The organism is Oligoflexus sp., from assembly GCF_035712445.1.
Lineage (GTDB): Bacteria > Bdellovibrionota_B > Oligoflexia > Oligoflexales > Oligoflexaceae > Oligoflexus.
The window spans coordinates 1-57,671 of the sequence record NZ_DASTAT010000056.1 but is presented as its reverse complement, the minus strand read 5'-3'; the positions used below and the strand labels follow the sequence as shown (position 1 = coordinate 57,671).

General features: G+C 55.2%; 49 protein-coding genes (1 of these 49 running past the window's edge). 27 read left to right on the top strand and 22 right to left on the bottom strand.

What is annotated here, in order from left to right:
- Window positions 1-196 carry the 5' portion of an L-histidine N(alpha)-methyltransferase gene (gene egtD / locus VFO10_RS11700; protein ID WP_325140253.1) on the bottom strand. 788 nt of this gene lie to the left of the window's left edge, so the window shows 196 of its 984 coding nt (coding positions 1-196); the start codon lies at window positions 194-196; its stop codon lies beyond the left edge, outside the window.
- A complete protein-coding gene (gene egtB / locus VFO10_RS11695) occupies window positions 193-1,449 on the bottom strand; it encodes an ergothioneine biosynthesis protein EgtB (protein WP_325140251.1) in 1,257 nt (418 codons plus the stop codon). The genes egtD and egtB overlap by 4 nt, the downstream gene beginning before the upstream one ends.
- 340 nt (window positions 1,450-1,789) lie before the next feature.
- Here egtB and VFO10_RS11690 point away from each other — a divergent pair, with 340 nt between their 5' ends.
- Together VFO10_RS11690 and VFO10_RS11685 are read left to right on the top strand one after the other, a co-directional pair.
- Window positions 1,790-2,428 (top strand): plasmid pRiA4b ORF-3 family protein, encoded by a 639-nt coding sequence (locus tag VFO10_RS11690; RefSeq protein WP_325140249.1) that lies wholly within the window; start codon window positions 1,790-1,792, stop codon window positions 2,426-2,428.
- A 45-nt stretch (window positions 2,429-2,473) separates the two neighbouring features.
- Window positions 2,474-3,700 carry a hypothetical protein gene (locus VFO10_RS11685; protein WP_325140247.1) on the top strand — a complete coding sequence of 409 codons (1,227 nt, stop codon included), beginning with the start codon at window positions 2,474-2,476 and terminating at the stop codon, window positions 3,698-3,700.
- Between the two features lie 2 nt (window positions 3,701-3,702).
- Here VFO10_RS11685 and VFO10_RS11680 read toward each other — a convergent pair whose 3' ends face one another.
- Together VFO10_RS11680 and VFO10_RS11675 are read right to left on the bottom strand one after the other, a co-directional pair.
- Window positions 3,703-5,040: a hemolysin family protein gene (locus VFO10_RS11680; protein WP_325140245.1), complete on the bottom strand. Its 1,338-nt coding sequence runs from the start codon at window positions 5,038-5,040 to the stop codon at window positions 3,703-3,705.
- 20 nt (window positions 5,041-5,060) lie between these two features.
- Window positions 5,061-6,578, bottom strand: a complete 1,518-nt coding sequence (locus VFO10_RS11675) for a leucyl aminopeptidase family protein (RefSeq protein WP_325140243.1) — start codon at window positions 6,576-6,578, stop codon at window positions 5,061-5,063.
- A gap of 305 nt (window positions 6,579-6,883) precedes the next feature.
- On the opposite strand from VFO10_RS11675, the gene VFO10_RS11670 reads away from it, so the two are divergent.
- Together VFO10_RS11670 and nth are read left to right on the top strand one after the other, a co-directional pair.
- Complete coding sequence (locus VFO10_RS11670) at window positions 6,884-7,165, top strand: 2Fe-2S iron-sulfur cluster-binding protein (protein ID WP_325140241.1); 282 nt, start codon at window positions 6,884-6,886, stop codon at window positions 7,163-7,165.
- A 26-nt stretch (window positions 7,166-7,191) separates the two neighbouring features.
- The gene (nth, locus tag VFO10_RS11665; RefSeq protein ID WP_325140239.1) at window positions 7,192-7,848 is read left to right on the top strand and encodes an endonuclease III; all 657 of its coding nucleotides are present in this window, start codon (window positions 7,192-7,194) and stop codon (window positions 7,846-7,848) included.
- Here nth and VFO10_RS11660 read toward each other — a convergent pair.
- Complete coding sequence (locus tag VFO10_RS11660) at window positions 7,838-8,479, bottom strand: Maf family protein (RefSeq protein ID WP_325140237.1); 642 nt, start codon at window positions 8,477-8,479, stop codon at window positions 7,838-7,840. The two genes, nth and VFO10_RS11660, sit on opposite strands and share 11 nt — an antisense overlap.
- A 60-nt stretch (window positions 8,480-8,539) precedes the next feature.
- On the opposite strand from VFO10_RS11660, the gene VFO10_RS11655 reads away from it, so the two are divergent.
- Both VFO10_RS11655 and VFO10_RS11650 read left to right on the top strand, forming a co-directional pair.
- Window positions 8,540-9,724 carry a KamA family radical SAM protein gene (locus tag VFO10_RS11655; protein WP_325140235.1) on the top strand — a complete coding sequence of 395 codons (1,185 nt, stop codon included), beginning with the start codon at window positions 8,540-8,542 and terminating at the stop codon, window positions 9,722-9,724.
- Window positions 9,721-10,896, top strand: a complete 1,176-nt coding sequence (locus VFO10_RS11650; protein ID WP_325140233.1) for a TIGR03862 family flavoprotein — start codon at window positions 9,721-9,723, stop codon at window positions 10,894-10,896. Before VFO10_RS11655 ends, VFO10_RS11650 begins: the two co-directional genes overlap by 4 nt.
- Here the strand turns inward: VFO10_RS11650 and VFO10_RS11645 are convergent.
- Window positions 10,885-11,331, bottom strand: coding sequence for an SRPBCC domain-containing protein (locus VFO10_RS11645; RefSeq protein ID WP_325140231.1), 447 nt, complete (start codon window positions 11,329-11,331; stop codon window positions 10,885-10,887). The two genes, VFO10_RS11650 and VFO10_RS11645, sit on opposite strands and share 12 nt — an antisense overlap.
- Window positions 11,332-11,625: 294 nt before the next feature.
- Here VFO10_RS11645 and VFO10_RS11640 point away from each other — a divergent pair, with 294 nt between their 5' ends.
- On the top strand, window positions 11,626-11,823 hold the full coding sequence (locus VFO10_RS11640; RefSeq protein ID WP_325140229.1) for a hypothetical protein: 198 nt from the start codon (window positions 11,626-11,628) through the stop codon (window positions 11,821-11,823).
- A gap of 41 nt (window positions 11,824-11,864) precedes the next feature.
- Window positions 11,865-14,690, top strand: coding sequence for a response regulator (locus tag VFO10_RS11635; RefSeq protein WP_325140227.1), 2,826 nt, complete (start codon window positions 11,865-11,867; stop codon window positions 14,688-14,690).
- On the opposite strand, the gene VFO10_RS11630 is transcribed toward VFO10_RS11635, so the two are convergent.
- From VFO10_RS11630 to VFO10_RS11620, 3 genes are all read right to left on the bottom strand, one after another.
- Entirely contained in the window at window positions 14,659-15,138 is a 480-nt protein-coding gene (locus tag VFO10_RS11630; RefSeq protein ID WP_325140225.1) for a hypothetical protein, read from the bottom strand. The genes VFO10_RS11635 and VFO10_RS11630 overlap by 32 nt on opposite strands.
- Window positions 15,139-15,171: 33 nt before the next feature.
- A complete protein-coding gene (locus tag VFO10_RS11625; protein ID WP_325140223.1) occupies window positions 15,172-16,053 on the bottom strand; it encodes an NAD(+)/NADH kinase in 882 nt (293 codons plus the stop codon).
- Window positions 16,054-16,140: 87 nt separating this feature from the next.
- Window positions 16,141-17,733, bottom strand: coding sequence for a peptidylprolyl isomerase (locus VFO10_RS11620; RefSeq protein WP_325140221.1), 1,593 nt, complete (start codon window positions 17,731-17,733; stop codon window positions 16,141-16,143).
- A gap of 339 nt (window positions 17,734-18,072) precedes the next feature.
- Here VFO10_RS11620 and VFO10_RS11615 point away from each other — a divergent pair, with 339 nt between their 5' ends.
- The 10 genes from VFO10_RS11615 (at window position 18,073) to VFO10_RS11570 (ending at window position 29,401) form a co-directional block, all read left to right on the top strand.
- Complete coding sequence (locus VFO10_RS11615; protein WP_141735649.1) at window positions 18,073-19,107, top strand: rod shape-determining protein MreB; 1,035 nt, start codon at window positions 18,073-18,075, stop codon at window positions 19,105-19,107.
- Between the two features lie 132 nt (window positions 19,108-19,239).
- A complete protein-coding gene (mreC, locus tag VFO10_RS11610) occupies window positions 19,240-20,127 on the top strand; it encodes a rod shape-determining protein MreC (RefSeq protein WP_325140219.1) in 888 nt (295 codons plus the stop codon).
- Window positions 20,128-20,129: 2 nt separating this feature from the next.
- Window positions 20,130-20,699, top strand: a complete 570-nt coding sequence (locus tag VFO10_RS11605; protein ID WP_325140216.1) for a hypothetical protein — start codon at window positions 20,130-20,132, stop codon at window positions 20,697-20,699.
- Window positions 20,696-22,651 carry a penicillin-binding protein 2 gene (gene mrdA, locus VFO10_RS11600; protein WP_325140215.1) on the top strand — a complete coding sequence of 652 codons (1,956 nt, stop codon included), beginning with the start codon at window positions 20,696-20,698 and terminating at the stop codon, window positions 22,649-22,651. The genes VFO10_RS11605 and mrdA overlap by 4 nt, the downstream gene beginning before the upstream one ends.
- Window positions 22,626-23,768 carry a rod shape-determining protein RodA gene (gene rodA, locus VFO10_RS11595; protein WP_325140213.1) on the top strand — a complete coding sequence of 381 codons (1,143 nt, stop codon included), beginning with the start codon at window positions 22,626-22,628 and terminating at the stop codon, window positions 23,766-23,768. The genes mrdA and rodA overlap by 26 nt, the downstream gene beginning before the upstream one ends.
- A 122-nt stretch (window positions 23,769-23,890) precedes the next feature.
- Window positions 23,891-24,877: a phosphoribosylaminoimidazolesuccinocarboxamide synthase gene (locus VFO10_RS11590; protein WP_325140212.1), complete on the top strand. Its 987-nt coding sequence runs from the start codon at window positions 23,891-23,893 to the stop codon at window positions 24,875-24,877.
- A gap of 121 nt (window positions 24,878-24,998) precedes the next feature.
- On the top strand, window positions 24,999-26,561 hold the full coding sequence (locus VFO10_RS11585; RefSeq protein WP_325140210.1) for a carbonic anhydrase family protein: 1,563 nt from the start codon (window positions 24,999-25,001) through the stop codon (window positions 26,559-26,561).
- Between the two features lie 346 nt (window positions 26,562-26,907).
- On the top strand, window positions 26,908-27,114 hold the full coding sequence (locus VFO10_RS11580; protein WP_325140208.1) for a hypothetical protein: 207 nt from the start codon (window positions 26,908-26,910) through the stop codon (window positions 27,112-27,114).
- Window positions 27,115-27,189: 75 nt separating this feature from the next.
- Complete coding sequence (locus tag VFO10_RS11575) at window positions 27,190-28,377, top strand: hypothetical protein (RefSeq protein ID WP_325140206.1); 1,188 nt, start codon at window positions 27,190-27,192, stop codon at window positions 28,375-28,377.
- 127 nt (window positions 28,378-28,504) lie between these two features.
- A complete protein-coding gene (locus VFO10_RS11570) occupies window positions 28,505-29,401 on the top strand; it encodes a hypothetical protein (RefSeq protein WP_325140204.1) in 897 nt (298 codons plus the stop codon).
- Window positions 29,402-29,430: 29 nt separating this feature from the next.
- Here the strand turns inward: VFO10_RS11570 and VFO10_RS11565 are convergent, their stop codons facing one another.
- Genes VFO10_RS11565 through VFO10_RS11550 form a run of 4 tightly spaced genes read right to left on the bottom strand, consistent with a single transcriptional unit; the run spans window position 29,431 to window position 31,666 of the window.
- Window positions 29,431-29,775 carry a YkgJ family cysteine cluster protein gene (locus VFO10_RS11565; RefSeq protein ID WP_325140201.1) on the bottom strand — a complete coding sequence of 115 codons (345 nt, stop codon included), beginning with the start codon at window positions 29,773-29,775 and terminating at the stop codon, window positions 29,431-29,433.
- Between the two features lie 3 nt (window positions 29,776-29,778).
- A complete protein-coding gene (locus VFO10_RS11560; protein ID WP_325140199.1) occupies window positions 29,779-30,096 on the bottom strand; it encodes a hypothetical protein in 318 nt (105 codons plus the stop codon).
- Complete coding sequence (locus tag VFO10_RS11555) at window positions 30,089-30,886, bottom strand: flagellar motor protein MotB (protein WP_325140197.1); 798 nt, start codon at window positions 30,884-30,886, stop codon at window positions 30,089-30,091. The genes VFO10_RS11560 and VFO10_RS11555 overlap by 8 nt, the downstream gene beginning before the upstream one ends.
- 12 nt (window positions 30,887-30,898) lie before the next feature.
- A complete protein-coding gene (locus VFO10_RS11550; RefSeq protein WP_325140195.1) occupies window positions 30,899-31,666 on the bottom strand; it encodes a motility protein A in 768 nt (255 codons plus the stop codon).
- Between the two features lie 59 nt (window positions 31,667-31,725).
- On the opposite strand from VFO10_RS11550, the gene VFO10_RS11545 reads away from it, so the two are divergent.
- From VFO10_RS11545 to VFO10_RS11530, 4 genes are all read left to right on the top strand, one after another.
- Window positions 31,726-33,585 carry a hypothetical protein gene (locus VFO10_RS11545; RefSeq protein ID WP_325140193.1) on the top strand — a complete coding sequence of 620 codons (1,860 nt, stop codon included), beginning with the start codon at window positions 31,726-31,728 and terminating at the stop codon, window positions 33,583-33,585.
- Window positions 33,586-33,766: 181 nt separating this feature from the next.
- Window positions 33,767-36,769 (top strand): hypothetical protein, encoded by a 3,003-nt coding sequence (locus VFO10_RS11540; RefSeq protein WP_325140192.1) that lies wholly within the window; start codon window positions 33,767-33,769, stop codon window positions 36,767-36,769.
- A 72-nt stretch (window positions 36,770-36,841) separates the two neighbouring features.
- A complete protein-coding gene (locus VFO10_RS11535; RefSeq protein WP_325140190.1) occupies window positions 36,842-37,855 on the top strand; it encodes a tetratricopeptide repeat protein in 1,014 nt (337 codons plus the stop codon).
- Between the two features lie 191 nt (window positions 37,856-38,046).
- Complete coding sequence (locus tag VFO10_RS11530; RefSeq protein ID WP_325140188.1) at window positions 38,047-39,933, top strand: bifunctional homocysteine S-methyltransferase/methylenetetrahydrofolate reductase; 1,887 nt, start codon at window positions 38,047-38,049, stop codon at window positions 39,931-39,933.
- On the opposite strand, the gene VFO10_RS11525 is transcribed toward VFO10_RS11530, so the two are convergent.
- Window positions 39,934-40,806: an EamA family transporter gene (locus VFO10_RS11525; protein ID WP_325140186.1), complete on the bottom strand. Its 873-nt coding sequence runs from the start codon at window positions 40,804-40,806 to the stop codon at window positions 39,934-39,936. It abuts the gene before it with no gap.
- Between the two features lie 219 nt (window positions 40,807-41,025).
- On the opposite strand from VFO10_RS11525, the gene VFO10_RS11520 reads away from it, so the two are divergent.
- Window positions 41,026-43,098 carry a type IV pilus twitching motility protein PilT gene (locus VFO10_RS11520; protein WP_325140183.1) on the top strand — a complete coding sequence of 691 codons (2,073 nt, stop codon included), beginning with the start codon at window positions 41,026-41,028 and terminating at the stop codon, window positions 43,096-43,098.
- Between the two features lie 4 nt (window positions 43,099-43,102).
- Here VFO10_RS11520 and VFO10_RS11515 read toward each other — a convergent pair whose 3' ends face one another.
- Window positions 43,103-43,870, bottom strand: coding sequence for a hypothetical protein (locus VFO10_RS11515; protein ID WP_325140181.1), 768 nt, complete (start codon window positions 43,868-43,870; stop codon window positions 43,103-43,105).
- A gap of 255 nt (window positions 43,871-44,125) precedes the next feature.
- On the opposite strand from VFO10_RS11515, the gene VFO10_RS11510 reads away from it, so the two are divergent.
- Window positions 44,126-46,042 (top strand): 7TM-DISM domain-containing protein, encoded by a 1,917-nt coding sequence (locus VFO10_RS11510; protein ID WP_325140179.1) that lies wholly within the window; start codon window positions 44,126-44,128, stop codon window positions 46,040-46,042.
- 67 nt (window positions 46,043-46,109) lie between these two features.
- Here the strand turns inward: VFO10_RS11510 and VFO10_RS11505 are convergent, their stop codons facing one another.
- The 7 genes from VFO10_RS11505 to trpS form a co-directional block, all read right to left on the bottom strand.
- On the bottom strand, window positions 46,110-47,549 hold the full coding sequence (locus tag VFO10_RS11505) for a hypothetical protein (RefSeq protein ID WP_325140177.1): 1,440 nt from the start codon (window positions 47,547-47,549) through the stop codon (window positions 46,110-46,112).
- A gap of 106 nt (window positions 47,550-47,655) precedes the next feature.
- Window positions 47,656-48,642 carry an isopenicillin N synthase family dioxygenase gene (locus VFO10_RS11500; protein ID WP_325140175.1) on the bottom strand — a complete coding sequence of 329 codons (987 nt, stop codon included), beginning with the start codon at window positions 48,640-48,642 and terminating at the stop codon, window positions 47,656-47,658.
- Window positions 48,643-48,654: 12 nt separating this feature from the next.
- Window positions 48,655-49,872, bottom strand: coding sequence for an FAD-dependent oxidoreductase (locus tag VFO10_RS11495; protein ID WP_325140173.1), 1,218 nt, complete (start codon window positions 49,870-49,872; stop codon window positions 48,655-48,657).
- A 3-nt stretch (window positions 49,873-49,875) separates the two neighbouring features.
- Window positions 49,876-50,940 carry a monofunctional biosynthetic peptidoglycan transglycosylase gene (gene mtgA, locus VFO10_RS11490; RefSeq protein WP_325140171.1) on the bottom strand — a complete coding sequence of 355 codons (1,065 nt, stop codon included), beginning with the start codon at window positions 50,938-50,940 and terminating at the stop codon, window positions 49,876-49,878.
- The gene (locus VFO10_RS11485) at window positions 50,937-52,415 is read right to left on the bottom strand and encodes a M17 family metallopeptidase (protein WP_325140169.1); all 1,479 of its coding nucleotides are present in this window, start codon (window positions 52,413-52,415) and stop codon (window positions 50,937-50,939) included. Before VFO10_RS11485 ends, mtgA begins: the two co-directional genes overlap by 4 nt.
- A 78-nt stretch (window positions 52,416-52,493) precedes the next feature.
- Window positions 52,494-54,647 carry a DUF455 family protein gene (locus VFO10_RS11480; RefSeq protein WP_325140167.1) on the bottom strand — a complete coding sequence of 718 codons (2,154 nt, stop codon included), beginning with the start codon at window positions 54,645-54,647 and terminating at the stop codon, window positions 52,494-52,496.
- An 11-nt stretch (window positions 54,648-54,658) separates the two neighbouring features.
- A complete protein-coding gene (gene trpS / locus VFO10_RS11475; RefSeq protein WP_325140165.1) occupies window positions 54,659-55,672 on the bottom strand; it encodes a tryptophan--tRNA ligase in 1,014 nt (337 codons plus the stop codon).
- 203 nt (window positions 55,673-55,875) lie between these two features.
- On the opposite strand from trpS, the gene VFO10_RS11470 reads away from it, so the two are divergent.
- The 3 genes from VFO10_RS11470 to VFO10_RS11460 form a co-directional block, all read left to right on the top strand.
- Complete coding sequence (locus VFO10_RS11470) at window positions 55,876-56,643, top strand: TerC family protein (protein WP_325140162.1); 768 nt, start codon at window positions 55,876-55,878, stop codon at window positions 56,641-56,643.
- 108 nt (window positions 56,644-56,751) lie between these two features.
- Entirely contained in the window at window positions 56,752-56,904 is a 153-nt protein-coding gene (locus VFO10_RS11465; RefSeq protein WP_325140161.1) for a hypothetical protein, read from the top strand.
- Window positions 56,905-57,034: 130 nt separating this feature from the next.
- Window positions 57,035-57,671 (top strand): M16 family metallopeptidase (locus VFO10_RS11460; RefSeq protein ID WP_325140160.1); only part of this gene is annotated, 637 nt, incomplete at its 3' end.

The window sequence follows — 57,671 nt, the reverse complement described above, 5'->3', positions numbered from 1 at the left end:
TCTGCGTTTCGCAGCGGGTCAGGTAATATTCGGGTGTTTCACAGATCTGGTTGAAAAGCTGCGAACCCCTTTCATCATAAAAGTATTTGGGCGGCAGCGACTTCGGCTGCCGGCCCAGACCGTCCTGCACATCCTGCCGAAAGTCCGTGAGCTTCACGCCGAAATCATAGCTCCGCAGAAGATTCGATGGATTCATGGCAGATCCTTGGCAAGACGCACGCCTGCAAATTGCCAGCGCGCCGTCGTCGGAAAGAAGTTTCGATAACTCGGCCTGATATGATGCCCTGGGGTGGCGCAGGACCCGCCCCTTAGAACATACTGGTTGACCATGAATTTCCCATTGTATTCCCCCAAGGTTCCATTCAAAGGCCGATAGGCTGGGTAAGGCGCATAGCTGCTGCTCGTCCATTCCCAGACATCACCAAATATCTGGCTTTCCCCTTCCCGGGCCGATAAAGGGTGCAGGGATTCGAAGTCGAGGAAGTGACCGGAAAGGGGCTCGCGCTGGGCCCTCACTTCCCACTCGCTCTCGCTTGGAAGTCGGGCGCCCTGCCAGCGGGCAAAGGCATCCGCTTCAAAATAACTCAGATGGCAGACCGGCTCATGGTCTCGCAGATTTTCCCAACCATGCAGGGTGAATTGCGACCATGCATCGCGTGCGTCCCTCTTCCAGTAAAGAGGATGCTCCAGCTTTTCCGTGCGAATCCATTGCCAGCCTTCCGACAGCCAGAGTTCCGCCCTCTGGTATCCTCCATCCTGGATAAATCGCCGATACTCTGCGTTGGTACTGAGGCGGTTGGCCAAGGCCACAGGATTGATATAAGCGCGATGAGCGGGCTTTTCGTTATCAAAGGCAAAACCCTTTCCCTGGTACCCGATGGTGTGGACTCCTTCCGGCAAGGGATCCCATAGGAGTGGCACAGGCGTGTCAGGCGGCAGGATTCGTTCCGGTCGCAGGGAAGGCTGCAGAACCTGCGCGAAGAAATTATATTTGATATCGGTAAGCAGCAGCTCCTGATGCTGCTGCTCATGATTCAAACCTATTTCGAGGATCTCTGAAGCACGCAGCTCTCCGTGCTGCGCATCACCATAGTCCTGCCAGACTTCGAGAACCTGGGCATCCACCCAATGCCGATAATCAAAAATCGCGTCAAGGCCGGGCCTCGAAAGAAGTCCGCGTTGAGCCCGCGGATGAAAAGATCCGGCAGACTCATAGTAGGAATTAAAGAGATGATCATAGGCAGGATCAAAGGCCGGGCGTTGGCCAGGACCTGTGCGCAGGAAAAAGCGTTCAAAAAACCAGCTTGTATGGGCAAGATGCCACTTGGGTGGACTGACATCAGGCATGGCTTGCAGGAGGCTATCTTCAGCGGTCAGGGTCCGACACAGGTCTTCTGTGAGACGTCGCACCTTGTGATAGATGTCCATCAGCTGATCATGGGTCTTCATGGGTGCCTCCGCATGTACTCTAACCCGCCATTTCCCTGAATAAAATGAGTATGATCACGGAGGTAAGAAGGGAAGCGAAGCGGATGGTCTCCAAACTCCTGCGCAAAGGTGGAAGCCCTGCCCGTAAAATCACCTTACTCCAATACTCTGAAAATCCCTTCCCTTATGAAGCCATGCCCCGCAAAATGGGGACGGACCCACAGGTCCACCAGCGAATTTGCGTACACTGACTTGACCCATACGAACGCTGGAGCTATGACCCATTGTTTTTCCAGCAGAATTCCCGGCCTGGATTGGTTAAATTATCAGAACAGCATGATGAGTTCAGAAGGAGCGGCCGATGCAAGGGGATCCGAACAAGCACAAAAAACGCGGCGAGATCGGCCTCAGGCTTGTTCCCAAGGAGGAACAGGATGTGACTCTGCACATCAGCCTCTCCGACATCGAACCCCGAATCTGGCGTCGCCTGCAGGTGAGCGACGCGATCAGTCTGCATGAACTGCATCTCGCCATCCAGGGCGCCTTCGGCTGGAAGAACAATCACCTGCACAGCTTTATCGTCAAGCAGGGCGAGGTCTATTCCTCACGGCCTTCCGCCTTTGATTTCAGCGCCGAGGATGAAGAGGGTGATAGCCGCACGATTTACCTGCGCGATCTCATAGGGCGGCAAGTCAAGAGTTTTCGCTATGTCTACGACATGGGCGATAACTGGATGCATAAGATCAAGATCGAACAGGTGCAGAGCAAAACCCGCGATAGCCTCACGCCTGTCTGCGTGGACGGCGCGCGCCACACGCCTCCCGAGGACTGCGGGGGTTCGCTTGGCTACGAGGAACTGCTCGAAGCCCTGGAGGACGCGCAGCATCCGAGTCACGCCGAAGCCCTGCGGAGCCTGACGCAGAGCTTTGACCCACAGCAGTTCAATCTACGTCAGGCCAACGCTCAAATTAAGAAAATGTTGGATGGAAATAAGCGGTAATTTGTGCGAAATTCGGTGGTCTTACCCTTGCACAAAGGACCCCCCATGAAGCCCAATAGAATTCTGAAGCTGGTGGCAGGACTGGTTTTGCTGGGTCTTGCGCTGACGCTGGCCGTCGCCATCCACTTGTACAGTTTTCCGCAGGTCGAAGCCTATTTCGCCGAGCCCGCTGATCGCCAGATCCAGAAGGATGAATTCGGTCAGTGGCAGTATGTGCGGCATCTTTATACGGAAATGGAAGCCACCGGCGAGCAGTTCAAGGGCTGGGATGAATCGCAGCAGGACATGTGGAAGTATGCCATTGCGTTTCTGGCCTACGGGATGCCGTCACTGGCCATGATCAAGCCCGACGAGGCCCCCATGGCTTCCTATTACCTGTCGGTGATGATTCATAAGATGAAGGCGAAGAAGGTCTGGGACGATTGGCAGCGCTATGGTTTCGGCGATGATCCCATCTGCAAAGACAACATCATGTATAAAGGCCATCTGAACCTGATGTACGGCCTTTATCAGCTGATGACGGGTTCGGATCGTTATGCGAAAGAATTCACATGGCTCACGCAAAAAATCGTCGAGGAGGTCGAGCAATCCAAAGGCGGGAAATTCCGCGGCGTCGTCTGTGAGCCGGATCGCTATTTCGTGCAGTGCAATGCCATTGGCCTTTTGAGCCTTGAAATCTACGATCGTCTTTATGGAACGCCCTATGCGAAATACTATGGCGAAGAAGTGATGAAGTTCGTGAAGGAGCGTTTGATCGATCCGGAAACCGGACTCTATCGCGAGGCCTATCATCCCTCCCATGATATCGCCATTCCCTATCTGAGCGGCTATACCAACGCCTGGACCATGGTGATGCTGCGGCCCTTCGATCGCGAATATCAGTCGAAGATCTATCCGACCTGGAAAAAGATTTTCGTGCGGGAATACGGGCCTTTTGCGATGGTGCGGGAATCGCGCTACGGTGGGCCCTCACGCATTGCCACGCTCTTCGGCATGCTTGCGGCCAAGGAATTCGGTGATCAGGAACTCTTCGGCAAACTGCGGAATACAGTGGACCTCGGCGGCCTTCTGCATAAGGACACCGAACGCGGTTATCTGAGCTATGCAGCGGCGGATAATACGCTGATGAACGGCATGGTGCTGTCCTTCAAACTGCATGTGGGCTGGCAGAAGATCCTCGATCACAACTGGCCGCGCCCCGAGTCAACACCGATGGTGCCTGAAATCAGCGCGATCCAATCGTTCGATCTTCTGAATACGCAGACGCTTTAGAATCAACCGCCGTCGGCATCCATCACGCGGGCGTCCGGATGCGGCTGATGCACCAGGATTTTATCCACGCGCCGGCCGTCCATATCCACGACTTCAATGCGAAGGTGATCGAGCAGAATCACATCGGCTTCCTTCGGAATACGGCCCATCTGCTTCATGATCAGACCCGCGATGGTCTGGATATCTTCGCCTTCGGTGAAGTGCGAGAAGTCGACTTCAAAGATTTCCTCGAACTCATGAACGGACGTCATGCCATCCAAAAGAATGGAGCCATCCTCACGCCGGGTCAGCTTCGAATCATGAGCCAAAGGACCATGCGGCAAGGCCCCCACCAGGGCTTCCATCATGTCGATCATGGTCAGCATGCCGGCCATGCCACCGTATTCGTCGATCACGATCGCGACGTGGGCACCCTTCTCCTTGAAGCTTTCGAGTACATCCAAAACCGACACGGACTCCGGCACCATCATCGGTTCCATCATGGCCTGGCGGATGTCCCAGTTCTTGGGATTTTTCGCAATGGCGTAAAGCATGCGCTTCGCCGACAGAAGTCCGACAAGGTTATCGACCTGGCCGTCATACACGGGAAAATAGGTGTGACGCGTTTCCATCACGCGTTCCAGCACCTGTTCGAAACTGTCGCTGATATCAAAGCTTTCTATCTTGGTCCGCGGGGTCATGATATCACCGGCGGAAAGACTACCCAGGCGCAGCGTGCGCTTGATAATGGTTTCTTCACCCTGCTCGAAAATCCCGGCCTCTGTCCCCTGCTCGACGAGGAGTTTCACCTCCTCTTCTGTCACCTGGGGTTCTTTCACGCGATCCAAACCGAGGATGCGCAAAACCCATTCGGTGGAGAAGGAGAGAAAACGGACAGCGGGTTTGGACGCAGCCGACAGAAGTCGGATCGAACGGGCCACGGAAGCCGCCGTCTGCTCGGGGTTGGTCAAAGCCACCCGCTTGGGTACAAGCTCACCGAGGATCAGGGAAAAATAAGACGAGATGACGACGACGATGCCAAGACCGATCCCATCAGCCCACGGTGCGAGCAGCGGGATGGAGCTTTCGATCCAGAAGGACAGCTTTGCGGAGATGGTCGATCCCCCGAAGGCACCAACCAGAACACCGACCATGGTGATGCCGACCTGCACCGAAGCGAGCAGGTCCGAGGGCGCCTCAATGAGCGCCAGGGCCACCCGAGCACCCACCTTGCCTTGATTGGCCAGAGTTTGGAGTCGCACCTTGTTCGAGGAGACTATCGCCATCTCAGACATTGCAAGAAATGCGTTGAGCATAATGAGAGCAAAGATGACCAGAACTTCGAACACGATGGAATCCAAAATCTATCTCCTCTTCGGCGTTACAAACCAAAACTCTGCAAAACACCCGCCAAACATTGCACGGCCTGCCCACTTCCACCAGCCTCGCGCAGAGCGCCGCGTTCACCATCCGTCCACGCATAGATATCCATGTGGGAAAACGGATAGCCCTTGGCGAATTCCGTCAGGAAAAGCGCGGCAGTGATCGCCCCACCATAGGATCCCGTCGCACAGTGATTGATATCCGCCACGTTCGTATCAAGGCGTGACCGATATCCATCAAACAGTGGCATGCGCCACATCAGGTCGCCCCATTCCTGGGAGCGTTTACTGATGACCTGCCCCAGCGCCTCGTCCGTGCTGAAGAAACCCGCAACATCAGAGCCCAGACCAATTTTGATGGCGCCGGTCAGGGTCGCCACCACCATGATGGCTGCAGGTTTATCCGAGCCGCTCTGACTTCCGGCCACAGCCATGGCGTCGGCCAGAACCAGACGACCTTCAGCATCAGTATTGTGAATCTCGACCGTCATCCCATTCTTTGCCCGCAGGATGTCACCGGGCCGATAGGACTTCCCTGAAATTGCATTTTCCGCCAGTGGGATATAAACATCAAGCGGACGCGCAAACTGACTCTGGGTCATCCAGTACAGGGTGCCCACGGCTGCGGCGGCCCCGCCCATGTCCTTTTTCATGAGGCGCATGCCGGCCGGGTCTTTGATGTCCAGGCCTCCGCAGTCAAAGGTAATGCCTTTGCCGACCAGAGCAAGCGGCGCTTCGCTTTTCCCTTCGGGACGGTAGCGGAGGTGCACCATGCAGGGACGATTTTCCGAGCCGCCGCCGACACCCAAAATCAAGCCCATGTTTTCTTTTTGCAGACGCGCCTCATCCCAGACATCGATGCTCAACCCTGGAACGTTGGCAAAAAGTTCGACGACGGCATTGGCAAAGCTTTGCGGATACAAAAGATTCGGGGGCGAGTTCACGAGGTGACGCGCGATATTGGTCCCCATCGCAATCGCCTGTGCTTCGTCCTTCAGCTCCGCTTTCACCGACAATCCAAGTGCAGGAAAAGGAGCCGGCTGCGCCGCGACTGATTGCTTATAGGAATAGGCTGCGAGTTCAAGTCCCACAAGGGCGCCGAGAATTTCGCGATCCTGGCAGGATTCAAAACGCAGGTTGACTTTCTGAGACTTGAATTTGCGAACTTCCGAAACGGCACGGCCGACCAGATCGCGGGCCTGGCCATACGCGCTGGGAGCCAAAAGACCAGCATCACGTTTCTGAGCCTCGGTCGGACTTTTCGCCCGCATGATGACGACCGGTTTTTGCTGGCCACTCAAAACAAAGAAGTCGCCCTCATCGAAATTCACCGCGCGGCTCTGCCAGGCGGGAATGGATTCTTTCACGAGACTGAGGCATTGGCTGGAGGGAACATCGCTGCCGCAGTAGACCAACTCCAGGTCGGCATCGTCGAGGGTGTTGACCGACGCGGACAGCCAGCTCTTGATATTCCATCCCACGAGACTAGTCCCTGGACCGCTCTTGTTTTGATTCATTTAGTATTTGCTCCTGACTCACCAAACTATAGAATGAAAGTCACCTAATTTAGCAGTTCATGGGCAGCTTGGTAACTCTCTTCACATGCCCGTCATGATTGAACATGAACCCCGGCATAGCATTCATTTTGGTGCTGATCGATAAACTTAACCCCATGATATAAATAGACTATTTTTGATATGGAAACAATCAGGATTTTTCCTGAAAATTCCTCGGATTAATGATAGACATTTTTGGCCACGCTCTTATATTGAGGTTCCCAACAGCGGAAACAAAGAGTGGCGGCTCGCATACAGGAGATTATATGCCAAAAGTACACATAACGACCGACAATCTTACACTCGACGTCAAAGATGGCTATGCTTTGATCGACATGTGCGAAGAGCATGATACCTCGATACTCTTCGGCTGCCGTGACGGCGCCTGCGGTGCCTGTATGGTCAAGATCGTCAAGGGCGCGGAAAACATCAGCCCGATCCAGGATGACGAAAAGGATTTCCTGGAAACCATGGCGGCTGAACCCAACGAACGCCTCGCCTGCCAGTGTAAAGTTTACGGTGACGTGACTTTGGAAGTTTCTGAGTAAAAGAAGTTCGTCCAGGGAGGATACTTGTGCCACGCCTTGCCTCCCTCGCTCGCCGTCGCGAAGCCGTCATCCAAATTCTGGAAAAACTGCGCGAGCAAAATCCTGATCCGCGCTGCGAATTGATCTATTTCACCGACTATCAGCTGCTCGTGTCCGTGGTGCTCTCCGCCCAGGCCACGGATAAACAGGTGAATAAGGTCATGGAGCCGATCTATGCGCAGGGTTTCACTCCCGAGATCATGCGCGGCTGGGGCGAAGAGGGTTTTCTACAGAAGATCAGATCCATCGGACTGGCCCCGACCAAGGCCAAAAATGTTGCAAAGCTGACGAGCATCCTTTTGGAAAAATATCAGGGCCGGGTCCCGGAAACGCGCGAAGAGTTGGAAGCTCTGCCCGGCGTTGGACGGAAAACGGCGAATGTGATTTTAGGGGAATTGCATCGACATCCCACGCTGGCCGTCGACACGCATGTCTTTCGCGTCACGCAGAGGCTGGGATTGCATAATGAAAAAGCGGCGGAAAAAGCCGAGCTGGTTCTGCTCGATCTTGTTCCCCCGTCCTATCTTCCGGACGCGCATCACTGGTTTATCCTGCTCGGCCGTTACGTGTGCAAGGCCCGCATTCCGGAATGCGAGCGCTGCGTTCTGAATCGGATCTGCCCGAGCTCCAGCGTCAAGGCCTGACCGGAGGCAGCAAATCCCAGGGCCCCATGGGCTGCGTCAGGGTATTGATGCCGAGCTTCCGCAGCTCTTTGAGCAGCGACAGAACCGGCAGGCCGATGATGGTGGTATGATCGCCATCCACCCAATCGAAAAGTTGCGCGCCGCGGTTTTCATACTGATAACAGCCCGCGCAACCTTCCCACTCCCGCGTCTTTACATAAGCATCCAGTTCATCCGGGTCCAAAGATCGCATGCCTAAAGTGGCTGTTGTCACCTGGGATGAGACGAGGCGCGGCGTGGGTCGATCGGCTTCGTAAAAAGCAAGGCTGAAGGCACTGTGCAGGCGATGCACCTGCCCCGAGAATTCGCGCAGACGCTGACGGGCTTCGTCCTCGTCCAGAGCCTTGCCATAAGCGCGTCCCTGGAATTCCAGGACCTGATCCGCGGCAATGACTATGGAGTTTTCATGAACGATGCCCACGCTCAGAGCCTTGGCATCGGCCCGCAAGCGCGCGGTCTCCAAGGGACTCTTGCCCACGATGGCTTCCTCATCACACTGCGGCGCGATTCCGAATACCTGGATCCCCGATTGTTCCAGTAAAACCCGCCGAAAACGTGAGGTCGAGGCTAAGACGAGACGATTGATCTTCAACGCTGGCTCCTATACAATGCGGCGACGCGGAAACGCCACTACGACATAGAAGGACGGATAATGGATACCAAGGATACCGCATCTCAATTGATCCCAGAAGAATTTTTAGCTCTGGCGAACGATCCTGCTTCCTTGACGTCCAGGACCGCGGCACGCTTCGGTGTGAGCCCGCACAGCTTCATCAACTGGCGCTGGCAGATGAAGCATCAGGTGATGGATGCCGCCCAGGCCGCAGCCGTTCTGCAGCTCAAGGATACGGAAGAGCGCGGGTTCTCCGAACTGCAAAAACTTTTCAACGCCGGCATCACGCCCTATTACATGGGGCTTATGCTGCCTAAGATAGATGCGGGTGAAGCCGATTGTCCGATTCGCCTGCAGGCTCTGCCGCGGGTCGAGGAGCTGAAGGATTCGCTCGGCGTCGCCGATCCGCTGTCGGAAGTTCCGCATTCGCCGGTTCGCGAAGTCGTGCATGTGTATCCCGACCGCGTGGCCTTCTGTGTGGCGCAGCTCTGCCCCGTTTACTGCCGCTATTGCTTTCGCAAAAGACGCGATGATGAAGTCGGCCTCCACTTCAACCGCACCATCATCGACAACGGTATCAACTATATTGCCAGCAATCCTGCGATCCGTGATGTCCTGATCACGGGCGGTGATGCCTTCATGGCTTCCGATCAGGCCCTGGAGCAGCTGGTGCAAAGAATCCGGGCGATTCCGCATGTGGAAATCATACGCTTTGGAACCCGGACTCCAGTGACGCTGCCTTATCGCGTGACCGAAAAACTGGCTCGCATGCTGGCCCAGTATCATCCCATTTATGTGAATACTCACTTCAACTGCGCCGAAGAAATTACGCCGGAAGCCCAGCAGGCGGTGGCGAACCTCGTGAATGCCGGCATTCCCGTCGGCAATCAGGCGGTTTTGCTGCGGGGCGTGAATGATAGTCCCGAACGCATGATGGCGCTCTGCCGTGGACTGCTCCGAATCCGCGCGCGACCTTACTATGTGTTTCATCCGCATGCGGTCGAAGGCACCGAGCATCTGCGCGTCTCGGTGCGTCGCGGCATCGAAGTGATGAAATCCCTCCGCGGGAATATCACCGGTCTCGGGATTCCCACCTATGCCCTGGATACTCCGTCGGGCAAGGTGCCCATCAATCACAACTATGTGCTGGGCCATGACGGAGAGGACCTGATTCTGGAAACGATCCGCGGCGAAATCTGGCGTGAAGTGGGTGTCTTTCAGTGAAGTCTCCGCGTCGCATCGCAGTCATCGGCAGTGGACCCGCCGGGCTTATGGCCGCGGATGGGCTGGCTGTGGCTGGTCATGCGGTGACTCTTTTTGAGAAACGCAAGGGGCTTTCCTGGAAACTCTATATCGCCGGTGGATCGGGACTGAATATCAGCAACAGTCTGCCGCTCGATGCGTTCGCGCGTCATTACACGGGCCCGGACGATCATTGGCGGGCCTGCCTTGCGGAGTTTGGTCCGAAAGATTGGATCGCCTTCATCGAAGAGAAACTCGGCATCGGCACCTTCCTCGGCACGAGCCAGCGCTATTTCGTGGAAACGATGCACGCGGCTTTGCTCGTAAGAAACTGGAAAAAGCGGCTCGAAGATTTGGGCGTCAGCATTCGTTTGAATACGGAAATCAAAGACTTTCAGGCCGCCGATCAGGGCGGCTGGGATCTGATCGGCACGAGTGAAAAACTCGGGACCTTCGATGCTGTGATCTTTGCACTGGGCGGCGGCAGCTATGAAAAAGATGCGCCTGCGTGGCCGCTGATGTTCGCTGCCAAGGGCATGAGCTTCACGCCTTTCGCCCCATCAAACACTGGCTTTGAAGTGAAGTGGCCGGAGGCTTTTTTGAAGGAAGCGGAAGGTCAGCCGATCAAAAACATCCTTCTGCAATCCCCGCGTGGCGAACGCAAAGGCGACCTTGTGATCACAGAGTATGGCCTGGAAGGAACGCCCATTTATTTTGCAGGCGTTAGCGGGGTCGTGCATCTGGATCTGAAACCGGATCTGACAGCCGAGCAGGTCCTGGAGCGGCTGCAGAAAACGCGGGAGAATCTTTCCCCGATGCGGCGGGCTCAGAAATTTCTGCAGCTGAGTCCTGGCAGCAAGGCCCTGCTCTTTCATATGACCGAACCCGAGGCAGCGCGTGATCTTGCGACACTGGCCCGGCTCATCAAACACTTTCCGCTGCAGCTCGAACAGCCGCGGCCTCTGCTGGAATCCATCTCATCCTCGGGCGGGCTTCGCTGGGAGAATCTCGACGCGAATCTGATGCTGACGGCCTGCCCTCGGGTTTACTGCGCTGGGGAAATGCTGGACTGGGATGCGCCCACCGGCGGCTTTCTGATCCAGGCCTGTATTTCCCAAGGCCACTGGATCAGTCAGCATCTATCATTTGGCTGAGCAGAGGATCTCCAGCATTTTCAAAGCTTCCATCCATGCCTGCTGACCGGCCTCGCGAGCCTCTTCATCTGCCAATGACGGACCTTCTTCCGTCAAATCCAGTTCGACAACGCGAGGCGCCAGTTCTGTGAAGTTCACCGAGACGAGGGTTTCGATCTTTTTCCCCGGCGCCATCGGCCCCTGATAAACCCAGGTCATGACCATCCTTTGTGCCGGGACCAGCTCTTTATATTCGCCTGTGACCAGATGCAGGTCCTTGGGATTATCTTCCGAACGGCTTTCAAAACGGAAGTGACCGCCGACCCTCGCATCCACAGTCGCCCGTTCCGGCCCCCAGCGCTGCACCAGCTGCGGCGTAACCCAGGCTTTGTAGACCTCCTGGAGCGGCGCATGGATCGTATACTTGACGGTCAAAGCATTCGTGGAGCTTGCCATGGTCATTCACCTTGTTCTGACAACGAAAAGAGACGGATAGCTTCCATTCTATCTTGGGATTCCTTCGTGGACAAAACAAGTCTTCTGTGACAATTCAAAGATGACAATCCACAAAAGCTGAAGAAGGGGAGGACAGTCGTGCCATCCAAAAATCGCCTGTATGAATTTCGAAACAGGGGCCTGATCCATGCGGCTCTACTCCTGGCTTCCAGCAATTCGTTCGCAGCTCCCGCCCGTTTGCCCACAGACAAAGCCGCCCATTTTGGTTTATCCTCAGTAGCTGTAGAAGCGACCATGAAAAGCTGCCAGGCGCTCGAAAAAAGCGTGGACCTCACGCCCGCGTGCCGACTTTGGTCATCGGGCATCGTCCTCGCAGCAGGGCTGCTCAAAGAAGCCTCAGATCAGCGGCGCGGCGGCAAATTCGATGAGCAGGATGTCCTGGCCAACGTTTTGGGTGTGGTCACTGGCAACCTTTTGCAGTGGAATTTTTAAGTCTGATTCGGAAGTCCGTAACTATCGGAGATGCGTCCGTCATGGAATTGATTCGAAATTTCCTGGCCTCGGATTTTTTCATGCCTCACGGACACTGCTATCTCTGGCGTCCAGATATCCTTTGGTTGAATGTCCTGTCCGATGCGTTCATCGGCTTTGCCTACCTTGCCATTCCTTTTCTGCTGCTGACCCTGGTGCGGAAAAGGCGTGACCTCAAGTTCAATTGGATCTTTGTTCTGTTCGCGCTCTTTATCACCGCCTGCGGCCTGACACACATGATCGAGATCCTTACGGTCTGGCAGCCTTACTACGCCGTGCAAGGCTTGATCAAAGCCCTGACCGCCTTCGTGTCCCTCGCCACAGCTATCGCCCTTTACTTCCTGATTCCCAAAGCCCTGGCTTTTCCCAGCATAGACCAGCTCGAACGAGCCGAGCAGCGTTATCGCACGATCCTGAACTCGGCCATGGATGCTTTCGTCGCCGTGGACCAGGACGGCCGCATCACCTTCTGCAACGCGCAGCTGTTGCAGCTGACCGGTTGGCGCCAGGACGAACTCTTGGGAGCCCGCTTCATTGAAAAATTCATCCCCTCAAGGCTTCAGGATCCAACGCGCAGCCCGGGTCAGATGCTGACCGGAATCAATCGTCTGCAGCTGCTCCTCAAGAACGGGCAGGAGATTTCAACGGATATCAAAACCACGCTGGTGGAAGCGGACGATGACCTCGTCTTCGGCATCTTCATTCACGATGCCAGCGAACGCCTTATGGCGGAAGCCCTGCAATCCACCCAGCTGGAAGTCACCAAGGCTCTTGTGGACGCTGACGCGGTGGATGAAGCATTTCATCAGTTCATCCATATCATCTGCCGGGGCATGGGCTGGGAGTTTGGAGCCGTATGGAGCGGATCACCCGATGCCGGCCCTTTCCGTTTGGAAGACACATGGCACACGGATGATCCCATCATCCAGGAATTCGCCGCTTCTTATTCGCAGCGCACGAATCCCTTATTGAAACCCGAAGCCACCGAGCTGGTGCAGGTCTGCCGTGCCGAGGCTTCCCTGCTCGTTCACCATCTGCAGCTGCGAGTGAATCTTGATGCGGATCGCGTGGGTCTGATTGAATTTCTCACTTCGCACCCCAAGGCGGCTGATAAAAAAATAAGCGAGGTTCTGGAGGATCTCACGATTCGCCTCGCGCTTTTTGTCAAGCGTCAGCAGGCCGAGGACAAGACACGACTCAGCGAACAGGAACTCAAGCGTCAGGTGGCCGAGCAGACCGAAGAGCTGCGGCATAGCGCGAATCAAATTCGCACCATCACCGATGCTCTCCCCGATGGCATCATTTATTTCGATCAGTATCAGAATACGCTCTTTGCCAATGAAACCTGGCTGCAGTGGCAGAATCTTGTCAAGGACGCTGTGCATAGTCGTTCCATAGGCGATGTGCTGGGGGCGGATGTCGAGGCCCGAATGCAGCCTTTATTCACGGGGACGTCGGAGCGGAAGCTGACCTTTGAATATGAGTTCTCGGGCCAGAAGCCGAGGCTTTGCGAGGTCATCTGCATTCCGGACATCAATGAAAGTTCCGGCCGGCTCCGTGGTGTGATCACGGTGCTGGCCGATATCACCGATCAAAGGTCCTATGAACAGAACCTGCGGATCGCGAAGGAAGCTGCCGATGCCGCCAACGCTGCAAAAAGCGCCTTTCTGGCAAATATGTCCCATGAAATTCGTACGCCCCTTGGGGCCATCCTGGGTTATTCTGAACTTCTTGTGAGTCAGGGGCTGAGCGAGGCGGAACGCACGAATTATGTGAGCGCTGTGACGCGCAATGGCGAGCTGCTCTCCAACATCATCAACGATGTCCTTGATCTATCCAAAGTCGAGGCGGGCAAACTTGATTTTGAAAAGCAGGAAGTCCCGATCGAGGAAATCCTGACCGACATCACGACCCTTCTGCATCTGCAGGCTCTGGAAAAAGGCATCAACCTGATCGTCTCGGCGGATGGACCGATCCCCGCGACCATTCAAACCGATCCTCTGCGCCTGAGACAGATCCTGATGAATATCGTTGGCAATGCGTTGAAGTTCACCGAACGCGGGTCCATCGAAGTCACCGTTAAAAACGTACGCCACCCTTCCGGCAAAATGCTGCTGGCCTTTGTCGTGACCGACACCGGGCCGGGCATCTCAGCCGAGCAGGCCCGAAAACTTTTCCGTCCCTTCAGCCAGGCCGACGTTTCCACGACTCGGAAATTCGGTGGCACTGGGCTGGGACTCACGCTCTCGAAAAAATTGGCGGCCGGGCTCGGCGGGGATCTGGAACTCACTTCGAGCCTGCCGGGACAGGGCAGCACCTTCACCATCACCATAGATCCGGGCGTGACGACCAAGGTGGTCTTTCAAAGCTCTCCAAAGGTCATGGCGCGACCCGCAGCGTCGCCCATACCCGCTCAAAGCTTGCGCATTGACGGGCTGAAGCTCCTTCTGGTCGAAGATTCTTTGGACAATCAAATCGTGGTGCAGCGCTTTCTGAAGATGGCGGGCTGTGAAGCGGAGCTTGCGAATCATGGGCGTGAAGCCATCGAGAAGATCCAGACGAAAACCTATGATGTGGTGCTGATGGATATTCAGATGCCGATCATGGATGGCTTCGAGGCGATTGCCGAGATCCGAAGGCTTGGCTATCAGCTGCCGGTCATCGCCCTGACGGCCCACGCCCTGAAAGAACAGCGGCAGCAATGCCTGGATAAAGGCTTCACCCAGCACATCACCAAGCCGGTCAACCGGGATGCCCTGATTACGATGCTGCATCAACTGATGCAGCATAGGGGCATCATTCCGCAGGTGGGCAAAGCTGAAGGGTGAGGCTTCGAATCCTTTGCGTGTAAGGCGTCGCCGCAGCCTTGTCTTCATTCATGATCTCGACGTCCTGGGCCAGCTGCTCAAGTTGGTTGCAGCAGGAACTGATACCGTCGCGATCGTTTCGCGAACTGGTTTTACGCAGGTTCTTCAAATCCCCGTCGACGAGGTTGATCGTATCGCGCCCCAAAGTCTGGACGGCCTGCTCGATTTCATCCAGTTCCACCGCATTGGGACAGCGTGCGCCCGGACCTCGGCGAATCAGGACTTCATCGGAACCGGGTGTGACCAGATTGGGCGTGGATTGCAACGCGGGGGATGGCTCCACAGAAGGAGTCGTCTCTTCAGACTGAACTGCTGGGATCGGGGCGGCGGGCCGCGGCGCTTCCTCGGATGTGGTTTTACAGGCAATGAAGAACAATCCAAACAGGATCACGACGTGACGGAATCTCATGACAGGGTCCTCCCTCCCATGAGTATAACCGAATCAATCCGAATTGGGACGCACGGCGACGCGAACCGGCTCGGCATGCGTGAAGCGAATCACATCTCCGAAATTGATTTTGATGACCTGCTTTTCGCCATCGAGCGCGAGAATCGCGGCCGGACAGTGATTTTCGATCCAAAAATCATCATGGGCCGGGTCGGCAAAGCCATGGGTGATCACGAGCCCTTCCTCTTTGCGATGATAAAGCTCGCGTACCAGAAATTGCAGATGCTGATCACCGGCATCCATCGGCACGCCGCCGGCTGCACCGATCGCAGCCGTGCTGCCGGTCGCCGTGGCAATCCAGATGCCGCTGGAACGATGGGACTCGACGCGCCCCTGAAAACCGATGTGATAGCGCGTGGTCGCAGCCGGGCTGGCGGCGGCAAAGAGAAAGTCATTCAGAGCGGGAGTCGGAATGGATTCCTGAGGTCCCGCGGCGCGGGCAATCTGCGCGCTGAGACGTTTCCGTTCGACATACATGAGACGACCTTCCACATAGCGCCGTATCACATCACCCACATTGCTCTGATCACCGGCGCAAAGAAACCCGACGCTGGCCGAGGACGAGCGGATCCCGATCAAAGGATATCCGGGTCGGAGTCCGTAGCTGGCGGTGATCAAGGTACCATCACCCCCAAGGGCGATGACCACATCAAAGTCACCCTGGGGCCAGTGATCGCCGCGCGTGGCTTCCTGGAAGGTGATTTTATGCTTCAGAAGGCTCTCTTTTAAAAGAGCGAGGCAGGCGTAATGTTCATCATGAGCGCGCGTCACCAGCTGCAAATAGGCTGGATCCGTCGCCGCCACAAGGCTTTGCGCTTGAAGCAGCTGATGCTGCTCCAGATTCGTCGGTTTTCGAATGATCAAAGCGCTGGTCATGGGCGACTCGCTTGAAATACAAAAAGCTCCGCAGCATCTGTCTGAGACTTTTTGACAGGATACCACAGAGCTTCCGTCGGAACTATGTTACTCAGTTGGTGTCTTGCTGTTCAGCAAAGCATCGTACTGGACAAATTGCGGATTCTTATAAATTTTTCCATCGTTTTCGTATTTCTTACGAATCTGCGTGGTCATACTATTGAAGAGCGGATACGACTCCATGAACTTGGCGCCTTCGACCAGCTCCTTGCGCTTCGCTTCATCCAGCTTAGCCGGATCGGCGGGAGTTTTCGACTTCAGACGCAGAATATACTGCACTCCATTCACGTTGACGGCTTCGGGGCTGATGTCCCCTGGGTTCTTCAGACCGGCGATCGCCTGCCGAACCGACTTGTCCGAGCCGAGTCCACCGGGGATCACGCGGGAGCCGAGGTTAAAATCGCCCGTTTCTTTCCACGAGACGCCGAGTTCCTGCATCAGCTCCTGACCTTTGCCTTCCTTCAGAGCAGCCTGCAGAGCTTTGACTTTTTCCGCCAGGATAGCTGGTTTTCTGTCGCGTGCAATCAGCTTTTCCGCGATCTCTTTTTGAGCTTCAGCCAACGAAACCGACTTGGCTTCCTGGACGGTATCCACCTTGATGATATGGAAACCGAAGGGCGATTCGACCACATCGCTCACGGCGCCCGGCTGCATGGCGAAGGCCACGTCCGAGAATTCCTTGACCATCTGATCTTTTTTGAAGAAGCCGAGATCGCCACCCTTGGTTTTGCCGCTCGGATCGTCCGTGTATTTTTCCGCCAGCTTGGCGAATTCACCGCTCTTGGCCTTGGCTTCCGCCGCCACTTTCTGCGCCAGGGCCCTGGCTTCGTCCTTCGTGCGTTTCGCCGCCTCACCGGCCGCCGCACGGGCTTCCTTGTAGCCAATCAGAATATGGCGAGCCTTGACCTTCTTGTCCTGGTTAAATTCGCTCTGATTTTTCTCGTAGTATTCCTTGACCTTGGCTTCGCCGCCTTCCTTCATGAACTTGTCGATCTCCGCCTGGTCGATCTTCACCGGGATGGTGTTCGGATCCAGGCGCAGGTACTCGACGTTCACCTTGGATTCGTCGATCAGATAGTTGATCTCCGCGAATTTTTCCGAAGGACGGTAGGTGCTCGACAGAAGGCTCCGGAATTTATTCACGACCAGGTTTTTGCGGATTTCTTCGGTGAAGCTCGCTTCGGTATGCGCCTGGCTTTTCAGGTAACGCTTGAACAGCTCGGGATCGAAGACGCCCTTCTCGTTCTTGAAATATTCGCCTTCGACGATCAGTTTTTCGATTTCATCGTCGGTGGCATAGATGCCGTTTTTTGTAGCTTCGACATAAAGGACCGTGGAATCCACCAGCTGATCGACCACACGCTGGGAAATACCCATCGCGACCGGATCGAATTGGTCCCGAAACTGCTGCTGGTACTGGTTTGTCATATTGCTGTGCAAACGACGGAAGTCGAGCGAACTGATTTTGATGCCGTCCACGGAGGCAGCGGCGCCACTCGGAGGCATGAACCCGCCTTCATGAGGCTGGCACACGCCAAAGAATAGCATGGCCCCCATGGCCAAAATCAAAACGGTATAAGACTGCCAAGACTTCGTAAGCGACTTGGCGTCCAAGTCCGTCGTTCTCTTCCACTTAAGCATCCTAGACCCCTTTTTCCCCAACGCTGAGAGTTGATTCTGTACTTTTTGACGCAATTTACCCATGCGCACTAGATAAGCTACTACCTTTACCATAGTCAGAGAGCGCCGTTAAGATGGATTGCAAGGATTTTGTGGCTTCTCCGTGACTGCATTCCTCTGCCCAAAGCAGTGGCAAATTCTGAAGACCCACGTGATCGTCTCGGGGCGAAGACAGCGCTGGTTCCGACGATCTCGAAAATTTTCAGGTCAGGCCCTTTCTTTGTTTGGAGGATGCGCAAGAACGTGCTTTAATAATAAGCTGCAGACAGAAATCGTTTATTAGGAAACAGGAGATAGGGGATGATTTTCGACTGGTTGGCTGGAATGTTCTCGAATGATTTGGCTATCGACCTGGGAACCGCCAACACTCTTGTTTATGTCAAAGGCAAAGGGATCGTGACGAACGAGCCTTCCGTCGTCGCCGTGCAAAGGGACGTTCGCGGAGGGAAGAAAATACTCGCAGTGGGCAAAGAAGCTAAGGACATGCTGGGCCGGACCCCTGGTTCCATCGTCGCCGTTCGCCCCATGAAAGACGGAGTGATCGCAGACTTCGAAATTACCGAAGCCATGCTGCGCTACTTCATTGAGCGAGCCCACAATCGCCGGACCATGGTGAAACCTCGTATCATCATCTGCGTACCTTACGGCATCACAGAAGTGGAAAAGCGCGCTGTTAAAGAATCGGCAGAATCCGCCGGCGCGCGCGAAGTGCATTTGATCGAAGAACCCATGGCGGCTGCCATCGGCGCCGGTCTGCCTATTTCCGAGCCAAGCGGTAACATGATCGTCGACATCGGCGGTGGAACCACGGAAGTTGCGGTGATTTCGCTGGCGGGTATTGTGTACTCCAAATCGGTGCGCGTGGGTGGAGACAAGATGGACGAAGCCATCGTCAACTACCTCAAAAGAAAGTATAACCTCCTGATCGGTGAGCGGACCGCGGAACAGATCAAGATCGCGATCGGCACGGCCTATCCCGATGATGAAATTCAGACCATGCACGTCAAAGGACGCGATCTGGTCGCTGGTATTCCCAAAACGATCGAAGTCGCTTCCGAGGAAATTCGCGAAGCTATCGCCGAACCCGTCAATACCATTGTGGAAACGGTTCGCATCGCCCTTGAAAAAACGCCTCCCGAACTGGCTGCTGATATCGTGGACAAGGGCATTGTTCTCGCCGGTGGCGGCGCTCTCATTAAGAACCTCGATATTCTTTTGCGCGAAGAGACCGGATTGCCTATCATGATTGCCGAAGACCCATTGACAGCCGTCGTGCTGGGTAGCGGCAAGGCGCTGGATCAGATTGATATTTTGAGCAACGTGGCCCTGCGCTGAGCACGGTTCTTCCTCATTTATGACTGACTTTTAGTCAATGTACGGCTCAGTGGGCTTCCCCTGAGCCTTTCCTTCACCCACGTTTTCCATGCCTGCCCCCTCGGGGCCGACGCGATCCTGGAGTTTGTGTCCATGGCGAAAAGCAAGGCCAGATTTTTTTGGCGGTTAGTCCTGGTGGCATCGCTTCTGTCGCCCTTCGTCTTCTTTTCTTCAGCTCTGAATCCCTGGAGCACAGGATCGACACTGACGCTCGTGGCGCAGGAAATTCTTTATCCCTTTGAATATGTCTGGGATAACGGCAGCGGCTTTGTCGGTCGGGTCTGGAATCATTATTTTGCCCTGACCGGCGTGGCCAAGGAAAACACGCAGCTGAAATCGGACGTCGCGGTTCTGAAGACCAAACTCCTCGATTATGAAGATAAGCTGCAGGAGATCGCCCGTCTTAGAAACCTCTTAGGTTTCACCCAGCATTTTCAAGGGGCGCATCTGGTCGCGGAAGTGATCGGCGCGCGCAGTTATCCGAGTTTCAAAACGCTGCGCGTGAGCAAGGGCAAGCGTGATGGCGTGAAAGTGGGCATGCCCGTCGTCACCGCGGAAGGCGTGGTCGGCCGCGTGATTCGGACCGGACAGAAATTTGCCGACGTGCATCTTTTGGTCGACGCCAACTTCAACCTGGACGTGCTCCTGCAAAGAACCCGCGTCCGCGGCGTGCTGAAGGGCGCGGATACGCATGCTCTTTTAAAGCTGAATCGCCGGGCGGAAGTGCGGATCGGGGATACTCTCATCACCTCGGGCATCATCGGCGGTTTTGCGAAAGGCCTGCCCGTGGGTAAAGTCGTGCGTATCAGCTATGAATCCGATAATATTTCCCAGACCATCACTGTGGAACCCTGGACTGATTTCGATCGGATCGAGGAAGTGATCGTTCTGGAAAATCATGATCAGGAACTCCAGAAAATTATCGAAACAGCCGGCGAGTCGTGGCTGGACAAACCATTTGATGAGCAAAAGGGTGGCTGAACATGGACATCCTCGAGCGCCGTGATGCCTTGACCCGGATGCGTCGCACCATGAGACGGTGGCGACCGCGCCCCAACACCGGCAGCCTGACCAAGGATGTCGTCTTTCTTTTGATCATCGGCTTTATTCAGATCACGATCCTGCCTTATCTTTTGGGCTCGCTCGGCTATCTGGATCTCATCACGCCCTGGCTCGTGATCACGTTTATCCGGCAAAGACCGCTGCAGGCGCATATTCTGGCCCTGGTCGGCGCCATGATACTGGAAACCCGTCTGGCGGCACCCGCTGGACTTTATCTCTGCGCCTACTGGATTTTGGCCAATGTCATTTCCCTGGTCCGTCCCGCTCTGTCCTGGCGCTACAAAACGCCATGGCTTGTGTCGTATGCCCTGGCTTCGCTCTGGGTCATACTCTTCGAAGTGTTTGTGATTAACTTTCTGCAAACGGCCTCACTCCATCAGCCCACTTACATAGCGCAGCAGGTCGTCCGCTTTTTCGTGACTGTCAGCTACGGCATGTACCTTTCCCGCGAATGGATGACGATTGATGCCGAGGAGCCGGTACCGCAATGACCCGCATACATAAACAGGAAAGTCTGCTGATCGAATCCCGCTTCATGTGGGCGAGTATCGCGATCCTTGGCGTGATCAGCGGCCTTTTATTCCGCCTTTGGTACGTCCAGATCTATAAAGGGGAATATTATAAGGATATCTCCGAGCGCAACCGTGTGCGCCGCATCGAGATCCCGGCGCCCCGCGGGATTATTTACGATCGCAACGGCGACGTGATGCTGGGCAACTCGCCCTTTTTTGACCTCGTATTTATCCCCCAGTATGTTTCCGATCGGGATACGACCTTCAAGGTCCTGGCGCGCCTTCTGCATGTGCCGACCGCACGCTTCGAGCATCGCCTGGAAATGGCCCAGGGCCAGCCCAAGTTTTTGCCGATCACGCTGAAGCGGAATCTTTCGCAGCATGAAGTGTCCATCATCGAAGCCAACAAGATCTTTTTGCCCGGCATCGAAGTCCGCACCTCGCCGCGCCGGGACTATGGCCCGGATGTGCCGCCGCATGTGATCGGGTATCTGCGGGAAATCGATCCGAAAGCCATGGACACGCTGAATACTCAGAACCCGGACAACCCCTATCTTTTGGGCGATCTGATCGGCAAGCAGGGCCTGGAAGCCCGCTGGGAAAAATACCTGCGCGGACGCCGTGGATACCGACTGATTCAGGTCGATGCCTTCGGCCGGCAGACGCAGTCGTTTGAAGAAAACGGCTGGCAGTATCCGAGCGTCGCGGCCATTCCCGGCTCCGACCTTGAACTGACCATGGATAAGGAACTGCAAAAAGCCGCACGCGAAGCCTTTGCCGGTAAAAACGGAGCGGTCGTTGTCCTGAACCCGCAGAATGGTGAGATCCTGGCTGCGCTCAGCGAGCCTGGTTTTGATCCCCGCGCAATGCAAAGCGGACTGTCTGGTGAAGACTGGCGCCGCCTGACCGAAAACCCTTTCAAACCCCTGCTCGATAAAACCACAGGCGGGGAATTCCCTCCGGGATCAGTGTATAAGCCGGTCGTGGCCATGGCCGCTTTGGAAGAGCATGTGGTCGATCCTTATAAGACCTATCATTGCCCAGGTCATTTCACGCTGGGAAATCGCCGCTTTTACTGCCACGAACGCCGTGGTCATGGCACGGTGAACCTGCAGCTCGCGATGATGAAATCCTGTGACGTTTACTTCTATCAGGTCGGCGTGGAACTCGGCGTCGATCGCATTGCCAAATACGCCAAGGCCCTGGGCCTGGGGCAGCCCCTTGGCATTAAGCTCAACATGGAACGCCCCGGTTTGATTCCGACCTCGGCCTGGAAGATGCTGGTGCATCGCTTCCCCTGGGCCGCGGGGGATACGCCGAACATCTCGATCGGTCAGGGCTACGATTTGATCACGCCGGTGCAGATGGCGAACCTTTATGCCGTGATTGCCAACGGCGGCAAGGTCTTCCGGCCCTATGTCGTGAACCGCGTGACCAACCATGTGGGCGAGACCGTTTACGAGCATCAGCCGGAACTGATACGCAAGGTCGCCGAGATCAAACCGGAAACCTTCCAGATCCTCCGCAATGTTCTGATGGCGGTGGTCATGGATCCCAAAGGCACGGGTAAAAATGCGAATGTGCCGGGCACCACGGTCGCCGGTAAGACCGGCTCGGTCCAGGTCGTCAGTTTGAAGAAAAACCGCAACCAGGCGGACGTGTCCATGAACTGGAAAGAGCATGCGATGTTCGCAGCCTTTTCTCCGGTGGAAAACGCGGAAATCGCGGTGGCCATCGTCAGTCAGAACGATATGGTCGGTGGGGGTGGTCGTTCCGCAGCTCCGGTTGCGGGCAAGATTATCGAAGCGTACTGGCGTCTGAAAAATGAAAAAGCTGCACTCGCAGCCGCCAACAAGGATATCCATCAGGTCGATAAAAAACCTGCAGCAGCCGAGGCCACAAGCAATGAGAAGCAAGAGAAAACATTCTGATGGCGTCTTCCTCCTACCCGAAGGCGACCTGAAAAAACCGAGCAGTCCGCAGATTACGCTTCTGATCCTTCTCTTCTGTGGTCTTTTGGCGATCGGCCTCACCAACCTTTACAGCGCTAGTGTCGGCGCCGGATTTTTCTGGGCCCAGACTCGGAACCTTGTGATCACGATCAGCGCGTTTGTGATCTTCGGCTGGATTATCTCGATACGCCAGGTGGCAGCCTACACCTACTATTTCGTGGCTCTGATCTGCCTTCTGCTCGTCGTCGTCCTTTTCACAGGTCGGGTGGCCGGTGGTGCCCAGCGTTGGATTTCCCTTGGGCCGCTCAGCTTTCAGCCTTCTGAATTCGCCAAGCTCGGCATGGCCCTGCTCCTGGCCCGTTTTTTCTCGTCCAACCGTCAGGATTCACCCTATCGCATCCGCGATCTGATGCCCTTGATCATGATGATGGGCTTGATCTTCGCCTTGATCTTCGCGCAGCCCGACTTTGGGACTGCAGGCGTCTGCCTTCTGATCGCAGTTTGTCAGCTGGCCTTCATCCGCATTGATATGCGCTCGATTGCAGCTGTGCTCCTGGCCATGCCCTTTCTCGCGGCTGTCGGCTGGAACACGCTGCTCATGCCCTATCAAAAGCTGCGGATACTCAACCTTCTGAATCCCAATCTTGACCCGCAAAATACCGGCTATCACGCCTTGCAATCCTTGATCGCGGTCGGCAGCGGCGGGCTCTTCGGCAAGGGTTTCATGCAGGGAACGCAGGCCCATCTTCGCTTTCTTCCCGAAAGGCACACGGACTTTATTTTCTCGGTCTTTTCTGAAGAGCATGGCTTTTGGGGCAGCGTCCTGATCTTCATGGGCTTCGGCCTTCTGACCTACATCGCCCTGGATATCGCCAAGCACAGCAAGGATACCTTTTCCGGTCTTTTGGCCGTGGGCCTGGGCGCGCTCCTCTTCCTCGAATTCGCGATCAACGTGGCGATGGTTATGGGGATTTTCCCGGTCGTGGGCATCCCGCTGCCCTTCTTTTCCTATGGAAGCTCGGCCATGCTCACCGTCTGTACTTCGATTGGCCTTCTGATTTCGATCAACCGCAACAATTTGGGTGGTCGTAAATAAGAATAAAAACAATGGTTTAGGCTCCGTGCTGGCGGCGTCGCGTACCCACGCTGTTTTAGCGGTTTGTGCGTCTCCTCCTCTTCTGATAGGGAAATAGCGCCACCCATCAAAGGAGACCGCACGTGAAGCCCATTCGCGAATTGCTCAAAGAAATCGCTCATAGCAGCGACCCCGACCGAGCCGTCACCGAACATGCTTACCAGGGATTTTCTGATTCAGAGAAAAAGGAATTCCAGCAAAAAAACCTGGCCGTTTACGCCGGCAAAGTGCGGGAACTCATTCGCACCGATGATGAGCTTCTGATCTATCATACCGATCGCCTCTCGGCCTTCGATCGCTTCATCGGCCTTGTGCCTTATAAAGGGACCATCCTCGCGGAAATTTCCCAATACTGGCTGGAAGCCGCTGCGGAGGTGGTGCCCACTCATTACCTGTCGCGCCCGCATGAGCGCGTTCTCCGCTGCATCAGCTGCACGCCTTATAAGGTGGAAGTGGTGGTGCGTGGATACATGGCCGGCAGCATGATGCGTGCCTATCAAAAAGGTGTGCGGGAATTCTGTGGCGTGAAACTTCCGGAAGGCCTGGAGCCCTATCGCTCCCTGCCGGAACCCATCATCACACCGACCACCAAGGCCGCCGCTTTCGAACATGATGAAGACGCGACGCCCGAGCAGCTGGTCGACCAGGGTGTCTGCACGCGTGAGGAATGGGCGGAGATCTCGCGGATGGCGCTCAATCTTTTCCGCTTTGGTCAGCAAAAATATGCGGAAAAAGGCTGGATCCTCGTCGATACCAAATATGAATTCGGTCGCGATGGTCAGGGCCGCATCCGCCTCATCGATGAAATTCACACGCCGGATTCCTCGCGTCTTTGGGTGAAGAGCACGTATGAAACGAATCTCGCGCGCGGCGATGCCCCCGAGATGCTCGATAAGGAAACCGTGCGCCGTTATCTTTTAGAGCAGGGTTTCAGCGGGCAGGGCGTGGTTCCCACCGTACCCGTCAGCCGCCTTGTGGCGCTGGCCGAAACCTATCTGAAGGTCGCAGAAACGCTGACAGGACGCCCGCTTATGAGCGTCGGTCCTTTGACCCGCACCCCTCTGGTTTAATCCCCAAAAAAATGGCGAATAGCCCCTTACGGAACTGTAAGGGGCCTTGCCTTAAACTCCTTGAGTGTCTTCACCGATGCCCCTCACAAGCGGGTGAGCGCCCCTTAAAGGAGTACGTGAAATGGCAAAGGGTCATTCGGATCACCATTCGCAGCAGGATCAGGGAACACCGACCTATATAATTATGAGTGTTCTCTTTGCGATCGTGATCTTCGCCCTGGAAGGCATGAAGTCCACCATCAGCCTGACCGGCATCGATCAGCAGACGCAGTCCACCACCCTCGGCTTCATCGGTCTTGGTCTTTCGCTCTGCTTTTTCTGGCGACGCCTGCATGACAGTCTTTTCAAAAGTCTGAGTGCTTTTTTCTTTAGCGGTGGACTCTGGGCTTACCTCGTCGCCACCGTGGTCCTGCCTCTTCTGGTTCCAGGTGAAGACGTGGCGAGTCGCATGCAACTCGTGCATCAAGGCGGCCTTGGAGCTGTGGTGATCACAGGCTTTACGCTGATGGCCGCGCTTCTTTATCATCAAAAGCCCGTCCCGGCTCTTCTGATGACCACGCTCGCCGGATTTTTGGTGGGCTTTGGCAGCCTTTATCCTTTGCTCCGCCCCAGCATCACCATGCAGGGCGACCTTGCGATTGAAAACCGTCATGCTCCTGCGCATAAGAAAGCCGAAGTCACGAGCGAGGAAAGTTCCCAAGGCGAGCCTTCCGGTCACGATGATGAGACCCATGAAATTCAAATCAGCCATGAATCCGAGCCTAAGCCTTCGGCAAAAGTGAAGATGGCCGCCCATGCCGCGCCTGAAGGCGACGAGGATGAAATCGACGAGCGTCTTCAGAAGGCCCTGCGCCAGGAAACGGCCGACGAAGAGCATGAGGAAGCAGAACCTGCGCCGCGCACTTTGTCTGCGACCCAGAAGGAAAAGCTGCGGGCCAAAGCTGTGGCGACTCATAAACCCAAGGCTGATAAGAAAGGCAAACATAAAATGGCTCTGGCCGCCAAGGCCCCGGCTGCGCATGGATCTCACTGGGACTATGCAGGCGAGGCAGGTCCCGAGCATTGGGGTGATTTGGATGCCTCCTTCAAGACCTGCAGCGCGGGTTTGGAGCAAAGCCCCATCAATATTATGAACGCATGGCCCACCCGTGATGCGATCGAACTCGATTATAAACCGAGCACCTTCCAGGTCGTGGACAATGGTCACACGGTTCAGGTGAATGTCGAGCGTGGCAACTACGCGCTTATTGGTGGCAGCCGTTATGAATTGAAACAGTTCCACTTTCATACACCGAGCGAGCATCTGGTCGAGAACCGTCCTTACCAGATGGAAGTGCATTTCGTTCACGCCAATGACCAGGGCGAGCTGGCCGTGATCGGTGCCTTTATCAATCCGGGCAAGGCCCACGCGGGTTATCAGACTGTTTGGGATTATATGCCTGTGAAGGCCAAAGAGCCGATCAAACCTTATAACGTCACGCTCGATCTGCGCCGTCTTCTGCCGACGATGCTCACGGCGTTCCACTATCCCGGTTCCTTGACCACACCGCCCTGCAGTGAGAAAGTGAACTGGAACGTGCTGCATGCGACCCTGAAATTCTCTCAGGAGCAGATTGATCGTTTTAAATTGAAATATCCGATGAATGCGCGGCCGGCCCAGCCCTTGAATTATCGCAGACCGTAAAAAAGATAAGGTGCCTCATCCGTTAATTCAGCCTGATGCGACGCAGGCTGAGGATGAAGCACCCCTGAAGAAACCACTACACCGAGATAGGGGACGACTGAGCGTCATCACTGCGACGATGATGACGTCACGAGATCCTAAAACCAGGAAACACTGTTGCAGAACTCCTTTTTCATTACAGTCCTTTCATCTATATTTTCCCAGTTGCCTGGGAAGACCTAGCGTGCGTGTGTAACCCTGCCTCTCTTATTTCACGTCTCGTGCCGCGGCCGTCCGTGCTGAGATTTCCGGGAGTTCCCCCAAACGGGACTAAATTCGGCTGTAAAGCCGAGCGAGAGGAATCGCTGTGACAGGCTTCAAGTCTTTGATTCTTTGGAACTATCGGCGTCTGATCAGACGAAAGCTCGTCAAGATGGGCTCGGAATTCACGGCCTACGTTCATAGAAGCATGAAATCACAGGGCAATTGTCCAGAGCCTCTTTTTCTGCTGGAAGCTGCTATCCCGCTCCTGGACCGCTTTTCCGGTCTTTTCTCCATCATCCCGCTCCCTTAAAATTTTCTCCATAAAGTATGACCCCCACCTCGTCCGACTTAACATCTGACGTAAAAAATATCCGGAGCCCGAGGCATGACCCGTAAAGGTCGAGAAGGTTGGAAAAAAACCGCGATTGACGAGACGAAGCGCGCGATCAAGGTCGAGCTGGATCAGATTCTCCAGCAGTCCGGGGAAGCCGAACGTCTGAACTATATTCTGGAGCAGATCCAATTTTTGGAATCCTCCGAGGATTCGGATGCGCTTTTGCGTCGTTTCATCTTCATCGTCTCGGCCCTTGTGCATCATGATCGCCATGGAGGGCTCGGCAAGCGCCAGATTCAGGACCTTTCGAACCTCGGTCAGGCCATCCTGAGGGTTGCCGGCGTCAAACCCGGTCATACCCAGGTCTCGTTTCTTTATTCCGAGCTGCATACGATCATTAGCGACATCCATCATTCGAATAGCGAGATCCTGCAGGCACTCTGGGAACGGCAGCTTGCAGCGCAGATGGCCATCATGCCCCAGGAGCACACCGCGCGCCAGAACCTGGGTATGGGCATCTACGCCCTGCGCCTTGGCAATGCTTCGCTGGCCCTTCATTTTCTGGATCGTGCCCTTGCCGACTGTGATGATTCCAAGGTTACCGACACGATCCGCGTTTGGATCGTGAAGTCGCATCGCATTTCCGGCCAGCTGGAAGCCGGTCTGGAAAAAGCCAAAGCGGTGGATTCCGAAGTCACCGACCCCAGCTGCCGCCAGGAATTGACCTGGGAACAGACCTGTTTGGAATCGAGCCTGTCGGGTGACCTGACCGAGATGATGAGCCTTCTGCGCAAACAGAAATCGGATTATTCGAGTTCTTATAAGCTCGAACTCTATCTGTGGGCCGCGGGTCATAAGAAAACCCAATGGCTGGAGCGCCTGCCGAAAATCAGCCGGCTCGTCGGTTCGCGGGTCATGGAATCCCCGAAGAATGCCCAGCTTTTCGCCATCACGCAGTCGCTTGAAGAGGCTTATGATAGCGAGATTCCTTTCGCCAAGCGCCTTGCGGATATCAAAAAAATCCTGCCGAAGATTTCGGGCCTCTATTATATAGACCAGGAGATCCTGGTGTGGAACGCGCTCGCCCGCTGGCTCTACCGCAGTCGCCATTACCAGCTCGCCGCCATTGCCTTCTATGAATATAAATCCATCAGTCTGAAGTTGAGCGAAGGCCGGGATGCCGATGTCCTGCGCCTCGCTGCGGACCTTCTGGAAGTGAATTGGCTTCAAAAGAGTTAGGAGCAAACCTCCATGGTCCCGATTTTCCGTTCCCATTCGGACGGAAGAATCCAGTGTTTTCAGCGGCATAAAAAATTTTGTCAAGGTAGAAGCAAAAAATGCCGATCCGGTGACCATGAGGTGGCATATGCAAGTGTTAGACAGGGTGACAATTCAGCTGGCAGCTCTCGGGCTCGTGTTTGCAACACATGCATGCACGCAGAAGAGCTTCAACCTAACTGAAAAATCCAAGTCGACAAGTCAGGCGATCGCTCTTGATCCTGACACGAAAGCCAATGATCGTCCGACCGAGTCAGGCACGGGCGTGCCGGGATATCTGGTGGACTGTTCGCCCTTTAACGTCGAAGACGATAACGTCCAGGTGGGTTGTATCACCACTGATAGCGAAGGCGTGCGGGTCATGACCTCGGCCGATGCGTGGAAGCGTTTTGATATTCGACTGCCGCCGGATTCGCCTTATGGCGTGACGATCAACAAAGTCGTGGCCACGAACCTCGCGGCCTGGGATGTGAACTTTATCTTCGCAGGTGCGGATAAGACCACGCTGACCAGCGTGGCTCGTAACAGTATCTACGGCTATTCCTATCCGAACGAAGCCGGCCAGACCGTGCGCATTGAAACCGCGCCTCTGCCGCCGCCTGTGCCTGTTGCGGCTCCAACGCCTGCAGCCGGAACGGGAACCACTTCGTGCCTGGGTGGGGCCATGGTCGACGGGTTCTGCTTTGTACCCGTGGAATCGTCCTGTACGGAATACTGCGGCAAGGCTGGCCTTGCGCCGCATCCTTACGTGACTTCGCGCTTCGGTGCGGGGAATAATGTTGATGAAGATGCCAACAAGCGGGCCTGTCACGATCTTTTCGCGCAGATCCGTGGTTCGCAGAATTTTGACTTCGGCGACACGCTGAACGCACGCGGCATGGGCTGCTTTGAAGAGCAGGATGGACGTGTGGTTTATGATAAGTCGGATACGAATCCCACGCAGTTCCCGAGGATTGGGAACAAGAGGATTTGCGGCTGTCAGTGATGAGATGACGCCGGGGCTTGCCGCGGCTATCAAAAGCCGCTCGACCGCGTGTGGCTATGAAAATGTAAAGTTACACCTCGGACCCCAATTCGACCCGTGTGCATCGGGGAGTCTTCGGGTCCGAATTTTTTTTCCCCCAAGAGCCAATCACAGGCGAATTGCCGGCAGACCAGGGGCCGCACCTCGTAGATGCTGCAGCCGCGGGCCGTGAGGTAAGGGCAGGCCTTCCCCGCGGGCTTGGCGATGTCTTCGGCGGTGTCGAGGCGGGTGGAATACCCGGGCTTGGATTCGATCTCAAGCTGCGTACAGCAGAGCGTGCAGCTCCCACAGGAGCGCCCCTTCTGAGGCACCCCATCCCCACTCGTGCGTCTCACGACTTATTCCTTATCAGGCTTGCAGGTTTTCACGCTTAAGATTTCGCGGGGGTAAGGCCCCGTTTCTGCTACTTTCAAAGAGGAGAGGCGGATCAGCTTGCCGTTGACTTCCTTGGCGAATTCGAGCGTGCTCTTCAGGTAGCAGCGCTCCTTATTGATCACGTAGTTACGGGCGCAGAGGGACACCCAACCCGGCTCCACAAGCTCGATGTGCTCGGGTTCAGGCACGAGGTACCATTCGCATTTTTCCTTGTGATAGGGATCGCAGCCGGCTAGAAGCGGCAGGACGAGGAAACCGAGCTGGAACCAGGCTTTACTCATTATAGTGCACCTTTATCTCGATGCGCCGGTTGAGGGCCCTTGTTTCTTCCGTCGCGTTGCTGGCAATCGGTTTGGTATCCGCATATCCGGCGGCCGACACGACTGCAGGCGAGAAATTAAGCTCTTCAATGAAATGCCGCACGATGAACGACGCGCGCAGGCTCGATAGTTCCCAGTTCGAAAGCTCACCCTTCGCCGGCACGGAATCAGTATGGCCTTCGACCGTTATATCGCGGCCGAGTTCCTTCAGGATCTTGCCGACCTGATTCAGATCATCAATCGCCTTCTGGCTGACCCGATAAGCGCCCGGCTTATAAAAATGCGTGGCCAGCATCCGCACGCGAAAGCCATCGTTATCCCTCTGCACCGAGATGATGCGCTCCTGCCCCTTTTTTTCCAGCTCGCGGATCTTTTCCTTCCCATAAAGGCGAAGGTTGATCATCTCGGCGACCTTTTGCATTTCCGCATCAATCACCTTGGTCTGCCGATCGGCGGACGGGTACTTCGTCACGATGGGCGGACGAATCCGATCGCCCTTTCTGTGCTCGAAGATACCAAAGCCCTGTTCGGTGGGACCGACGCGTTTGACTTCGGGAATGTCTTCCATCACATCATTGAAGGATTCCTGGATCGAGACGGCGGCCTGCTGAATCTTGGCTTCGCTCGCGCCTTCCTTTTTCAAGGCGTAAAGAACGACGAAAACCGCGAAGAGGAGGGTCATCATGTCCGCGAAGGACACGAGCCAGCGTTCGTGGTTTTCGAATTCAGGGCATTTTTGCTTCTTAGCCAAAGCGTAATCCTTTTAGCCTTCTTCCTCATGACCACCTGTGAAGACCTTCAGGCGCTCTTCGATGATCTTGGGGTTCAGACCGGACAGAATTCCATCAATACCGATGATCACCATTTCAAAGGCATAGTGATGCAGGATGGCTTTTCTTTTCAGTTTCTTTCCCACGGGGATGCCCCAGATATTCGCGAACCCTACGCCATAGAGCGTTGCAACGAACGCGACCATGATACCAGGGCCGATTTCCTCGGGTTTATCGAGGGATTTCATAACTTTCATCAGACCGATAACGGCACCAAGGATACCGATGGTCGGGGCGATGGCGCCAAAGTCTTCCCAGAACTTCACGTTGACTTCGGCCTCTTCCATTTCGAAGTGGGCTTCCGTTTCCAGGGTTTCCTGCAAAACCGCGGGATCGGTTCCGTCAACCGCGAGCTTCACCGCTTTGCGAAGGGGTGGAAAAGTGATGGAATCCCTTTTCTTTTCCAGGGCCAGGATGGATTCCTTACGGGCGACCTGGGCGAGGTCGATGATCTGCGCCATGATCTCGGCCCGATCCGGTTCACCTTTTTTCAGGAAAATGCCCACCGATTTAAAGGCGTTGATGAAGTCATTCAGAGGATACGCGACAAGCAGAGCGCCCAGCGTTCCACCGATTACGATGGCCACCGAAGGCGGATTCCACACGATCTGCGGGATGAGGGCACCTGCATGCTTGAGCAGGATACCGGCAACGATGGAACCGACCGCGATGATCGGGCCCAAGATACTCGAAAGTTCCATAGCCCACCCTACTTTCTGGGTCGAAGTGAGTTGTTTCTTTTATTCTAGCATAAGGGCGCATGACTGTACAAAGGGCGTCAGGGCTCATGTTGGGCGCGATGTTTACCGATGGAAAGGAAGCCGAGGAATGCGGAGACCACATGACGTCAGGTCGGGAAATCTACTGGATCAGTGCCGAAGTTCAGCCTGCGATGCAGGAGAAAATTGATATTCTCAAAAAGCTGAAGGTGGACGTCAAAGTTTTACCGGACTTCCCAACGCTGGCCCGGACCTATCCTTCCGCCAGGCTGAATACCATCGTGCTCGATGACAGCCTCATCGATGCGAAAAATTCCGAGCTTCTGGGTCGTCTCACCTCGCATCCTGAATATGCGGGCGTGCGTTTTATCCTTTCCATCACTCAAAATCAAAACGATATCGTAAATCGCGCGATAGCCCTGGGTTTCCGGGATGTTATACCGATCGACTGCAGCGCGGACCTTTGGGTCCGGCGCTATTCCTTCGCCTCATCGGGTCAGGCTGCGGACATGGCGGAACCCTATCCCCAGATCACCATGAAGAATATTTCCGCCCTGCATGTGCCGGCGCGCATCGCCTGGATGAATGATAAGGAGCTGTGGCTCGAAAGCCGCCTGACACCGCCGGTCGGCACAGTCCTGACCTTGGGCGGGGGCATTGCGGAATTTCTGGGCGTCAATCATTTGACGCTGAAGGTGCTCGCTCATCATACCACGCATCTTCACTTCCGCTATTCCGATGCCCTTCACTGCCGCTGGGAAATCGCCAAGGCGCAGCAGGACAAGAAAAATCTTCTGCTCGATTTTTTCAAGGAGCAGCCGCGCATTGCGCCCCACCGCATCTACTGCATCATCCGCTCGCCCGAACTGCGCCGGGATCTGATTCGCCGTTTGGATGTCCAGCGCTTTCAGGTGTCGATCGCCCTGAATAAGACCAATATGATTCACGAGCCGCGCTACATAGGTCCGGATGTGATCATCATCGAAGATCGCATGTGCATGGGACCGAACCGCGCGGCGTTCAAAGAGATGCTGGATAATCTGATCACGGATATTCCGATCCTGATCGTCGGCCCGCATGTCACGGAAGATAAATTCACCGATATTTCCCGCAATTTTCGCCTGCTCCGCTCACCGAAGCTGCCGGCGAACCTGGATGAATATCTGATCGAGCAGGCGGGGAAAACCGAGCAGACCGAGGCCAGCGTCACCTTCATTCCGAAAAACCATAAGATTTCCTTTGCCCATATCGCGATCCCTGCGCGGATAACCCGTCTTCATCCCGATGCCGCGCAGCTCGCGATCAGCTATCCCCTGGGCCGCTTTGGGATCTGTGCGCTGGAAGCTCCGCTATTTCATAACACCCTGGGGCGGCGCGTGACCTTCAAAGTCACCGAGTGCCAGGGCCACAGCCAGGCGAGCCTTAAGGAATTCCCTTATAAGATTGATGGTTTACTGGTCGATATCCGGCAGGCTGAGCGGCGGCGGCTGAAGGACTTTCTGATCGACTACTATCAGCAGAAAATCGAGGAAAGCCTCGGCTCGCGGCGCAAGGCCGTATCCGCACCCAAGGCCGTAAGCATCCCCGAAGCCACGGAACTTTCCCCGGTGGAGCAGCCAGAAGGGAAGGAAGAATCCCAGCCGGAATCTCATATTGAAATCAATCCTTCGGCCGAGGAGGTCAAGGCCGACGGCAAAGTTCATGAGTCGGACCGAAGCTGGGGACCTATTCCACGCGAATTGAAAATCGCCTTCTGGACCATCATCGGCTTTGGCATCATCTATATTTTCATTATTCTTTTCGGGCCTTCGCAGGAATATCTGGGCGGTGAATACACCGAACAGCTCCGCATCTTCCAAAGACAGCACAGCGGCCCCGCCCGCGATCCTGAAAGTCCTTGAGGACGCCCACCTTACAGACAGTGTCATCCCCAGTCCTGACCATCTTCTTGACAAAACGGTAAGAGACTTGATGCCGCTTGCGGGCAATCCTGCGAAATCAGAGTTCTTTCCTTTTGCCGCGTCTGGGCCATTCTTTGCAAGATGATAGGCAGGGCCTAGGCCCCTCTCTTGTGGAATCGGAATGGAAGTTGTTGCTGTGGAGCTTGTTGTGGAAAAGCTGTTTGGAAGTCTTTCGAGACTGATACTTTGGCTCAATCTGTCCTTATCAGCGAGCATCGCGTTCGCGGCTGATTTCAGCCCTATTATTCCCATGCCTTCCAGTGGATCGGAACTGCCGCTTTTGGATCTTGCCCTGCGTGATCCTGAGCTGGCCTCGCGTCGTCTCACCGATGACATCTATGTGCAAAGAACCTTGGAAGAAGTTGATGCGCAGACCCGTGAATTGGCTCTGGCCAAAGGTGGTCGTCGCCTGGAACTCCTTTCTGATCTTTATAAGAACCAGGCGCTGCTGGCCTATTTCTTTGAAGACATGAAGGCGGGTCGTCTGACAGCCGTTCAAGGGAACTATGGTGCCCCTGAACAAAAACTGTCTGAAGCCCGGGCGGCCGTCATTCGCTACGCCACTGACTTTGCTCGTGAGAGCAAGGATCGTAAAGCTCACGCCATCTATCACGCCATGGTCGCCAAGTATCTGAACGGCGAAACCAAAAAGCCTGATGCGCTTTTAAAGATCAGCAAACAATTGAGCAAGGGTCTTCAGGCCCGCGTGGAATTCATGGTCGCTGCCGCTCGCGCTCAGCGCAATGATAGCGAAGCCAAGCAGGACATCGCCCGTGTGAGCAATCGCCTGGGCTCTGCGGGTATCGTGGCCGGCAGTCTTCTCTTGGCCCGCGCGGAAGCCGCCCGGAATAATGAGGCCTACCGCACGCATCTGAGTCGCGCGACCGCTGCTACAAAATCTTTGGCTCGTCGTGATCGTGAAAAAGTTCTGGCCTATGCTGTCAATATTTGGAAACGCGAGGAAGGTTCCCGCGCGGACTGGAACAAGGCTCCTTTGAATCTGAAGACCAACCGTGACACTGAAGTCGCCAAGGCCGTCGCCGAGCGTTCCGCTCTTCAGGCGTCGACTCAGGGCAACCTGGCTCCCGCTCTTCGTTACTATCGCGGCATGATCGACAGCAGCAAAGGTTCAAGCCGTCTGACTCAGATCACCGATCGCGTTCTTGATCTGGAAGCGGCTCAGTATGCGAGCAGCAAAAATGCCAAGCCTTATCAGAAAACTCTGATCGCCTTCCAGCAAATGTATGAAGGCGAAGGCATCCTGGGTCAAAACCAGGACGCTGCCAAGGCCGCTGCTGAAAAAGTCCGTCTGCGTCACCGCAGTCTGGTCTCGCAGATGATCGCTCAGGGCAAAAATCCCAGCAGCGATCGCAAGGTCAAGGCTGATGCCATTGCCGTGGCCAGCGTTTACCTCGACGGCCAGGCGATTGAGAATGAAAAAGTTCCTTTGAAGACCGACATCGGTCGCCTTTATGCCTTGAATGATCAGCACGCTGAAGCCGTGCGCATCTTCATGGAACTCAAAGCCGCCAGCCAGCCGGCTCAGGCGCAGCAGTATCTTCTGCTCGCGATGCAGTCCCAGCGCGTTCTGGCCAAATGGTCGGAAAAAGCCCCCTGGTCCGGTGTAGGCAAGGAAGCCGGTCAGGCTCGTCAGGTCCTCGCGCAGATGTATGAAGAGCGTCTTCAGACGACCGGCAGCTGGGATGACCTTGCTCACCTGGGTCTGCTTTATGTCAGCCTGAATCAAGCGACGAAGGCTTATGGTATCTGGACCGCGGCCCTTCAGAAGAACTCGCAAGGTCCCCATGCTCAGCTGGCAGCCGGTATGATGCTTGAGACTTATAAAAAGGCCCGTCAGTGGCAGAATCTGGAAAACGTCGCGCGCCTTGCGATCAAGGCCCAGATGGTTCCCATGTATCAGAATCAGAGACTCGATGCCGTGGCCCTTTTGGGTGACGCTCTCTTCGAAGGCGGCAAGGAGCACTTTGCAGCCACCCGTTGGGAGAAGGCCTCGCAGAAGCTGGCTGAATTCATCAAGTCCTATCGCAGCGACTTCCGTCGTCCCGAAGGCATGTTCATACTCGGCAAGTCCTATCATAACGATGAGAAGCATCCTCAGTCGGTCGAGACGCTCTTTGCTCTCGTGAATGAGTATCCTGCCAGCCGCTTCGATCACGATGCGCTCCTGCTCGGTGGCAGCTGGGCGATTCCGATGGCCTGGGAAGAGCAGACCATCTTCTTCTACCAGCGCTTTGCGGATCGTTATGGTCGTGACACCAAGGCTCCCGAGATTCGCATGACTCTTGTGGACCTTTACCTGGGCCGTGAACTCTACGGCAACGCCGTTCGTATTCACGCCGCTCATGTCGCGGATCCTCAGGTCAGCCGTCAGAACCAGATCAAATCCGCTCTGGCTGTGATGCACATCGAAGAGCGCTATGGTGAAGCCAGACATGCTTACTGGGGCGTGACCAAGGCTCGTGAACTGTCCGGCAATAACCCTGCGGTTCAGGCTGAAGTCCTCGCTTTCGAAGCGCGCCAGGCAGCCTCGAAGAATGACTATCCGAAGCTTCGTCAGATCGAAGCGCAGCTGAGCGGCCTGGGTATCCAAAGCCGTGACGCCTCCGAAGGTTTGGCTTTGAGCCGCTTTATGCTGGCCGATAAGGAAGCTGAGGAAACGAAGCAGGAGATCTTCAACCTGGAGCAGACCGATCCTTATAAGACGCTGCAGGCTCAGTATGCTGTGTTCCTGAAAACCAAAGCGTCCTATGAGAAAGTCTGTGCCGCGGGCACATCGAGTTACTGTGGCCTTGCGATGCTCCGTCTGTCGGAGACCACCCGCAACAGCCTGAGCGCGATTGAAGACCTCAGCATTCCGCAGACGCTGGAATCCAGCATCGTGCAGAAGTTCGAAACGCAGAAGCTGGGGATCATCAACGTGATCAGCCAGACCGCAGCCCAGGCCGATGTTGTGGCCCTTGGCATCTCCGAGAAGGGTGACACTCTTCCGGTGTGGTCGCAGGAAATCGTGGTGAATAGTTCGGAAGGAAACCTCGATCGCAGTCATGGCGCCATTGGCAACGGTTACGTTCAGTGGATGCCTGTGAAGACAGATCGGGAGTGATTGAAGAGCCTGCCTACGATTCGTCGGCAGCTGCTCGTTATTCTTAAGGGAAGTTTCGGAAGGAGAGTATTTATGTTGAAGTTGAAACACCTGATGCTTGGTCTTGGAATTCTCGCCCTCCCGGCCTGTACCACCACTGGTGGTTCGTCACAGGCTCCGGGTGCCCGTCGCGGCGCTTCCACGCTGGCTTACAGCAAGGCGCCCATCGTGCACCAGACCAATGGTCAAAACATTATGCGTAAACTCGATCGTGATAGCTGGGTTGAGATTCGCAATAGTACGAAGAACGAACATATCCGCCTTTATGCGGCTTTGGGTGCCGGGGAATGGGATGTGGCCGTTTCCGATGCCCGCACCTACCTTCAGAATCATCCTCAGGATGAGGTGGCCCTGACGGTACTTGCCATCGGTCTTTCGATGAAGAAGAGCTACAGCATGGCCGCTTACTACGCGAATCTTTTAAATCAGTATCATCCCGGCAATCCCGAAGTGCACAATCTTTTGGGTCTGGCGACGATGAACAAGCCTGGCGCGACCTTCGAAGATTACCAGGCTGCGAAGGAACATTTCGAGAAAGCCTTTGATAGTTCCGGTCAGCAGATCGCGAGTGGTTTGAACCTTGCCCATTTGAATCTTGAGATGGGCAACGCTGAAGCCGCCCGTGATATTTTCCAGGCCGTCCGTCCTCGCTGCGGTGACTGTTCCGAAGCCATGCTCGGGTACGGTATCGCCCTGAGCCGCCTGCGTGATTTCGCCAAAGCCGAAGAGGTATTCGGCGAGATTCTGCAACGCGATTCGCATAGCGCCTATGCGCGATTCTATTTGGCTCTTGTTGCCAAATACGGTCGCAATGATAACAAGGGTGCCATAACCCATTTGACTGCCTTGGTCGAAGATCCTGAGATTAAAAATGTGGAAATGCAGCGCAAGGGCAACTTCCTTCTGCGCCGTATTCAGGCCGAAGTTTATAGCCAACCGAAAGACACGGCGATTGCCAAGGAAAAGCCGGCGAAAGCCTCGAAAAAGGCTGCTTCGGAATCCATGCTGGTCCCTGACGACCTTGAACAAGCGATCAACGCTGAATAAGCGTCTGCTCATACTCCTTCCCTTCCGGGGCTTCGCTGACAAGCGAGGCCCTTTTTCGTATGAAGAGCTGACAACTTCTCTTTCCAAGCCTTTCATTCTGAATTACGATAGCAAAATCGTGTGCAATTCATGTCACCTTGGCTCAAATGCCCGCAGGGCTGCAGAAGCCGCACGCCACCAGGAATGGAACGATGGAACTGCCCAAATCTTTTCAAGAAGTCCTTTCAAGGAAAATTCCCCTGCTCTTCGATGGAGCGACAGGGACCGAACTTTATAACCGCGGTATCTTCATCAACCGTTGTTTCGAGGACGCCAACCTCTCCAGTCCGTCCATCGTTTTGGAATTGCATCGGGACTACCTGAAGGCGGGCGCGGAAGTTCTGAGTACCAATAGCTGGGGCGCGAACCGCTTCAAATTGGCCAAGCACAATCTGCAGGATCAGACCGTCCAAATTAACAGGGCAGCGGCGCGTCTCGCGAAGGAAGTCGCGGGCACCGAGGCCTATGTTGCCGGGTCCGTGGGTCCACTCGGAGTGCGCATTGAACCCTGGGGACCGACCAGTTTCCAGGAGGCGCGCGAAGCTTTTGCTGAACAAATTCGCGGTCTCAAGGAAGGCGGCGCGGATCTCATCTGCCTCGAAACCTTTGGCGACATCAGCGAACTGCAGCAGGCCATTCAGGCAGCGAAGCAGGAAGCTCCCGAACTGCCGCTGATCGCGCAGATTACTGTGAGCGCCGAAGGCCAGACTCCCGTGGGAACACCTGCGGAATGGGCTTTGAAAAAAGTTCTGGAATGGGGCGTGGATGCCGTTGGTTTCAACTGCTCGGTGGGTCCCCAGCCTTTGATGACTCAGATTCAAAAATCGTTTCCTGATCTGAATATCCCCTTCATCGTGCAGCCCAATGCCGGTCTTCCCAAAGAGATCGACGGCCGTTTGATTTATATGTGCACGCCCGAGTATATGGCGGAATTCACCAAGCACTTCCTCCAGATCGGTGTGCAGTTCGTCGGCGGCTGCTGCGGAACGTCGCCGGAACACATCAAAGCGATGTCGCAGACCTTCCGCCATCAGCGTGCGATGAATTCTGCCGCCGAAGTCGTGCAGCGCCCTCGCGTTTCAATGGAATTCGCGGGCACGGAAGAAACCAAAACGCAAAACAATGCGCACTGCGTGCCTGTGCCTTTCGAACAGAAATCGCGCTGGTCGTGGAAGCTGGCGCATGGTCAGCAGGTGACGAGCGTCGAGCTTTTGCCACCGGCCAGCGTTGTGCCCACCAAGATTCTGGATAGCTCCTCGCGTTTGAAAGATGCCGGCATAGATGCCATCAACATTCCCGATGGTCCCCGCGCGAGTGCGCGCATGAGCGCGATCCTGACTGCGGTGATGATCGAGCAGAAGGTCGGTATTGAAACCGTTCTGCACTATACCTGTCGCGACAGAAACCTTCTCGGCATGCAGTCCGATATGCTCGGCGCGCATGCGATTGGCCTCCGCAACATGCTGCTCGTTACGGGCGATCCGCCGAAGATGGGCAGCTATCCGAATGCGACCGGCGTCTTTGATATCGATGCGATTGGTCTGACCAACATGGTCTCGCGGCTGAACAGCGGCATCGACCTCGGCTCCCGTCCCATCGGCGAGCCCACCTCTTTGTCCGTTGGTGTCGGTGTCAACCCTGTGCATCGCGATTTCGATTACGAGATGAAGCGTTTCGCCTATAAAGTGGAAGCCGGAGCGGAGTGGGCGATCACACAGCCCGTCTTTGATCTGCGCGCGCTCTATCGTCTGCTCGAATACATCGAGAAACATAATATCAAAATCCCCATCATCGCCGGCATCTGGCCGTTGATGAGTTTCCGAAACGCTCAGTTCATGCACAACGAAGTGCCCGGCGTCTTCATCCCCGATGAAATCATGAAACGCATGGCTGCTCCGAAAAATCCTGAAGATGCCCGCAAGGTCGGTATTGAAATCGCCCGCGGCATGGTCGAGGAGCTGGGCTCGTCTGTTCAAGGCTTCCAGGTCTCCGCGCCCTTTGGCAAGGTGGAGCTGGCGCTTGAAGTTCTGGGCCACTGATCACGCGAAATAAAGCACCACACCACCCAGGGTCATCAGGCCGATGCCGATGACCTTGGGTACGTTCATATTCTCCCGCAGCACTGTGAATCCATAAAAACTGACGAAGATCACGCTCAGCCGTTTAATGCTGAGGATCGTGGCCACGTCTCCACCTTCGTTATAGGCCTCGAACTGCGACCAGGCGGAGATCGAGGAGACGACGCCCAGAATGATCAGGAGTTTCCAGGCCTGCCCGGCTTCACGCGTCAGGTTCTTAAGGCCTCCGGCGTGACGGAAGGTGAGGGGGACGAGGCACAGGAAAACGCCGAGCGTCGTGAAGAAAAGGGCGGTGCCGGCATCATAGGCCTGCACCATCCATTTTTGAATCTGCGTGGTCCAGACGCCCAGGATGACCGTGATCCAGACATAACGCGCGGCACGGTCACTCATGATGCGAACCAAAGGATCGAAGGGGCGGCGCCAGGCTTCGAGCTTCAGAAAGTAACCGCCCACACCCACGGTGCAGATACCCGCCCAGGCCTTCTGGCTCAAGGCGTCGTCGTTCCAAAGCGGTCCGGCGAGGGCGACGAAGACGGGAAGAAAGATCAAAAGCGGGGACACGTCGGACATCTGCCCGTGTTTGGTCGCCTTGCTTAAATAGACGACGCCGACCATCGATGGCACCACGCTCGCACCGAGCATCAACCAGAAGTCCGAATCGAGCGACGCGAGGCTCCGCGCATGCAGGAAGGGAAGAACAAAGAGCATAGTGAAGAATTGATCGAAGAAGGAAAAGCTCGAGGGCTCGAAGCTGTGCAAAAGTCTTTTCGCCAGCACTGATTTAAAGCTGCAAAAAACCATGCAGCAAATGGCAAGCGCAAACCATCCCAAGGTCCTGTTCCTCCATGATGGAACCCCATCATTTACGGCAATTCACAGAAATACTTGAGATTTCTGATCGACTCGTATTTTTCCAAAATGATCTTCGGGCCTTGCAAGGGTGCCTGCGCAAAGCGAGGCGTAATTTTCTTTTTATAAGCCCTTAAGGGTCGTGATTTCAATCCGATAGGGTTTCTGGCCCCCGGAATACTTTCCACAGGCAAAAGGGTTATGGAGAACTTTAAGAAAGCTCTCAAACAAGCCATCCTCGATAAAGCGGAAGCTGTGCGCTTTGAAGAAGCCCACAAACCGCAGCTGATGATGTTTGCCGCCGAACGGCCGATCGCTCCTTTACCCGAGCAATCCCGTCAGGAAATTCTTCAGCTGATCGAGTCTCTGCTGCCGACGACGCAGCCCGTAGCCGCGCCGGTTCGCGAAGGTGTTCTTTCGATCGTAAACTTTGGAGAATTGAAGCTGCTCGCCGCGACCGGTGATGTGGCTCGACTCTTTGCCTTTATTCCGCCGCAAGGCAACCAGATGTATCAGCAGATCAAAAATCAGCTGCTGAATCAAACGCTCAAACCCATACCCAAACCCACACTGGCCGAAGAGCCTTCCCCCTTCGCAAGGTCGGAAACGGTCGGACACTTTGCAATGGGTTCGGTCACCGGCCAGGGCACGGTTGAAAACATGCCCGTAGCCCCGGCGCGTATGGAAGAAGCCCAGGACGCCATGGCGCCCGCGGCTCCTGCTGCACTCACCGTGCCTCCGGTCCCAAAAAATTCCATGACGGATGGCGCCGGTACTCAGGCCAAACCTCGTTTTGATAAACCGATTCCCGTCGACTTCGCTGGCGAAGGGCCGAACACCGGCACCGAGAACAATGTGCCGAAGGCGATGGAACCGGCGCAGAATACGGTCATCAGCTCGGCCACGCCGCAGGCCTCGACCCCGGCTCCTATGCCTGCATTTCAGCGGGAAGAGCACACCGATGCGGAAGACTATCACTTCAATCAGTCGATTCATTCGCTGTCGCGCGGTCCCAATGAATTCACCAATACCTATGCTGCGATTCACCTTCCCATAGGCGGTGCTCCCGCTCCCGGAATGGATGCGGGGGAAAGCAGTGCTCCGCGCATGAGGCCGCCTCAGGAATCCTCGGTAATTCACTTTGGAGCCAGCATACCCGGTGAAACCATTGATCGCACAGGCCGCCTGCCGATCGATGCGCTCCTGGAAAACATGGTGCAAAAAAGAGCCTCCGATCTTCACCTGACCCTGGCCCAGCCGGCCTGCGTGCGTGTCGACGGCGAAATCGTCCGCATGGGTGAAGGAACTCTGACCGAAGATCAGATGCGTTCCTATCTGCTGCCTATCATGCCCCCGAAAAATCGCGAGGAATTCGCGCGCATCTGCGATACCGACTTTTCCTATGAAGTCCCAGGACTGGCACGCTTCCGCGTCAACGTCTTCCGCAACCGCATGGGCGTGGGCGCGGTGCTGCGGCAAATCCCGGATAAGATACTGTCGGCGGATGACCTGGGCCTGCCGCCCGCCATTCGCAAACTCTGCGAATTGCATAAGGGGCTGGTCGTGGTCACAGGACCTACGGGCAGCGGGAAATCCACAACGCTGGCGGCCATGGTCGATCTGATCAACGAATCCCGCAGCGAGCATATTCTGACGATCGAGGATCCGATCGAGTTCGTGCATCAGCAAAAACGCTGCCTTGTGAATCAGCGTGAAGTCCATAAGCATACGCAATCCTTCTCGCGGGCGCTGCGTGCGGCCCTGCGCGAGGACCCGGATATCATTCTGATCGGCGAGATGCGGGACCTGGAAACCGTGGAAATCGCCATCGAAACCGCCGAGACGGGTCACCTCGTCTTTGGTACGCTGCATACCAATACTGCGATTTCAACCGTGGATCGTCTGATCGATCAGTTCCCTGCCGAGCAGCAGGAGCAGGTTCGCGTGATGCTCGCGGAATCCTTGAAAGGTGTTGTGGCCCAGACGCTGGTGAAGAAAAAAGGCGGCGGCCGGGTCGCGGCTCACGAAATTCTGATCGTCGATAAGGCTGTCTCCAGCCTGATTCGGGAAGGCAATACGCACATGGTGCAAAACCATATGCAGACGCAGAAGGCCAAGGGCAACTGCACGCTCAATGATGCGCTCCTGAACCTTGTCTCAAGGGGCATCGTCGATCCTCGCGACGCCTATGCGAAGTCGGTGGAGAAGGAAGCCTTTGCCAACATGCTTCAGCAAAAAGGCATTACCCTAGATCCTGCGGTTAAGACCGCTTAAACCATCAAGGATCTGGAAGCCACATCATGGTATGGCCCTTTGTAAGATCCAGCCAAGTAAATTGGGATCCAGGTTCCAGTGCCTTCTTGATAAATAGAGTTGGACTTTCGAACTTCGGATCGAAAACAACAAACAACGATTCACCAAAAGCCAGTAGGCTATCCGTTGGCACAACCAGGGTGTATAGCTTATCACTACCCAGTTTTTCATTTCTGATTTCATAAGACGACGATCGAGTATTTTCCCCAACCGGAAGTTTTGCTTTTATTGCTTCTTCGCACTTCTGCCTATCGAAATAGCTTGCTTGCCTCACAATGATTTGCCCGTCTCTAAAGTCGACTCGGATGACATCATTGTCCCTAATAGGAGATAGGGTGTCAGATTCAAATCTATAGCATAACCGCGAGATATAAGCTCTTCCTTCAAAGCCCGGCTTAAACTCATTGGTGCCTACCTTGGTCCAAATGAACTTTCCATCGTTCCCCTTGGCACAAGTATAGAAGGCCTTTTCATCTTGAACGAATACGAGATCATTGCTGCACACTTGCTCAGTCAGCGCGGCTTTGTTTGCAGCAAATTTCACGCCCGCACCATCCTTGCCCGGAGCACCATCCTTGCCCGGAGCACCATCCTTGCCCGAGGCCCCTGTTGTTCCATCTTTTCCCTCTTGGCCAGGAACACCCTGAGGCCCGGTGTCTCCTCGCTGGGATTCTGTAGTTGTTCTGCATCCAAACAGGAAACAAAGGACCAGGAAAAGACTGGCAATCTTCATGATTGAGCTCCAGGCGTTCAGGGTATCTGCATAGACTATGATACATTATTCGAAACTTCCATACCTGAGGTAAGAAAAGGTTTTTTGCCTCTGGCCAGGACCTCGCGCTTCATAATACAAGCGAGTTAGTCGTCTAAAATAATATTCATATCAGCGTCTTATTCCGATTTTTTGCCAACTCTGAGAATTCTCCGCCCTCATTCCGAACCTAATCGTGAGTCAAAAACTTGTGCGATGAAGGTGAAAATCGGCCCCATGACAAGGCGCTTTTCAAAACAATGGTCCAGGCTTCAGGCTCTCCTGATCGCGATGACCATGGGCTTCGCGCCGCATGCGCTTGCGGCTGACTGGATGCAACACGTTCCCGTCCCAAGTCTTGAACTCCAGGACATCACATCCACAATAGAAGTTCAACTCACCTCAGAATACCGATCCATCAAAGCCTATGACCGCCATCTCTCCATCGACGAGATGCTGACGGAAATATCCAAGGAAGGCGCCCTGGCCTTGACCGGACCGAAAGTGACGATCCGGGAATCAGGCTACTATATCCTCGTGAGCGCCATTCACAATAATACGGGCGAGGATCTGAAAATCGCGCAGTACGAAGGCGTCGTGATAGAAAAGCATTCTTTCCTCGTCACCGATGGAAAAGTCGAAGCTTTGCCGCGACGCGGGCTTCTGGGTCACTACTTTATCATCCCGCTGAAGCCCGGGAAAAATTATATCGTGACCTCCGTTAAGAACGATTATAAGGTCGAGTACAGCACGACCTTCGTCCGCTTCAGCGATCTCGAAACAGTGCTGGGCTATGATGACTCCAAGAAAATCATCATCCCCTTCTTCTTCGGAGCCATCCTTCTGATCCTCGTGCATACGATCTGGATTTATTTTTCCTTCCGAAAATTCTATTTCCTCTTCTATTCACTTTACGTGGCTTCAGCGTTTTACTTTTTTTTGATGTCCTACGGCTTCTTTTTCCCCTTCTCCCTGGTCAATGGCGCCATAGCCGCCTGCCTGTCGAGCGCCTTTCTCCTGGCGTTCTGCCGCTATTTCCTGGCCTCCAGAATACGCAATATTCGTTTTATCGGCGACGTCCTCATCCTTGTCGCGATCGCCTCGGCGATCTATTCTTACGTCGCGCGCACGATGGGCTTCAGTGTCCTCGTTCCCCTGGCCTCCATCAGCTTTTTCACTTTTGCTTCGATCCGCGCGGCTCTCGCGGGTTATAAGCCGGCCACGTACCTCTCGGTCGGCACGCTGGTCTTGACCTTGTCCCTTGCTGCCCTGGCTCTTGAGATCTACGTGCAGATCCATCCCCTGCTGGCCCATTGCGCGCTGTTTGGTTTCATGTTCGAGATCGTCTTCTTTACCCTCGCCATTCTCAGCAAGATCACGCTCCAGGAAAAGCGGGCCAAAGAGGAGAGCGATCACGCCTTCAAGCAGCTGTCCAAGGTGTTCTATCCCCATCAGATCAAGCAGATCCGGCAGGCGGCGGAACTGGAGCAGACCATGCCTACAGGTTCCGGCAAGGCCTGCGTGATCAGCTTCGATATCATCGGCAGCTCCCGGATTCACCACGAGAAAGCCAAGGACTTCTTCCGCAATGTGTTTCTGCGCTGCAATGAGATCATGATGGAAGGGTATGACGGAACGGAACTGCGCGCCAACGCATACCGCATCAAAGAGCTGGGCGATGGCTTTCTCTGCAGTGTCGGTTTTCCTTTTAAATCCAGGACGGGATATATTGCCCGGGACACTTTGGAATTGGCCTATAAATTCTATGAAGCGTTTCAGGATGAGGTGCAGAAGCTCGGCTATCACGAGCCGATCTGCTGCGGCATCGGCATCGCCTTCGACGATGTCATCGGCTTCTATCCCGAATCAGGGACCAAGGAATACGATCTTCACGGGCGGGCCATCGTGCTGGCGACACGCTATGAGAATATGCGGAAGAAGATTCTCAGGGACATGGCCCCATCCAGCATCATCATCCTTCATGAGAAAGTCAGAGCGAGTCTTCAGCGCGAAAGCCTGGAGGGATTCGTCGAATATTGCCTTCAGGATCACGGGGCGGTCGTCCGTGACGATCCGGCGGCGACGCGACTTTTCTATAAGTTTCTCAGACCCGACGATGTCCTCGAAGAGAACTCCACATCGCGGTCAGCTTGAAAGAAGGAGGCCATATCCCCTTCACGCCCCCTTCATTCGAGCCAGTCGCGCGAAGTGCACCGAGCGCTTATCGGAAGCCACCCATCCTTCTCGTTTGATAGAGACGGGCGCGTGCCTTGACGCTGAGTCCTGGCACCGGCCCCGTGGGAACGCTATGCTGATGCAAAGCCATCCCATTTCGCGAAGGTCCAGGCGCCACACCTTCCCAGGGTTTGCGATCGATATCAGCCGCATAAGCCTTATCGGAGAGCCACACATAGCAGTCGGTTTTGCCGCTGCATTCCTCAGCAGAACCGATGCTCTTATAGCCGTGAGCTTCAAGCCAGGTCTGAATTCGATCATCCACCCAGCCATGCAGCATGAAAAATACCGGGTTCACATGCGACGAATAGGTTCCACCCAGATAGTCATAGCTCGGGTCATCAAAGAGCCTGGAAAATTTTCTTTCCCACTCCGGATCCAGAGGGTCGCCAGGAATTTCCATATCAGCAGGATTCAGAAAGCGCATGTGCATGTTGTTGTGAATGGTTTGCTCGATCCGTTGTCCATATTCTCCAAGTGTCATGCCCTTCACCTTTTCGATATCGCGATAGTCCTTCTCCCAGGTATCGAAGGTTTCCTGATCGCTGCCCCAATCGGTTGAAGGATGGTTCTTGTCATCGAAACGTGGCAGCACCTTCCAGGCGGGCACCATGGTCTTGCCTTGGGAGGCCATGGACTGACTGATGGTTTTGAGCATATTGTGATGCATATAAAGGAAATCCTCGCCATCGGGAGTCCCCTGACGGTTGCGCTGGGGAGGTGCCACGCCGGGCCCATAATGGGAAATGAGGGCATCCTTATCCTTCTGATCCATATACATCCACTGCGAGCGCATTCCATGCCAGAGGTAATGCCAAAGGCGATGCCCTCGATCCGTACCCCAGGCGCGAACCAGGCGATCGCGTTCCACGTCGCCGCTTCCTGTGCCCCAAGCTCCTGTGCTGTTAACAGCATAATAGCCGTGCCCAATGGCCGAGACCTGGCAGGTCTGCTGAGTTTTGTTGTCAAATTCCAGATAGAGATCACCAATGTCATGTCCACCCTCGGCGCTGAGAGTCCAGCTGCCGTCCGGGTTGCCAGCAACCGTCATGCTAATGTCCTGCATCCGATAGCTGGCTCGCGTCAGGAAGTCGTCAGGGGATTGGATGTCCTTTTCCACCGTTTCGGTGAAGACTGCTTTTTCAAGATTCGGCTTGCAATCTGCATAACCATCGGACGGTAAAAAAGTCAGCTGAACTCGTTCCAGCCGAAGTTCGCCATCGGCAGGAGGCGAGCCCGCCATGCGATTGATACTGACGACAGCAGGCTTGCCCGGCTCAATCAGAAGAGGCGCCTTATCAAGAATTCCGCTGACGCCGGCTTCAGGCGTGCCTTGAATGACCTTGAGCCGACTCGGATTCTTGTGAATCGTTTTGCACGATATGCCCAGGACCGCATAGAACACACAGGCAAGATAGAGGCGCACGCTCATTCTCCTCATGGGGGGGATTTTTTGAAGTCTGCGCTCATTTTACAATAGTTCTTATGCGATCCATCAGGAAATTGATGGAATACGGTTGGATTGGGAGTTCCTAGGGTTTCTTTTCCAGCACATCCTGCTTCAAGTCCGGAAAAACTTTCGACACCTTACTCAGCACATAATCCCCATAGGTGCCCTGGAACGCATGCACGCTGGCTTTATCCCAGCGTTCCTCGCGATCGTCCTGCTCCACCTTGGCGAGCGGCAGCGCTTTGACTTCCGTGTCAAAACCCGGATCGAAAAAAAGCGGATAGGAATAGCGATTCCGTCCCGAAACATTTTTCACGCGATGCGGCGTGGACTTATAAAGTCCGCCCGTCATGCGATCGAGCATATCCCCGATATTACAGACAAAAGAATCCTTCACAGGAGGCGCATCCACCCAGTGTGAACGGGATTTGACCTGCAGGCCGCCGCAATCATCCTGCTTCAGGATCGTGAGAAGTCCATAATCAGTATGCTCACCGACGCCCCAGCTTTCCGTGCTTTGCGGTTTGGGATCGGGTGGATAATGGAAGATGCGGAAGAGGATCAAAGGATCCTGGGTATAATGCTTATGAAAATAATCGGCGCTCAAGCCCAGACTCAGTCCCATGATTTCCATGAGGCGATGACCGAGATTCGTCACGGCATCCATATAGGAAAGGATGCTGTCCTTGAAGCCTGGCAGATCGGGAAAGAGATTGGCCCCGTGCAGCGGCACAGCGGCCTTCACCTTCGGATGATCGGCGGGCAATTCCGTGCCCAGGTAAAGCCCCTCTTTCAGATCCGGTTTGCCCGAGGTCAATTCTCCGCCCACAGGAAAATAGCCGCGCCACGCCTTGCCGCCGAGCGCCATGCGCCACCGCATCTTGTAGGCTTCATCTTTTTGAAAGAATGCGTGACTCAATTTCTCCAGGCGTTCCTGCAGAGCCGCGTCCACACCGTGGTTCACGATGTAGAAGAACCCGCTTTCGCAGCAGGCCCTGCGCACAAGAGCCGCCACCTTCTGTTTATCCTGGGCCAGATCCACGATGGGGATGCTCGTGAAGTCCTGCATGAAAGCCTCGCTCTATTGAAAGTAACGTGGGTTACACTTCTCGCGGATGATGTCGGGAACGGGATCACCATTGATGATATCCGCCAGTATTTTTGCTGAACCATGAGCCCAGGAAAAGCCGTGGCCGGTATATCCCGAGCAGGTGAAAATCCTTTGGCTGTCGGTCGGACCGATGAAAGGGAAGCCCGTCTTGGATGCCGCCATGATCCCGGACCAGGAGAATTCCCATTCCACTTCCTCGCTCAGCGCATAATAGGTTTCCACAAAATCCTTGAGGCCCTGCTCGACAAGCGGATTGACGCCAATATCATAGATCCCGATTTCACCGCCTTCCGTTCGATTCCGCCAGCCGCCGATCATCAGGCGATTGTCCTCAGTAATGATCGCATATTCATAGCCGTGATCGAAGCTATGCGGATAACGGACTGGGAATTTGTGGTTTTTCAGGGGCTTGCTCGTGATCAGCTGCCCCCGGAAAGGCTCGACGAGACGATGCTTGGCGAAAAAGTCCGAAAGCAAAGGGGAGTAGGCATTCGCCGCAATCACCGCTGCGTCGCAGGAAAGATCGCCCCAGGGTATTGTCGTGAGCCGCACGCGATCCCGCACTTCATCCACTGCGGTGACCTTCACACCGGAGTGATAACGAAGTCCCCGTTTCAGGCAGACTTCCAGAAGACCATTCCGAAACAAAGTCGGATGCGCCTGGGCCGATCCTGGTTCGAAGCGCGCGCCGTGAACGTTACGAAAACCCATTTTTTCAAGCTTTTCGCGACTCACATACTCGCTGCCGAAGCCATTTTTATTCAAAAGAGCGATCGACTGCTGGATCTCGCGCTCTTCACTTTCATCGATGGCAATCACCAGATAACCATCCTGTTTATACTGCGCCTCGATCTTATGCCGCAGGATCGTGTCGCGTACTTCATGGCAGATATCAATGGAAAGGGCCCAGAGTTTGCGGGCGATCTCTTCCCCATGCAAAGCTGTGAGCGCCTGCATGGATTCCACTGTTCCATAAAGAATGTGACCACAGTTCCGAAAGCTCGCAGCGTTCTCCGCTTCGTAATCGACCAGCAGGATATCGGTGTAACCCTTTTCCTGCAGCCAATACACGGTGCTGACGCCGGACAGGCCGGATCCGATCACGATGATCTCGGCATCGCGCGGTTGATCCAGGCTGCCCTTCAGGGCAGGTATTTCAAGCCAATAGGGATGCGAATAACCAGACATGACTCACTCCAGTGGGACGTTAAATTCTCCGTCCAACGGCTGAGCATCCGGAGTGGCTGTGGGAGTGGGTGTCTCCGTTGGAGTCGGTTCGGGTGTTGGTGTTTCCGTGACGCTGGGCGTTTCCACAATCGGTGTCCCGGCTGTGACCTCATCATCAGCGGCATCATCCGCAGCATCATCAGGAAGCAGGGCCTTGGGTTCCTCGACTGTCGTTTCGGAAGGTGGGTCGGCCTCTTCGCGATTCAGCTCACGCAGCTCCTGCAGCTTTTTCGCGAGCTCATCCGAAACGAGAGCGCCGGATTCCGCCGCCGGTTTCTGTCCCTGCTGCGCCGCATACTGATCGGCGATCTGCAGCGTGCGCGAAAGTCGCGCCACATGCTTCGTAAAAAATCGCGTCCGGGTCCGCGGGTTGTGTTTCTTCGGACTCGGCAGACTCGCGGCCAGCTCCGCCGCCTGCGCTGTTGAAAGATTATAGGCGCTCGTGTGGTAATAGTAACGAGCCGCGGCTTCGATTCCATAAATGCCCAGACCGAATTCCGCCACATTCAAATAAACGTGAAGGATTTCCGCCTTGCTCAGCTTGTATTCCAAAAGCCAGGTGAGAAAGAGTTCATGGAATTTGCGCAAGGGATTCCGCGAAAGGCTAAGAAACATGTTCTTCGCCGTCTGCTGGGAAATCGTGCTGGCGCCCAGCAGAATCTTTTTATGCTTCCAGTTGTATTCCATCGCATCCTGGATCGCCTGGAAATCAACTCCGTTATGCTCGTAAAAACGGCTGTCTTCCGACAGGATGAAAGCCTTTTTAATGCGGTTCGGCAAAGGTTTCTGCAGCGGCGTCCACTGCAGGCGCGGCAGCTTTGGGTTCTCGGCCCGCTTTTCCTTATAATCTTCAATCAAGGCGGATTCCGGCACTTTGCCCTGACGCAAGGCGTCCCAGTCGGGCCAGATGACGATGAGGCCAATGACTTCAAACAGGAAAACAGCTGCGATCAGACCCAGCAGCCCACGCCGCCAGGTCCATTTCATAGATTTCAACCATGCAAAACGCGAGGGATTGGCCTCGTTCATGCGCCCGCCGCCAGCTGCTGTCCATGGTGTCTGAGTATATCAAAGAGGGTATTGAAAGGAGCTCCGGTCGCGCCGAAGGCCACCCCCGGATAATCCCCGCTCCAGTTCCAGCAGCTTGAGAAGATATCCATATGGACCAAAGGATGACTGGCGAATTCCTTTAGAAAATGCGCCGCCACGCTGGAGCCACCGCCGATATTCGCATGCGAAGGCAGGCGGCCGAGGTTGGTCAGGTCCGCAGCCTTTGTGGTATTCGCCGTCTTGAAGGGTAAAAATTCCTCCCAGCAGCTGAAGCGTTCACCCCATTTTTTTCCGCGTTCATGCAGAAGGTTTTGCAGCTCATCCGATGCGAAGTGAACGCCCGTGAAATAATTCGAATACTGGCGCAGCGAAGCCGTGGTCAGCGTTGCGGCCATCAGCGTTAAACCCGGTTGATAAAGACTATGCGCATAGCTCATGGCATCGGCAAGGATCAAACGGCCCTCGGCATCGGTATGCTCGATGAAGACGTCCAATCCCTTGTGACTTTTCACGACAACACCCGGCTTCATCGCATTGGCGTCTATGGAATTTTCACAGGATGGAATCACAAGCACGAGCGGGCCTTCATAACCGGCTTTCACCAGCGCCTGGAAAAGATGCGCGGTCAGCGCCGCGCCGCCCATATCATTTTTCATGGCGTTGACGTGACTGTCGAAGGACTTCAGGTTGATGCCACCCGTATCAAAGGTGATGCCCTTGCCGATCAGCATCAAAGGTTTTCCCGGTTTATTGGCCTGATGCGAGACGATATAAAGCCGCGAGGGGGAACGCTGGGCGCCCTGACCCACGGCCAAAAGAAGGTTCAAACCTTCACGCCGCAGCTCTTCCAGGCCCATTTCCCGAAATTCGCAGCCGTTTTCGCCGGCAAACTTCCGCAGGCGATTACCGATTTCAATCGAGGTCAGTTCATCCGGATTTTCGTTGATCCATTTGCGATAACCCTGCATCGCCTCCCAGCGGATGGCGTTATAGGGATCGCTTTTCTGCAGTTTTTCGGAGTTGGCCGTCACGATATCGACCCGCGCCCAGTCGTTGCCCTGATCATTGGGCTGCATCGAAGCCAGGAATGCGTCTTCCGCCATCATGAGTTCCTGCGCGGGTTCCGCGGAAGCCGCAAGGAACACGCAAAGTTTTTTCACCCGCAGCTGCTGACGGAGGGTCCGATAGAACTGCGAAAGGATCCAGCGGCGCTCCAGGGTATGACGGCCGGCTTCTGTCCATTCAACGACGGCATAGGGTCGACGCGGATCTTTGAATCCCATATGCAGTTTCGCATAGTGAATCTCGCGCTGCAGGGTGGGGATCGCCTGTTTTTTAAGCTCATCAATCCACGCGCTCACGGGACTGCCTGGACTGGTCAGCACCAAAAGAAGTCCATCTTCACCGTGATCCTGCTCGGGATACCCATCCGCTACCGACTTGCGATTCAACACCTGTCTGCTCCCTATCGTAATGCCAACTGAGTCGACCATCAGTTTGCCGCCTGGACCCGGCCCTGGTCCATCATATTTTTACGTCAGGTCGTTCAAAACCGAGGGAGAAGCCGACAGAGCGCCCATGCCTTCGCAGGCGGAAATCGCCTCGGCGCCTACAGCCACAACCCCGAGCACGTACTGGCTTTGATAGGGATCATTGGTGAAGAAAATGCCTTTTTCCACCGCGTTTTGCTTGGTTTGGATCGGATGCTGACTCTGCAGAGCCTCGGCCAAATCAGTCAGCTTTGCCCAGCCCTTGCTTTGCGCTTCGAGGGCCGTGATGGTTTGCCAGAGACTCGGTTGATAGGAATTCACGCGTCGCCGCAGACCCCGCGCAATATGACCCATAGTCATGCGGCAGTTCACTTCACCCAGGACCCGCAGATAAACGCGATCGCGCCAGCGGTAAAGCATGGTGTCAATGCCGGCCGCATAGCGATAGCCACGCTCCTGCAGTTTGCTCCGAACAAGACCGGCCACCTCCAAAAGCCTTTCATAAGCGGCTTCCTGGCCCTGCTTCGCTGCGAACATCATCGTGCGCAGCTCGGGCTCCAGCGCATAGGACACGGGCTGCAGGGAATGGCCCTTGTATTGGCCCTTGGCATTGGTGTGGAAGACGAAGCTGCTCAAAGCCTCCTCGTCTGGACTCCAGACCACGGAAATATCCGCGATTCTTTGCAGCCAGGGCTCGATCAGAACCGCACCATATAGTTTCAGCTGACGTTCAATCCAACCGAGCTGCGATTCGCTCAAATCCTGGCCGGGATAGGCCCGCAGCATACCCGATCCGGCAAATCCATAAGGACTCTTGATCACCGCGGGCGTTCCGAACTGTTCATGCAGCCGCGCGACGGCCATGAGCACATCAGTCATATCGCGTAAGAGAGCCCCATCCGCCTCCTGCGGTCCCCAGAGCGATTCATCATCACCCGATAATTCCTGACGCAGATCGCGTCTTAAAGCCGGCAGCGCGGACTTTCTGAAGAGTTCCATCCAGGGGTTCTGCCAAAAACCTTCGGTCGCCAGGTCAATGGGCAAGGGTTTCTGCCCGCCCGGATCCAGGATGCGCGCCATATCCAGACTGCGCGGCGTCCAGCCCCAGGGCGTGAGACGTTCCCAGCGTCGGGATTCCAGGATGCGCCGCATCTCGCGCGTGCTTTCCGGCTGTTCGCAGAATTCGGGAAGATCAAAACCAAGTTCGCGCATGCGCGCGAGCCAGCGCACGGATGGAGCCCTGTTCGCCAGCACCACATCCCCGGGCTTCGCGACAAACATCATGCAGGTCATGAGTTCGCCCATGACCTTGCGCGTGCCCTGATTGGGACTGTAACCCGGGCTTTCCCGCGCGAGTTCCAATTCACAGTCAGCGTTATACCAATGCAGCGCCGGAAGCTTGCCGCCTTTGCTGCCCGAAAAGACATCGAGTTGTTCCATGAAATCTTCGCTCAAGTTGGCCCTCCGACGCGCTTCGATATCAAAAATAGGACCTTTGGCCCGGGCTGGACTTAAAGGCAACTTCAGACGCTTCTGATAGGCCTGCCACTGCGATTCCTCGGGATCCTTCCAGCGATTCAACCAGCTCACGCCATGCTTCACGTGACCGATTTCATCCTCGTAAACCTTCTGCAGGATCGCAGCGGTTTCGGTATCGCCGAGTTGGGCAAAGGCCTTTTGATAATAACGAGCGAAATCCAGATTGGCCTGTTCGAAGGTTAGGCTCATCCCGATCACAAAATCCAGGGGATTCTGCATCGTCTTCAGGCAATCCCAAAAAAATTGATTGACCGGAACGGCGCCTAATTCCACACCGAGCGCCTGCATCCTGTCCTGGTAAAGACGGAGATGACTTTGTTCTTCGGCAATCGTCTGCATGAGCCCCTGGCGAAAGACCGCCGGAGCATCGGGGAAACGCAGAAGGGCCAGGGCCATGATTTCAATGGCGAGCAGTTCGTGATTGGCAAAGAAATGAAGGACGATCCCGCGGGTCATATCATCATCCAAAGACCGGGCATCGGGAAAGGGAACGCGCACGGCTTTGGGCGCAAACGCGAGGGCCGCGGGACGGCCGGGACTGGCCGGAATTCCGATCCCCGGTCCGCGCTCCTCGTCCGTCCAGCTGTCCGGCAGCAGGAGTTTATCCTCCAGTCGATCGCCGAAGAGCAGACGCTCCGCTATCAAGCTGATGTTCATTCCCGTTCCTATCAAGGCATGATGAAGCCGATGCGTTCATGCAGGCGACGCAGCGTGACCTCGGCCTTGGCGATGGCTTTTTCCGCGCCGTTCTTCAAAATGCGATCCAGCTCCGACTTATCGGCCAGAAGCTCCTGGGTGCGTTTTTGAATCGGCTCCAGTTCCTTTTTCACGATCTCGGCGGTCTCCATTTTCAGGTGACCATACATCTTGCCCACGTAGCGCGCTTCGATCGCGGCGATCGTTTCTCCGGTCAAGGCCGATTGAATATCGATGAGATTGCTGACGCCGGGCTTATTCTGCCGATCATGCACGATGTCCTTGCCCGAATCCGTTTCCGCGCGTTTGAATTTCTTATCGATTTCAGCCGGCGTGTCGGTCAGGAAAATACTGCCGTTCGGATTCACGGCGCTCTTGCTCATCTTGCTCGTCGGATTCAGAAGATCCATGACGCGGGCCGCAACAGGCGCGATATAAGGCTCGGGCACGACGAAGGTATCGTCGCCATAAAGCCCGTTCATCCGCTGCGCGACGTCGCGGGTCAGCTCCACGTGCTGCTTCTGATCATCACCGACCGGAACGAGATGCGTATCATAAAGAAGAATATCCGCCGCCATGAGCAGGGGATAGGTGAAAAGTCCGACAGGGATGTTGGCTCCGGCCTTGCTGCTCTTATCCTTGAACTGAGTCATGCGGCTCAGTTCACCCATGTAGCCGTTGCAGTTGAGGAGCCATGCGAGTTGCGAATGCTGCGGCACGTGCGATTGAACGAAGAGCATGCAGTGATCCAGGTCCAGGCCTGCTGCGATGTAAATGGCAATGGCCTGATAGGTGTTGTCGCGAAGCTGCGCCGGATCCTGCCGCACGGTGTAGGCATGCAGGTCGACGGCCATATAGTAGCAATGAAAGTCCTTCTGAAGTTTCACCCAATTTTTTACGGCACCGAGGTAGTTGCCCAAATGCAGATTGTTGGTGGGCTGGATGCCGGACAAAATGACTTTTTTACTCGGTGTAGGAGTGGCCATGTGGTTTCCTTTCGCGACAACGGTTCCCCACGATATACTGATTCTGGATGAAAACCGCCAGCATTCCCGGCCTTTTGAGTGTCCTCGTGCGGACAAAATGTGTGAAAGCCTTGCCTAATATTGCGTACCTAGCGAGGATCGCCTACATTGTTAAAGAAATTTTTTCTGACCTGCTTTGACCGCGTCACTTTGAGGATTAAATTTTGGATAGCATTACCCCTACGCACATCGGAATGGTCTTTCAGCTGGCCATTCTCGAAGGTCTTTTGAGTTTCGATAACGCCCTCGCTCTTGCCGCCCTGGTCAGTGACCGCCTGAAACACCCCGAAGACCGCCGCCATGCCCTGCTCTGGGGGATTTGGGGTGCCTATATCATGCGGGTCGGCATCGTGTTTGTGGGCGTGACCCTGATGGAGCACGAGTGGGTTAAATTTCTTGCCGGCGCCTACCTCGTCTGGCTGGCGGTTAACGAACTGTTTTTGAAAAAAGCCACAGAGAAAGAGCAGCCCGTGAAGGAAGCTCATGAATTCAGGCTGCCTGATGAAGTGGGTCAGCCCTTGGTGCAGCGGGCCGGCTGGAAAGCGGTATGGAAAACCATACTCGCCGTCGAGCTGATGGACCTTATGTTTTCCATAGATTCCGTGGCTGTGGCGCTGGCCGTGTCGAAGGAAAAATGGGTGCTCGTCACGGGCGCGATCCTCGGTATTTTGATGATGCGCGTGGCCGCATCCTACTTCATTCGCTTGATCGAACGCTTCCCGATTTTGATCGAAACCGCCTTTGTCCTGGTGGGAATCGCGGGTATCAAAGTCCTTTTGGAAATCCACGAGATCAAGCTCGGCAGCTTCCATATGCCGATGCTCGGCCTGCACATTCCCGAAGGCGTTTTCCTGCCTCTGATGGTGGCGATTCTGGTCGGCGCCGTTCTTCTGAACTACAAATATCCCGAGAAATTCAAAAAGGAAGTTTAAGGCGTAGAACCTGGGCAATTTCTGCCCTTGGGCCCGGCCTTCTCGCTACCGAAAGAGCCCTTGGGGACGTGAGTCCCCGGGACTTCGGAATCAGAGAAGGAAATGCCCATGACTTCGCACAGAATTTTGCGTGCCGGCATCTTTATCCTGGCCTTCCTTGTGGGGCTTCTGCGGGAAAGCATTGCCCGCGGCCAAGAGACCTTAACCCCAGCATACAAGCCCGTTCCCAGCCTCGCGTCTGGGGAAATTCACCCGCGCTGACCGGGCGTGTCTTCGCCTTCCTTCCGTAAAAAAAATTTGTGTCTTCACTTTTCTCATCAAAATCTTCGCACAGACGCGTTATAGCTTCATGCAAGAATGCTTTCTCTATTCTGCCGTAAAGGAAACAAAGATGATCAAACAGATTGCTCTTGGGTTGGCCCTGGGTTTAACCAGCCAATTCGCCATGAGTGCGGAGCAGCCGTCTGCCAAGGCGGAGACTGTGACTGTTCCTGGTGTGAAAAGCGTAACCGAAGTCGAAGGCCTGAAGGAATATCAGCTGGCCAACGGTCTGCGGGTTGTTCTCTTTCCCGATGCCTCCAAGCCTCGTGTGACAGTTAACCTGACCTTCAATGTCGGTTCGCGTCACGAAGGTTACGGTGAAGCGGGCATGGCTCACCTTTTGGAGCACATGCTGTTCAAGGGCACTCCGGAGCGGCCGGATATTTGGAAGCAGCTGCAGGATCGCGGCGCGCGCTTCAACGCCTCGACCTATTTCGATCGCACCAATTATTTCGAAACCCTTCCCGCTGGCAACGGCAACCTTGAATTCGCCCTGGCGCTCGAAGCCGATCGCATGGTGAACAGCAAGATCGCGCCCGAGGAATTGGCCAAGGAATTCTCGGTGGTTCGCAACGAATTCGAGCGCGGTGAAAATGATCCGACCGGCGTTCTCTTCGAACAGATGATGAACGCGGCCTATCAGTGGCACGGTTATGGTCGCACCACGATCGGCAACAAAAGCGATATCGAGCAGGTACCGCCCGAGC

Bases quoted from the DNA above. Each gene is read 5' to 3' on its own strand.
- egtB (WP_325140251.1), bottom strand. From the start codon at position 1,449: ATGAAGACCCATGATCAGCTGATGGACATCTATCACAAGGTGCGACGT.
- VFO10_RS11690 (WP_325140249.1), top strand. From the start codon at position 1,790: ATGCAAGGGGATCCGAACAAGCACAAAAAACGCGGCGAGATCGGCCTC.
- VFO10_RS11685 (WP_325140247.1), top strand. From the start codon at position 2,474: ATGAAGCCCAATAGAATTCTGAAGCTGGTGGCAGGACTGGTTTTGCTG.
- VFO10_RS11675 (WP_325140243.1), bottom strand. From the start codon at position 6,578: ATGAATCAAAACAAGAGCGGTCCAGGGACTAGTCTCGTGGGATGGAAT.
- VFO10_RS11670 (WP_325140241.1), top strand. From the start codon at position 6,884: ATGCCAAAAGTACACATAACGACCGACAATCTTACACTCGACGTCAAA.
- VFO10_RS11655 (WP_325140235.1), top strand. From the start codon at position 8,540: ATGGATACCAAGGATACCGCATCTCAATTGATCCCAGAAGAATTTTTA.
- VFO10_RS11645 (WP_325140231.1), bottom strand. From the start codon at position 11,331: ATGGCAAGCTCCACGAATGCTTTGACCGTCAAGTATACGATCCATGCG.
- VFO10_RS11640 (WP_325140229.1), top strand. From the start codon at position 11,626: ATGAAAAGCTGCCAGGCGCTCGAAAAAAGCGTGGACCTCACGCCCGCG.
- VFO10_RS11635 (WP_325140227.1), top strand. From the start codon at position 11,865: ATGGAATTGATTCGAAATTTCCTGGCCTCGGATTTTTTCATGCCTCAC.
- VFO10_RS11630 (WP_325140225.1), bottom strand. From the start codon at position 15,138: ATGAGATTCCGTCACGTCGTGATCCTGTTTGGATTGTTCTTCATTGCC.
- VFO10_RS11625 (WP_325140223.1), bottom strand. From the start codon at position 16,053: ATGACCAGCGCTTTGATCATTCGAAAACCGACGAATCTGGAGCAGCAT.
- VFO10_RS11620 (WP_325140221.1), bottom strand. From the start codon at position 17,733: ATGCTTAAGTGGAAGAGAACGACGGACTTGGACGCCAAGTCGCTTACG.
- VFO10_RS11615 (WP_141735649.1), top strand. From the start codon at position 18,073: ATGATTTTCGACTGGTTGGCTGGAATGTTCTCGAATGATTTGGCTATC.
- mreC (WP_325140219.1), top strand. From the start codon at position 19,240: ATGGCGAAAAGCAAGGCCAGATTTTTTTGGCGGTTAGTCCTGGTGGCA.
- VFO10_RS11605 (WP_325140216.1), top strand. From the start codon at position 20,130: ATGGACATCCTCGAGCGCCGTGATGCCTTGACCCGGATGCGTCGCACC.
- mrdA (WP_325140215.1), top strand. From the start codon at position 20,696: ATGACCCGCATACATAAACAGGAAAGTCTGCTGATCGAATCCCGCTTC.
- rodA (WP_325140213.1), top strand. From the start codon at position 22,626: ATGAGAAGCAAGAGAAAACATTCTGATGGCGTCTTCCTCCTACCCGAA.
- VFO10_RS11585 (WP_325140210.1), top strand. From the start codon at position 24,999: ATGGCAAAGGGTCATTCGGATCACCATTCGCAGCAGGATCAGGGAACA.
- VFO10_RS11575 (WP_325140206.1), top strand. From the start codon at position 27,190: ATGACCCGTAAAGGTCGAGAAGGTTGGAAAAAAACCGCGATTGACGAG.
- VFO10_RS11570 (WP_325140204.1), top strand. From the start codon at position 28,505: ATGCAAGTGTTAGACAGGGTGACAATTCAGCTGGCAGCTCTCGGGCTC.
- VFO10_RS11560 (WP_325140199.1), bottom strand. From the start codon at position 30,096: ATGAGTAAAGCCTGGTTCCAGCTCGGTTTCCTCGTCCTGCCGCTTCTA.
- VFO10_RS11550 (WP_325140195.1), bottom strand. From the start codon at position 31,666: ATGGAACTTTCGAGTATCTTGGGCCCGATCATCGCGGTCGGTTCCATC.
- VFO10_RS11545 (WP_325140193.1), top strand. From the start codon at position 31,726: ATGACTGTACAAAGGGCGTCAGGGCTCATGTTGGGCGCGATGTTTACC.
- VFO10_RS11540 (WP_325140192.1), top strand. From the start codon at position 33,767: ATGGAAGTTGTTGCTGTGGAGCTTGTTGTGGAAAAGCTGTTTGGAAGT.
- VFO10_RS11535 (WP_325140190.1), top strand. From the start codon at position 36,842: ATGTTGAAGTTGAAACACCTGATGCTTGGTCTTGGAATTCTCGCCCTC.
- VFO10_RS11530 (WP_325140188.1), top strand. From the start codon at position 38,047: ATGGAACTGCCCAAATCTTTTCAAGAAGTCCTTTCAAGGAAAATTCCC.
- VFO10_RS11520 (WP_325140183.1), top strand. From the start codon at position 41,026: ATGGAGAACTTTAAGAAAGCTCTCAAACAAGCCATCCTCGATAAAGCG.
- VFO10_RS11515 (WP_325140181.1), bottom strand. From the start codon at position 43,870: ATGAAGATTGCCAGTCTTTTCCTGGTCCTTTGTTTCCTGTTTGGATGC.
- VFO10_RS11510 (WP_325140179.1), top strand. From the start codon at position 44,126: ATGACAAGGCGCTTTTCAAAACAATGGTCCAGGCTTCAGGCTCTCCTG.
- VFO10_RS11500 (WP_325140175.1), bottom strand. From the start codon at position 48,642: ATGCAGGACTTCACGAGCATCCCCATCGTGGATCTGGCCCAGGATAAA.
- VFO10_RS11495 (WP_325140173.1), bottom strand. From the start codon at position 49,872: ATGTCTGGTTATTCGCATCCCTATTGGCTTGAAATACCTGCCCTGAAG.
- mtgA (WP_325140171.1), bottom strand. From the start codon at position 50,940: ATGAACGAGGCCAATCCCTCGCGTTTTGCATGGTTGAAATCTATGAAA.
- VFO10_RS11480 (WP_325140167.1), bottom strand. From the start codon at position 54,647: ATGAACATCAGCTTGATAGCGGAGCGTCTGCTCTTCGGCGATCGACTG.
- trpS (WP_325140165.1), bottom strand. From the start codon at position 55,672: ATGGCCACTCCTACACCGAGTAAAAAAGTCATTTTGTCCGGCATCCAG.
- VFO10_RS11465 (WP_325140161.1), top strand. From the start codon at position 56,752: ATGACTTCGCACAGAATTTTGCGTGCCGGCATCTTTATCCTGGCCTTC.